56 protein-coding genes and 2 pseudogenes (1 of these 58 cut by a window edge) are annotated in these 57349 nt (G+C 53.6%); 29 read left to right on the top strand and 29 right to left on the bottom strand.

The window, feature by feature from the left end; genetic code table 11:
• Both ldcA and OGV50_RS17100 read left to right on the top strand, forming a co-directional pair.
• Positions 1-630, top strand: partial view of a muramoyltetrapeptide carboxypeptidase gene (gene ldcA, locus OGV50_RS17105; protein ID WP_200090695.1) — the 3' portion only. It extends 285 nt beyond the left edge of the window; 630 of the gene's 915 nt are visible here — the last part of the coding sequence; its start codon lies off the left edge, out of view; it ends in the stop codon at positions 628-630.
• 96 nt (positions 631-726) lie between these two features.
• Complete coding sequence (locus OGV50_RS17100; protein WP_024130274.1) at positions 727-2460, top strand: potassium/proton antiporter; 1734 nt, start codon at positions 727-729, stop codon at positions 2458-2460.
• Here the strand turns inward: OGV50_RS17100 and OGV50_RS23685 are convergent.
• From OGV50_RS23685 to OGV50_RS17090, 3 genes and pseudogenes are all read right to left on the bottom strand, one after another.
• A pseudogene (locus OGV50_RS23685) lies at positions 2401-2538 on the bottom strand (hypothetical protein); the annotation flags it as partial. The gene OGV50_RS17100 and the pseudogene OGV50_RS23685 overlap by 60 nt on opposite strands.
• Positions 2539-2565: 27 nt before the next feature.
• A complete protein-coding gene (gene dadX, locus OGV50_RS17095) occupies positions 2566-3636 on the bottom strand; it encodes a catabolic alanine racemase DadX (RefSeq protein ID WP_200090696.1) in 1071 nt (356 codons plus the stop codon).
• A 12-nt stretch (positions 3637-3648) separates the two neighbouring features.
• Positions 3649-4947, bottom strand: a complete 1299-nt coding sequence (locus tag OGV50_RS17090; protein WP_012132085.1) for a D-amino acid dehydrogenase — start codon at positions 4945-4947, stop codon at positions 3649-3651.
• Positions 4948-5269: 322 nt separating this feature from the next.
• Here OGV50_RS17090 and OGV50_RS17085 point away from each other — a divergent pair, with 322 nt between their 5' ends.
• Positions 5270-6802 carry a SpoVR family protein gene (locus OGV50_RS17085; RefSeq protein WP_024130273.1) on the top strand — a complete coding sequence of 511 codons (1533 nt, stop codon included), beginning with the start codon at positions 5270-5272 and terminating at the stop codon, positions 6800-6802.
• 454 nt (positions 6803-7256) lie between these two features.
• Here OGV50_RS17085 and fadR read toward each other — a convergent pair whose 3' ends face one another.
• Positions 7257-7976: a fatty acid metabolism transcriptional regulator FadR gene (gene fadR / locus OGV50_RS17080; protein WP_024130272.1), complete on the bottom strand. Its 720-nt coding sequence runs from the start codon at positions 7974-7976 to the stop codon at positions 7257-7259.
• 222 nt (positions 7977-8198) lie between these two features.
• Here fadR and nhaB point away from each other — a divergent pair, with 222 nt between their 5' ends.
• The 3 genes from nhaB to OGV50_RS17065 all read left to right on the top strand — a co-directional run bounded on the left by nhaB (position 8199) and on the right by OGV50_RS17065 (position 10866).
• On the top strand, positions 8199-9743 hold the full coding sequence (gene nhaB / locus OGV50_RS17075; protein WP_114847803.1) for a Na(+)/H(+) antiporter NhaB: 1545 nt from the start codon (positions 8199-8201) through the stop codon (positions 9741-9743).
• Positions 9744-9884: 141 nt separating this feature from the next.
• Complete coding sequence (gene dsbB, locus OGV50_RS17070; RefSeq protein ID WP_024130271.1) at positions 9885-10415, top strand: disulfide bond formation protein DsbB; 531 nt, start codon at positions 9885-9887, stop codon at positions 10413-10415.
• A 109-nt stretch (positions 10416-10524) separates the two neighbouring features.
• On the top strand, positions 10525-10866 hold the full coding sequence (locus OGV50_RS17065) for a TehB family protein (protein WP_047463267.1): 342 nt from the start codon (positions 10525-10527) through the stop codon (positions 10864-10866).
• Between the two features lie 26 nt (positions 10867-10892).
• Here OGV50_RS17065 and ycgN read toward each other — a convergent pair whose 3' ends face one another.
• The 3 genes from ycgN to OGV50_RS17050 form a co-directional block, all read right to left on the bottom strand.
• Positions 10893-11339: a cysteine cluster protein YcgN gene (gene ycgN, locus OGV50_RS17060; protein ID WP_047464034.1), complete on the bottom strand. Its 447-nt coding sequence runs from the start codon at positions 11337-11339 to the stop codon at positions 10893-10895.
• 92 nt (positions 11340-11431) lie between these two features.
• Entirely contained in the window at positions 11432-12091 is a 660-nt protein-coding gene (locus OGV50_RS17055) for a fumarylacetoacetate hydrolase family protein (protein WP_200090697.1), read from the bottom strand.
• Between the two features lie 70 nt (positions 12092-12161).
• Positions 12162-12455, bottom strand: a complete 294-nt coding sequence (locus OGV50_RS17050; RefSeq protein WP_024130270.1) for a YcgL domain-containing protein — start codon at positions 12453-12455, stop codon at positions 12162-12164.
• 125 nt (positions 12456-12580) lie between these two features.
• Here OGV50_RS17050 and minC point away from each other — a divergent pair, with 125 nt between their 5' ends.
• Genes minC through minE form a run of 3 tightly spaced genes read left to right on the top strand, consistent with a single transcriptional unit; the run spans position 12581 to position 14394 of the window.
• Positions 12581-13288: a septum site-determining protein MinC gene (gene minC / locus OGV50_RS17045; protein ID WP_047463264.1), complete on the top strand. Its 708-nt coding sequence runs from the start codon at positions 12581-12583 to the stop codon at positions 13286-13288.
• Positions 13289-13311: 23 nt separating this feature from the next.
• Positions 13312-14124 carry a septum site-determining protein MinD gene (minD, locus tag OGV50_RS17040; protein WP_047463261.1) on the top strand — a complete coding sequence of 271 codons (813 nt, stop codon included), beginning with the start codon at positions 13312-13314 and terminating at the stop codon, positions 14122-14124.
• A gap of 3 nt (positions 14125-14127) precedes the next feature.
• Positions 14128-14394: a cell division topological specificity factor MinE gene (minE, locus tag OGV50_RS17035; RefSeq protein ID WP_003859937.1), complete on the top strand. Its 267-nt coding sequence runs from the start codon at positions 14128-14130 to the stop codon at positions 14392-14394.
• Positions 14395-14482: 88 nt separating this feature from the next.
• Here minE and OGV50_RS17030 read toward each other — a convergent pair whose 3' ends face one another.
• The gene (locus OGV50_RS17030; protein ID WP_200090698.1) at positions 14483-15400 is read right to left on the bottom strand and encodes a LysR substrate-binding domain-containing protein; all 918 of its coding nucleotides are present in this window, start codon (positions 15398-15400) and stop codon (positions 14483-14485) included.
• A gap of 103 nt (positions 15401-15503) precedes the next feature.
• Between OGV50_RS17030 and OGV50_RS17025 the strand changes: the two genes are divergently transcribed.
• A complete protein-coding gene (locus OGV50_RS17025; protein WP_199975959.1) occupies positions 15504-16586 on the top strand; it encodes a tartrate dehydrogenase in 1083 nt (360 codons plus the stop codon).
• A 34-nt stretch (positions 16587-16620) separates the two neighbouring features.
• On the opposite strand, the gene rnd is transcribed toward OGV50_RS17025, so the two are convergent.
• The 5 genes from rnd to yoaA all read right to left on the bottom strand — a co-directional run bounded on the left by rnd (position 16621) and on the right by yoaA (position 23052).
• Complete coding sequence (gene rnd, locus OGV50_RS17020; RefSeq protein WP_077956910.1) at positions 16621-17748, bottom strand: ribonuclease D; 1128 nt, start codon at positions 17746-17748, stop codon at positions 16621-16623.
• Between the two features lie 69 nt (positions 17749-17817).
• Positions 17818-19503 carry a long-chain-fatty-acid--CoA ligase FadD gene (gene fadD, locus OGV50_RS17015; protein WP_024130268.1) on the bottom strand — a complete coding sequence of 562 codons (1686 nt, stop codon included), beginning with the start codon at positions 19501-19503 and terminating at the stop codon, positions 17818-17820.
• A 204-nt stretch (positions 19504-19707) separates the two neighbouring features.
• Positions 19708-20289, bottom strand: coding sequence for a Slp family lipoprotein (locus OGV50_RS17010; protein WP_047463245.1), 582 nt, complete (start codon positions 20287-20289; stop codon positions 19708-19710).
• 99 nt (positions 20290-20388) lie between these two features.
• Entirely contained in the window at positions 20389-21084 is a 696-nt protein-coding gene (tsaB, locus tag OGV50_RS17005) for a tRNA (adenosine(37)-N6)-threonylcarbamoyltransferase complex dimerization subunit type 1 TsaB (protein WP_012132067.1), read from the bottom strand.
• Positions 21085-21141: 57 nt separating this feature from the next.
• Positions 21142-23052, bottom strand: coding sequence for a DNA repair helicase YoaA (yoaA, locus tag OGV50_RS17000; protein WP_286488646.1), 1911 nt, complete (start codon positions 23050-23052; stop codon positions 21142-21144).
• Positions 23053-23181: 129 nt separating this feature from the next.
• Here yoaA and OGV50_RS16995 point away from each other — a divergent pair, with 129 nt between their 5' ends.
• On the top strand, positions 23182-23526 hold the full coding sequence (locus tag OGV50_RS16995; protein WP_200090700.1) for a RidA family protein: 345 nt from the start codon (positions 23182-23184) through the stop codon (positions 23524-23526).
• A gap of 7 nt (positions 23527-23533) precedes the next feature.
• Here OGV50_RS16995 and OGV50_RS16990 read toward each other — a convergent pair whose 3' ends face one another.
• Positions 23534-23713 (bottom strand): YoaH family protein, encoded by a 180-nt coding sequence (locus OGV50_RS16990; protein ID WP_012132063.1) that lies wholly within the window; start codon positions 23711-23713, stop codon positions 23534-23536.
• Positions 23714-23785: 72 nt separating this feature from the next.
• On the opposite strand from OGV50_RS16990, the gene pabB reads away from it, so the two are divergent.
• The 4 genes from pabB (at position 23786) to pdeD (ending at position 29016) form a co-directional block, all read left to right on the top strand.
• Positions 23786-25147, top strand: a complete 1362-nt coding sequence (pabB, locus tag OGV50_RS16985; protein WP_200090701.1) for an aminodeoxychorismate synthase component 1 — start codon at positions 23786-23788, stop codon at positions 25145-25147.
• 3 nt (positions 25148-25150) lie between these two features.
• Entirely contained in the window at positions 25151-25729 is a 579-nt protein-coding gene (locus OGV50_RS16980) for a CoA pyrophosphatase (protein ID WP_047463238.1), read from the top strand.
• Positions 25730-25913: 184 nt separating this feature from the next.
• Positions 25914-27278 (top strand): L-serine ammonia-lyase, encoded by a 1365-nt coding sequence (gene sdaA / locus OGV50_RS16975; RefSeq protein WP_024130267.1) that lies wholly within the window; start codon positions 25914-25916, stop codon positions 27276-27278.
• Positions 27279-27417: 139 nt separating this feature from the next.
• A complete protein-coding gene (gene pdeD / locus OGV50_RS16970; RefSeq protein WP_200090702.1) occupies positions 27418-29016 on the top strand; it encodes a cyclic di-3',5'-guanosine monophosphate phosphodiesterase PdeD in 1599 nt (532 codons plus the stop codon).
• A 26-nt stretch (positions 29017-29042) separates the two neighbouring features.
• Here the strand turns inward: pdeD and yoaE are convergent, their stop codons facing one another.
• Together yoaE and OGV50_RS23680 are read right to left on the bottom strand one after the other, a co-directional pair.
• The gene (gene yoaE, locus OGV50_RS16965; RefSeq protein WP_200090703.1) at positions 29043-30602 is read right to left on the bottom strand and encodes a CNNM family cation transport protein YoaE; all 1560 of its coding nucleotides are present in this window, start codon (positions 30600-30602) and stop codon (positions 29043-29045) included.
• Positions 30590-30730, bottom strand: a complete 141-nt coding sequence (locus tag OGV50_RS23680) for a protein YoaL (protein ID WP_371320444.1) — start codon at positions 30728-30730, stop codon at positions 30590-30592. The genes yoaE and OGV50_RS23680 overlap by 13 nt, the downstream gene beginning before the upstream one ends.
• Positions 30731-31045: 315 nt before the next feature.
• Between OGV50_RS23680 and manX the strand changes: the two genes are divergently transcribed.
• From manX to mntP, 5 genes are all read left to right on the top strand, one after another.
• Positions 31046-32011, top strand: a complete 966-nt coding sequence (gene manX / locus OGV50_RS16960) for a PTS mannose transporter subunit IIAB (protein WP_047463231.1) — start codon at positions 31046-31048, stop codon at positions 32009-32011.
• A 58-nt stretch (positions 32012-32069) separates the two neighbouring features.
• Complete coding sequence (manY, locus tag OGV50_RS16955) at positions 32070-32870, top strand: PTS mannose transporter subunit IIC (RefSeq protein ID WP_012132054.1); 801 nt, start codon at positions 32070-32072, stop codon at positions 32868-32870.
• A gap of 12 nt (positions 32871-32882) precedes the next feature.
• Positions 32883-33734 carry a PTS mannose transporter subunit IID gene (gene manZ / locus OGV50_RS16950; RefSeq protein WP_012132053.1) on the top strand — a complete coding sequence of 284 codons (852 nt, stop codon included), beginning with the start codon at positions 32883-32885 and terminating at the stop codon, positions 33732-33734.
• Between the two features lie 55 nt (positions 33735-33789).
• The gene (locus OGV50_RS16945; protein WP_012132052.1) at positions 33790-34248 is read left to right on the top strand and encodes a DUF986 family protein; all 459 of its coding nucleotides are present in this window, start codon (positions 33790-33792) and stop codon (positions 34246-34248) included.
• A 421-nt stretch (positions 34249-34669) separates the two neighbouring features.
• Entirely contained in the window at positions 34670-35236 is a 567-nt protein-coding gene (mntP, locus tag OGV50_RS16940; protein ID WP_115181548.1) for a manganese efflux pump MntP, read from the top strand.
• On the opposite strand, the gene rlmA is transcribed toward mntP, so the two are convergent.
• From rlmA to mgrB, 6 genes are all read right to left on the bottom strand, one after another.
• A complete protein-coding gene (rlmA, locus tag OGV50_RS16935) occupies positions 35233-36042 on the bottom strand; it encodes a 23S rRNA (guanine(745)-N(1))-methyltransferase (protein ID WP_047463228.1) in 810 nt (269 codons plus the stop codon). The two genes, mntP and rlmA, sit on opposite strands and share 4 nt — an antisense overlap.
• Before the next feature lie 63 nt (positions 36043-36105).
• Complete coding sequence (gene ftsI2, locus OGV50_RS16930; RefSeq protein ID WP_219936954.1) at positions 36106-37851, bottom strand: peptidoglycan DD-transpeptidase FtsI2/PBP3(PARA); 1746 nt, start codon at positions 37849-37851, stop codon at positions 36106-36108.
• A gap of 219 nt (positions 37852-38070) precedes the next feature.
• Entirely contained in the window at positions 38071-38280 is a 210-nt protein-coding gene (gene cspE, locus OGV50_RS16925) for a transcription antiterminator/RNA stability regulator CspE (protein ID WP_001062678.1), read from the bottom strand.
• A 12-nt stretch (positions 38281-38292) separates the two neighbouring features.
• The gene (locus tag OGV50_RS16920; RefSeq protein ID WP_001537930.1) at positions 38293-38436 is read right to left on the bottom strand and encodes a DUF2627 domain-containing protein; all 144 of its coding nucleotides are present in this window, start codon (positions 38434-38436) and stop codon (positions 38293-38295) included.
• 663 nt (positions 38437-39099) lie between these two features.
• Entirely contained in the window at positions 39100-39387 is a 288-nt protein-coding gene (locus OGV50_RS16915; RefSeq protein ID WP_012132046.1) for a YebO family protein, read from the bottom strand.
• Between the two features lie 74 nt (positions 39388-39461).
• Entirely contained in the window at positions 39462-39605 is a 144-nt protein-coding gene (mgrB, locus tag OGV50_RS16910) for a PhoP/PhoQ regulatory lipoprotein MgrB (protein ID WP_024130265.1), read from the bottom strand.
• Positions 39606-39763: 158 nt separating this feature from the next.
• Between mgrB and OGV50_RS16905 the strand changes: the two genes are divergently transcribed.
• On the top strand, positions 39764-40003 hold the full coding sequence (locus OGV50_RS16905; RefSeq protein ID WP_024130264.1) for a YobH family protein: 240 nt from the start codon (positions 39764-39766) through the stop codon (positions 40001-40003).
• A 170-nt stretch (positions 40004-40173) separates the two neighbouring features.
• On the opposite strand, the gene kdgR is transcribed toward OGV50_RS16905, so the two are convergent.
• Positions 40174-40965 (bottom strand): DNA-binding transcriptional regulator KdgR, encoded by a 792-nt coding sequence (gene kdgR, locus OGV50_RS16900; RefSeq protein WP_012132042.1) that lies wholly within the window; start codon positions 40963-40965, stop codon positions 40174-40176.
• Positions 40966-41142: 177 nt separating this feature from the next.
• On the opposite strand from kdgR, the gene OGV50_RS16895 reads away from it, so the two are divergent.
• Positions 41143-42516 carry an MFS transporter gene (locus OGV50_RS16895; protein WP_047463223.1) on the top strand — a complete coding sequence of 458 codons (1374 nt, stop codon included), beginning with the start codon at positions 41143-41145 and terminating at the stop codon, positions 42514-42516.
• Positions 42517-42566: 50 nt separating this feature from the next.
• On the opposite strand, the gene htpX is transcribed toward OGV50_RS16895, so the two are convergent.
• The 4 genes from htpX to msrC form a co-directional block, all read right to left on the bottom strand.
• Positions 42567-43448, bottom strand: a complete 882-nt coding sequence (gene htpX, locus OGV50_RS16890) for a protease HtpX (protein ID WP_012132039.1) — start codon at positions 43446-43448, stop codon at positions 42567-42569.
• A 191-nt stretch (positions 43449-43639) separates the two neighbouring features.
• A complete protein-coding gene (prc, locus tag OGV50_RS16885) occupies positions 43640-45688 on the bottom strand; it encodes a carboxy terminal-processing peptidase (RefSeq protein ID WP_012132038.1) in 2049 nt (682 codons plus the stop codon).
• 19 nt (positions 45689-45707) lie between these two features.
• A complete protein-coding gene (gene proQ / locus OGV50_RS16880; RefSeq protein ID WP_012132037.1) occupies positions 45708-46394 on the bottom strand; it encodes an RNA chaperone ProQ in 687 nt (228 codons plus the stop codon).
• 97 nt (positions 46395-46491) lie between these two features.
• Entirely contained in the window at positions 46492-46989 is a 498-nt protein-coding gene (gene msrC / locus OGV50_RS16875) for a free L-methionine (R)-S-oxide reductase MsrC (RefSeq protein ID WP_012132036.1), read from the bottom strand.
• Positions 46990-47118: 129 nt separating this feature from the next.
• Here msrC and yebS point away from each other — a divergent pair, with 129 nt between their 5' ends.
• From yebS to OGV50_RS16850, 5 genes are all read left to right on the top strand, one after another.
• Positions 47119-48402, top strand: a complete 1284-nt coding sequence (yebS, locus tag OGV50_RS16870) for a membrane integrity lipid transport subunit YebS (RefSeq protein ID WP_024130263.1) — start codon at positions 47119-47121, stop codon at positions 48400-48402.
• Positions 48371-51004 carry a PqiB family protein gene (locus tag OGV50_RS16865; protein ID WP_115609228.1) on the top strand — a complete coding sequence of 878 codons (2634 nt, stop codon included), beginning with the start codon at positions 48371-48373 and terminating at the stop codon, positions 51002-51004. Before yebS ends, OGV50_RS16865 begins: the two co-directional genes overlap by 32 nt.
• A 76-nt stretch (positions 51005-51080) precedes the next feature.
• Positions 51081-52520 carry a 16S rRNA (cytosine(1407)-C(5))-methyltransferase RsmF gene (gene rsmF / locus OGV50_RS16860; RefSeq protein ID WP_286488645.1) on the top strand — a complete coding sequence of 480 codons (1440 nt, stop codon included), beginning with the start codon at positions 51081-51083 and terminating at the stop codon, positions 52518-52520.
• A gap of 116 nt (positions 52521-52636) precedes the next feature.
• Positions 52637-52873, top strand: coding sequence for a YebV family protein (locus tag OGV50_RS16855; protein WP_024130262.1), 237 nt, complete (start codon positions 52637-52639; stop codon positions 52871-52873).
• Between the two features lie 102 nt (positions 52874-52975).
• Positions 52976-53167, top strand: a complete 192-nt coding sequence (locus OGV50_RS16850; protein WP_012132031.1) for a YdfD/YebW family protein — start codon at positions 52976-52978, stop codon at positions 53165-53167.
• Here OGV50_RS16850 and pphA read toward each other — a convergent pair whose 3' ends face one another.
• Complete coding sequence (gene pphA, locus OGV50_RS16845) at positions 53168-53830, bottom strand: protein-serine/threonine phosphatase (RefSeq protein ID WP_047464032.1); 663 nt, start codon at positions 53828-53830, stop codon at positions 53168-53170. It lies immediately after the preceding gene.
• Positions 53831-54078: 248 nt separating this feature from the next.
• Here pphA and OGV50_RS16840 point away from each other — a divergent pair, with 248 nt between their 5' ends.
• Both OGV50_RS16840 and OGV50_RS16835 read left to right on the top strand, forming a co-directional pair.
• Entirely contained in the window at positions 54079-56166 is a 2088-nt protein-coding gene (locus OGV50_RS16840) for a TonB-dependent receptor (RefSeq protein ID WP_134769334.1), read from the top strand.
• 369 nt (positions 56167-56535) lie between these two features.
• Positions 56536-56727 carry a YlcI/YnfO family protein gene (locus OGV50_RS16835; protein ID WP_012132027.1) on the top strand — a complete coding sequence of 64 codons (192 nt, stop codon included), beginning with the start codon at positions 56536-56538 and terminating at the stop codon, positions 56725-56727.
• A 190-nt stretch (positions 56728-56917) separates the two neighbouring features.
• Here the strand turns inward: OGV50_RS16835 and OGV50_RS16830 are convergent.
• Positions 56918-57349, bottom strand: a pseudogene (locus OGV50_RS16830) (IS5-like element IS5 family transposase); the annotation flags it as partial.

The raw sequence follows: 57349 nt of genomic DNA, 5'->3' as shown, positions 1-57349 counted from the left end.
CAGGCGAACCCGCTGCTGATCTGCGGCCACAGCGATTTTACGGTGATTCAGTCCGCCCTGCTGGCGCTGGGCAAGGTGATAACGTTTAGCGGCCCCATGCTGGCGGCGAATTTCGGCGCGGAGGAGATGAACACCTTCACCGAGCGCCATTTCTGGCGGGCCTTGTGCAACGCGCAGTTCACGGTGGAGTGGCAAGGTAACGGCCCGACATGTGAGACGGGAGGCACGCTGTGGGGTGGCAATCTGGCCATGCTGGTCTCCCTTATCGGCACCCCGTGGATGCCCGCCATTGAAAATGGCGTACTGGTGCTGGAGGATATTAACGAGCATCCTTTCCGCGTTGAGCGAATGCTTCTGCAACTGTATCACGCGGGGATTCTGTCCCGGCAGAACGCGCTGATATTGGGCAGTTTCAGCGGTAGCGCGCCGAATGATTACGATGCCGGTTACGATCTTGACGCGGTTTACGCGTTTCTGCGTTCCCGTCTCTCCATCCCCGTCGTGACCGGTCTGGATTTTGGTCATGAGCAACGCACCGTTACGCTGCCGCTCGGCGCCCACGCGGTGCTAAAAAATGGCGAAAATGGCAGCCAACTCACACTCTCCGGCCATCCTGTCCTCAAATCATAAAAAAAGCCGTCGCCTGGGCTAAGTAAAACGCTGTTTCTGTCGTTATTATGTTAGGGTTTACTATTAGAAACAGCGTAATTCAGGAGTAACATAACGTTGGATGCCGCAGCCATTATTAGTCTTTTCATTTTGGGTTCAGTCCTCGTAACCTGTAGTATCTTATTAAGTTCATTCTCATCTCGTCTTGGCATCCCTATTCTGGTTATCTTTCTCGCGATTGGCATGCTCGCGGGTGTTGATGGCGTTGGCGGTATCCCGTTTGATAATTATCCTTTCGCGTACATGGTGAGTAACCTCGCGCTGGCAATTATTCTGCTGGATGGCGGGATGCGTACCCAGGCCAGCTCCTTTCGCGTCGCCCTGGGCCCGGCGCTCTCGCTCGCGACGGTAGGGGTACTGATTACCTCCGGTCTCACCGGCATGATGGCCGCCTGGCTCTTTCATTTGGATCTCATTGAAGGGCTGCTGATTGGCGCCATCGTCGGTTCAACGGATGCGGCTGCCGTTTTTTCTCTGCTGGGCGGTAAAGGGCTTAACGAACGCGTCGGTTCGACGCTGGAAATCGAATCCGGGAGTAACGACCCGATGGCGGTTTTCCTGACCATCACGCTGATAGAGATGATTCAGAAACATGAGACCGGCCTGAGCTGGCTTTTCGTGCTCGATATCATCCAGCAGTTTGGACTGGGGATCATGCTGGGGTTAGGCGGCGGATATCTGCTTCAGCAAATGATTAACCGGATTGCCTTGCCCACCGGGTTATATCCGCTGCTGGCGCTGAGCGGGGGAATTCTCGTTTTCGCCGTAACCACCGCGCTGGAAGGCAGCGGCATTCTGGCCGTTTACCTGTGTGGATTCCTGCTGGGCAACCGCCCTATCCGCAACCGGTTTGGCATCCTGCAAAACTTTGACGGCCTGGCCTGGCTGGCGCAAATCGCCATGTTCCTCGTGCTGGGACTGCTCGTTACGCCATCCGATCTGCTGCCTATCGCCGTTCCGGCGCTGGTGCTGTCAGTCTGGATGATTCTGGTGGCTCGCCCGCTCTCCGTTTTCGCGGGCCTGCTGCCGTTTCGGGGCTTTAATCTGCGTGAGCGGATCTTCATCAGCTGGGTGGGGCTGCGTGGCGCCGTACCCATTATCCTGGCGGTTTTCCCGATGATGGCCGGGCTGGAGAATGCCCGACTGTTTTTTAATGTCGCATTCTTTGTAGTGCTGATATCGCTGCTGTTCCAGGGAACGTCCCTGACCTGGGCGGCCAAAAAAGCCAAAGTGGTGGTGCCTCCCGTCGGCTGGCCGGTTTCGCGTATCGGGCTGGATATTCACCCGGAAAACCCCTGGGAGCAGTTTGTCTACCAGTTGAGTGAAGATAAGTGGTGCGTCGGCGCCGCGCTGCGCGATCTGCACATGCCGCAGGAGACCCGCATCGCCGCCCTGTTTCGCGACAACGTGCTGTTCCACCCGACCGGAAGCACCCGTTTACGCGAAGGCGACGTTCTGTGCGTTATTGGACGTGAACGCGACCTTCCGGCGCTGGGCAAACTGTTCAGCCAGTCGCCGCCGGTCGCGCTGGATCAGCGCTTTTTCGGCGATTTTATTCTCGAAGCCAATGCGAAGTTTGCTGACGTCGCCCTGATTTACGGTCTGGACGAAGGAACGGAATATCGCGATAAACAGCAGACGCTGGGGGAAATCGTACAGCAGTTGCTGGGTGCCGCGCCGGTTGTGGGCGACCAGGTGGAGTTTGCCGGCATGATCTGGACGGTCGCAGAGAAAGAAGACAACGCCGTGCGTAAGGTCGGGGTTCGCGTCGCGGGAGATGAAATGGAATAATGGAGACGCTGCCGGATGGCGGCGTTGACACGCCTTATCCGGCCTACACTCTGCCCTCTGTAGGCCGGATAAGCACAGGCGCCATCCTACGGCGCCACAAAAAAGTTACGCCGTCACAACCGGAACACGCGGCGCCAGCGCGCACATCAGTTCATACCCCACCGTTCCCGCCGCAGAGGCGACATCATCAATCTTGATCTCTTTCCCCCACAGTTCCACAGACGTACCGATACCCGCCTGCGGGCACGGCGTCAGATCCACCGCCAGCATATCCATCGACACGGTGCCAACCGTTCCGGTACGCACACCGTCCACCAGCACTGGCGTGCCGTTTGGCGCATGACGGGGATAACCATCCGCATAGCCCGCCGCCACAATCCCGATGCGCTGCTCCTGGGTCGCGGTATAGCGTCCGCCATACCCGACCCGATCGTCCGCTTTCAGCGTCTGTACGCCAATAATCTGGCTACTCAGGGTCATAACCGGTTTCAGCCCGGTATTGGCGATATCCCGCCACTGTCCTGACGGCGATGCGCCATACAGAATAATTCCGGGTCGCACCCAGTCAAAATGGGCTTCAGGATGCCACAGCGTAGCCGCTGAATTCGACAGCGAGCGACGGCATTCAAGCCCTTCCGTCGCATGGGCGATTTTCGTCATCGCCTGGTCGATCCCTTCCGGGTGCTCAGCATCGGCAAAGTGCGACATTAACGTCATTTCGCCCACATTCGGCAGCGCCCGCAGTTGCTGCCAGACGGTCTGTACCCGCTCGGGTAAAAAACCCAGCCGGTTCATGCCGCTATTCACTTTGAGATAAACATCCAGCGGCGCGTTCAGGCGCGCGTTTTGCAACACTTTGAGCTGCCAGTTGCTGTGTATGCAGGTCGTCAGACGGTATGTGTCATATATGGCCAGCTCGTCGGCATGGAAGAACCCTTCCAGCATTAAGATCGGCCCTTTCCATCCCCGCTCTCGCAGCGTAATCGCCTCTTCGAGATTGAGCATGGCAAAGCCGTCGGTCGCCCCCAACGCCGTCCAGATACGCTCGATACCATGTCCGTAGGCATTGGCTTTCACCACCGACCAGACGCGAGCGTTCGGGGCGGCCTGGCGCACAATGCCAAGATTTTGTTTCATCGCCTGCAGGTCAAGGCTGGCCAGTATAGGGCGGGTCATCTCGCTTCCTTATTAGTTATGCGCGCCATGAAGATGCCGGGGTCGTGACGGCGTAAAGCCAGGGCTGTACCGCGCTACGCTCAGGTCGTCATAAGGAATAGCAGGTGTACGACCTGAAAGAATATCGCTCAGTAATTGCCCTGAACCGCAGGCCATTGTCCAGCCCAGCGTCCCATGCCCGGTGTTCAGCCACAGGTTTTTGAAGCGCGTCCGTCCGATCACCGGCGTACCATCCGGGGTCATTGGCCGCAGCCCGGTCCAGAACGTGGCTTGTTCCACATGCCCTCCGCGCGGGAAGAGATCGCGTACGACCATCTCCAGCGTTTCACGACGCGGTTGTAATAATTCAGTGTTAAAGCCGACAATTTCCGCCATTCCCCCCACGCGAATGCGCTTATCAAAACGGGTAATGGCGATTTTGTAGGTTTCATCAAGGATAGTCGAAACTGGCGCGCCATCGTCCTGTGCGACCGGAATCGTCAGCGAATAACCTTTAAGCGGATAGACCGGAATATCGACGATCCCTTTGAGCATCGCCGTCGAGTAAGAGCCAAACGCCATCACGTAAGCATCGGCTTTGATGATGTCATCCCCGCACTTCACGCCGTAAATTTGTTCACCTTCGTACAGCAGTTTTTCCACCGGCGTGTTGAAGCGAAACGTCACGCCCGCCTGTTCCGCCATCTGCGCCAGGCGCTGAGTGAACAGCTGGCAATCTCCGGTTTCATCATTGGGCAGACGCAGGCCGCCGGTCAGTTTGTGCGCCACTTCCGCCAGCGCAGGTTCAACCTCCGCCAGGCGACTGGATTCCAGTAGCTGATACGGTACGCCGGCATCTTCCAGAACGGCGATATCGCGGGTGGCGTTCTCATACTGTTGCGCGGTACGGAATAACTGCAATGTTCCGCCCTGACGCCCTTCATACTGAATGCCGGTTGAGGCACGCAGCGCTTTCAGGCAATCACGGCTGTACTCCGCCAGACGCACCATGCGCCCTTTGTTCTCCATGTAATGGCGGGTGTCGCAGTTACGCAACATTTGCCACATCCACTTCAACTGAAACTGCGTCCCGTCCAGGCGAACAGCCAGCGGCGCATGGCGCTGGAACATCCACTTGATGGCCTTCAGCGGCACACCCGGCGCCGCCCACGGCGCGGCATAGCCCGGAGAAATTTGTCCGGCGTTCGCCGCGCTGGTTTCCAGCGCCGGGCCAGGTTCACGATCGATGACGGTGACGTCATGCCCAGCCTGACACAGATACCAGGCGCTGGTTACGCCAACGACGCCACTTCCCAGTATGACAACTCGCATAGCCACTCCGTTAACAGTAAAAGAACAATCTTCTAATTACATCTTGATAACTCAGTTGAAAATATTATTCAACATATGGCTTTTTTATGGTGACGCACCTCACATCTGCCTCTGTTGTCAGGGATCTCTCTGCTTTGGCATCTCCTGCTGTGCGTCATTTTTATCCAGCATAAAATATCGCAGCCATGCCAGTTTCTGGCGTGCCGGCGCTGCGAAATCGCAAAGAAAAATTTTCTTCATCAGCACGTTTTTTAACACGGTGTTCTATGCTTGAAATGAGGTGCTCCAGACAGAGAGTGCCGCCAACAATGAGGGTGCGCGAATGGCTACGATTGATTCCATGAACAAGGACAGCACACGTTTGAGCGATGGACCCGACTGGACGTTTGATCTGCTGGATGTCTATCTGGCGGAGATTGACCGCGTCGCGAAACTCTACAAACTGGATACCTACCCGCACCAAATCGAGGTGATCACCTCTGAGCAGATGATGGATGCCTATTCCAGCGTCGGGATGCCGATCAACTATCCTCACTGGTCGTTTGGCAAAAAATTCATTGAAACCGAGCGCCTGTATAAGCACGGTCAGCAAGGGCTGGCCTATGAAATCGTCATTAACTCCAACCCGTGTATCGCTTATCTGATGGAAGAGAACACCATTACTATGCAGGCGCTGGTGATGGCGCACGCGTGCTATGGGCATAACTCTTTCTTCAAGAATAACTACCTGTTCCGCAGCTGGACCGACGCCAGTTCGATTGTCGATTACTTGATCTTTGCCCGTAATTACATTACCGAATGCGAAGAACGCTATGGCGTGGACGAAGTTGAAAAGCTGCTGGATTCCTGCCATGCGCTGATGAACTATGGCGTCGATCGCTACAAACGCCCGCAAAAAATTTCGTTGCAGGAGGAGAAAGCCCGGCAGAAAAGTCGCGAAGAGTATCTGCAAAGCCAGGTGAATATGCTGTGGCGTACTCTGCCGAAGAAAGAGGAAGAGAAAGCCGTCGCCGAAACGCGGCGTTACCCGTCTGAACCGCAGGAAAACCTGCTCTACTTTATGGAAAAGAACGCGCCGTTGCTGGAGTCATGGCAGCGCGAGATCCTGCGCATCGTGCGCAAGGTCAGCCAGTATTTCTATCCGCAAAAACAGACGCAGGTGATGAACGAAGGCTGGGCGACGTTCTGGCACTACACCATCCTGAATCATCTTTACGATGAAGGTAAAGTGACCGAGCGCTTTATGCTGGAGTTTTTACACAGCCACACCAATGTGGTGTTCCAGCCGCCGTACAACAGCCCGTGGTATAGCGGAATTAACCCTTATGCGCTTGGCTTCGCGATGTTCCAGGACATCAAACGCATTTGCCAGTCGCCAACGGAAGAAGACAAATACTGGTTCCCGGATATCGCCGGTTCAGACTGGCTGGAAACCCTGCATTTCGCGATGCGTGATTTTAAAGACGAGAGCTTTATCAGCCAGTTCCTGTCGCCGAAAGTGATGCGTGATTTCCGTTTCTTTACCGTGCTGGACGACGACCGGCACAATTATCTGGAAATTTCGGCCATTCACAATGAGGAAGGTTATCGCGAGATCCGCAATCGGCTTTCGTCACAGTACAACCTGAGCAATCTGGAGCCGAATATTCAGATCTGGAATGTGGATTTACGCGGCGATCGCTCTTTGACGCTACGCTATATTCCTCACAACCGCGCACCGCTGGACAAGGGACGTAAAGAGGTGCTGAAACATGTGCATCGCCTGTGGGGGTTTGATGTCATGCTGGAGCAGCAGAATGAGGATGGCAGCGTTGAGCTGCTGGAACGCTGCCCGCCGAGAATGAACAGCCTGTAGTTTAATTGCCGGATGGCGGTGTAAACACCTTATCCGGCCTACAAACAGCACATCACCGTAGGCCGAATAAACAAAGCACCATCCGGCGCGAACAAACAGCACATCGCCGTAGGCCGGATAAGCAAAGCGCCATCCGGCGCGAACAAACAGCACACCGCCGTAGGCCGGATAAGCGAAGCGCCATCCGGCGCAAACAAACAGCACAACCGCCGTAGGCCGGATAAGCAAAGCGCCATCCGGCGCAAACAATCAGCACATCACCGCAGGCCGGATAAGCGAAGCGCCATCCGGCGCAAACAAACAGCACACCACCGTAGGCCGGATAAGCGGAGCGCCATCCGGCACAAACAAACAGAACATCACCGTAGGCCGGATAAGCGAAGCGCCATCCAGCACAAACAAACAGCACACCACCGTAGGCCGGATGAGCGAAGCGCCATCCGGCGTATAACGATTAGCGGCCCTGAATGGCCAAATCGCCTGGCAAATTCTTCTGCATACGATGCCAAATCTCACCGCTGTCATGACCGTAACGGCGTACCGTTTCGTACACCTGGTCATGCGCGCCCTGCTCGCAAAGCGATGACAGCTTATGGTAGAAACCGAGCGCCAGGCTCCGGGCTTCCGGGTTGGCGAAATAGTGACGGCCAATGCGGGTATACAGCCCTTTCATCCCGTTCAGGATCAGACCGTAAATCGGATTACCGGAGGCAAACGCCAGACCGCGGAAAATGTTGTAATCCAGCTCCGCGAACGCATCGGCGTAGTCGGCCACTTCATTCGCCGTCGCCAGTACCTCCTGCGCCTTATCAGGATGCTGACGAAACGCGGTGCGGATAAAAATCGTGGAGATATTGGTTCGCACCGACAGCAGATTATCAATCAGTTGCGGCACGCTTTCATGATCAAGACGCGCGAGCGTTTCAAGAATATTCAGCCCGGACGTTTCCCAGAAATTGTTCACCTTTGTCGGTTTGCCGTGTTGAATCGTCAACCAGCCGTCTCGCGCCAGGCGCTGCAATACTTCGCGTAACGTGGTGCGCGTCACTCCGATAAGTTCGGAGAGTTCACGTTCGGCAGGCAAAATAGTGCCAGGTGGGAAGCGGTTATTCCAGATACTTTCAATGATGTACTCTTCCGCGAAACCCGCCGGGCTCTGCGCCTTAATGACCATAGTGAGATTTCCATTACACAGCAAAACATAGTTACACTCATCATACCAGACGGGTTTCATGGCTGATAGCGGACAGGATGAAGAAAAAGGGGATCAAGGCTTCATTTTCTGGATAACGCCGCGCCATCACGTTAAGGACTTGCCTGCTTTTACCCTGGCCGCTAAGCTTTGCGCCTAAACATAAAAACATGATTCTCACATTTACAGGTAAGGGAAACTGCCATGGAGCTCTCCTGGGGTCGCGCATTCTGGCGCAACTTTCTGGGCCAGTCGCCTGACTGGTATAAACTTGCATTAATCGCTTTTTTAATTGCTAATCCACTGATTTTCTTCATCAACCCATTTGTAGCGGGCTGGCTGCTGGTCGCTGAATTTATTTTCACGCTGGCGATGGCGCTGAAGTGCTATCCCCTGCTGCCCGGCGGATTACTGGCGATTGAAGCGGTCATCATTGGGATGACCAGCGCAGCGCATGTGCGTGAAGAGGTTGCCGCCAACCTCGAAGTGCTGCTGCTGCTGATGTTCATGGTCGCAGGCATCTACTTTATGAAGCAGTTGCTGCTGTTCATTTTTACCCGCCTGCTGCTTAGCATTCGTTCCAAGATGCTGCTGTCGCTCGCATTTTGTATGGCTGCCGCCTTCCTGTCCGCTTTCCTTGATGCCCTGACCGTTGTCGCGGTGGTCATCAGCGTCGCGGTCGGCTTTTATGGCATTTATCATCGCGTCGCCTCTGCGCGCGGCGAAGAGAACGATCTCCAGGATGACGACCACCTCGACCAGAACAGTAAAGCGGTGCTGGAACAGTTTCGCGGTTTCTTGCGCAGCCTGATGATGCATGCGGGCGTAGGCACCGCGCTGGGCGGCGTCATGACGATGGTCGGTGAACCGCAGAACCTGATTATCGCCAAAGCGGCGGGCTGGCATTTCGGCGATTTCTTCCTGCGCATGTCGCCGGTGACGGTTCCGGTGCTAATTTGCGGGCTGCTCACCTGCGTGCTGGTCGAGAAACTGCGCTGGTTTGGCTATGGTGAAACGCTGCCGGAGAAAGTGCGTCATATTTTGCAGGAGTTCGACGATCAAAGCCGTCAACGTCGTACACGCCAGGACAAACTCAATCTGTTTGTACAGGCGATTATCGGCGTCTGGCTGGTGACGGCGCTGGCGCTGCATCTGGCGGAAGTGGGCTTGATTGGTCTGTCGGTCATTATTCTGGCCACGTCACTCACCGGCGTCACCGATGAACACGCGATTGGCAAAGCATTTACTGAGTCCTTGCCGTTTACCGCGCTGTTGACGGTTTTCTTCTCCATCGTGGCGGTCATTATCGATCAGCATCTTTTCGCCCCGATCATCCAGTTCGTTTTACAGGCTTCCGAACATGCGCAGTTAACGCTGTTCTACCTCTTCAATGGCCTGCTGTCGTCCATTTCCGATAACGTGTTCGTCGGGACGATTTACATCAATGAGGCCAAAGCGGCTATGGAAAGCGGCGCAATCAGCATGAAACAGTACGAACTGCTGGCGGTGGCGATCAACACCGGCACCAATTTGCCGTCCGTAGCGACGCCAAACGGCCAGGCGGCATTTTTGTTCCTGCTCACCTCTGCGCTGGCGCCGCTGATTCGTCTTTCTTATGGCCGTATGGTCTGGATGGCGTTGCCATACACGCTGGTGCTCACCCTCGTTGGTTTACTCTGCGTCGAGTTTACCCTCACCCCCATCACGGAGTGGATGACGCAATCTGGCTGGTTAGCTACATTCTCATAACATCAAACCGGGCAAATCACTGCCCGGTTTGACTTTTTGCATGATAATTATCCGATTATACTTTATTTCATTTCCCACTACTGGCGCATAAATTGAATTGGTTTACACTGCGGTGTCTACGCATGTTGCAGGGAAATAATTATGTTGCGATTTTTAAACCAGTGCTCACGGGGTCGGGGCGCGTGGTTACTGATGGCGTTAACTGCCTTTGCGCTCGAAATGGTAGCGCTGTGGTTCCAGCACGTCATGCTGCTCAAACCTTGCGTGCTATGTATTTACGAACGTAGTGCGTTATTCGGCGTGATGGGCGCGGGTCTGGTTGGCGCTGTCGCCCCTAAAACGCCGCTGCGTTATGTGGCGATAGCGATCTGGATTTACAGCGCCTGGCGCGGGTTGCAGTTGGCTTATGAACACACGATGATCCAGCTTCATCCTTCGCCGTTCATGACCTGTGATTTTGCTGCGCGCTTCCCGACGTGGCTGCCGCTGGATAAATGGCTGCCGCAGGTATTCCTGGCTTCCGGCGACTGCGCCGAGCGTCAGTGGTCGTTTTTAACCCTGGAGATGCCGCAGTGGCTGTTGGGGATTTTTGCGGCATATCTGGCGATCGCGATCCTGGTGTTGATTGCTCAACCGTTTAAGCCGAAAAGACGCGATCTCTTTAGTCGATAACAGAACGCTCCTTCGGGAGCGTTTTTTTTCGCCTGACGGCGTTGCTTCCGGGCATCTATAAAATGTATATTAAATACATCTTATAGATGCCCCCACAAGGAGACGCCTTATGTCCCATTTACGCATCCCGGCAAACTGGAAAATTAAACGTTCCACTCCCTTCTTCACCAAAGAGAATGTGCCAGCCGCACTGCTCTCCCACCATAACACCGCTGCGGGTGTCTTTGGGCAACTCTGCGTGATGGAAGGCACAGTCACTTACTACGGTTTCGCTAACGAAGATGCCAAAGAACCTGAACTCAAAGTGGTCATTAACGCCGGTCAGTTTGCGACCAGCCCGCCGCAATACTGGCACCGCATCGAATTAAGCGACGATGCGCAATTCAATATCAATTTCTGGGTTGAAGACGACAACCACGGCGATGAAATGTATCAGGCGAAAAAAGCGTAATTAACGCTTGCTGAACAATGGGCGGTTCAGTCCGCCCATGAAGGTTTGTTTAAGATGTGATCCTGCCAGTCCCGCACTTCAGATTCTTTCACCGCAATATGGCGCACAGAAATACGCTCGCCGTGCATCGCCGCTTTCGACCCGGTCAACAACGGATGCCAGCCCGGCAGCCCCTTTCCTTCCGCTAACAAGCGATAGGCGCAGGTCATCGGCAACCATTCAAAGGTTGGCAGATTATCGCGGGTGAGTTTAATGCAGTCTGGCTCGTACTCGAACCGACGTTCATAGTTACGACACTGGCAGGTTTTGATATTCAACTGGCGACACGCCACGTTGGTGAAATAGATTTCGTCGGTGTCTTCATCCATCAGTTTGTGCAGGCAACACTGGCCGCATCCATCACACAACGACTCCCACTCGGCATCGGTCATGTCATCCAGGGTTTTACTTTGCCAGAAAGGTATGTCGCTCATCAGGGTATCCGCCATTGCTGTAAAGCTGCACCTTATAACCAGTCTGGCACGCTGATGCAAGTTTTGCCGACCGAAAAGGCGGCAAGCAGAGATTACAGGACGCGCGTCGTCAGCGTTTGACCGTTAAAACTGACTTCCAGCTCGTCGCCGCTTTGCAACGGGCCAACGCCTTCCGGTGTGCCGGTCAGGATCACGTCTCCCGCTTTGAGCGTGAAGAAACGGCTCATGTAGGCGACGAGCGGCACGATGTGGTGGATCATCTCCGCCGTCGAGCCTTGCTGACGGATTTCGCCGTTCACTTTCAACCCGAGCGCGGTATTTTGCGGATCGCCATGAAACTCCGAAACCGGAATAAAACCTGACAGCGGGCAGGAATTATCAAACCCTTTTGCTTTTTCCCAGGGCTGACCGGCTTTTTTCATTTTGCCCTGAATATCCCGCAGCGTCAGATCGAGCGCCACGCCATAACCGGCAATCGCCTTGCGGACATGGTCTTCCGTCGCCTGGCGCAGAGTTGAGCCAATCAATATCGCCAGTTCGACTTCATGGTGAACGGCGCCCATGTTCGTCGGAATCGCCAGCGGCTGGCGCAGATCGCACAGCGCCGTTTCTGGTTTAATAAAAAGAACGGGTTCATCCGGCGTTGCGCTACCCATCTCCTTAATATGCTTTGCGTAGTTACTGCCTACACAAACCACTTTACTTACCGGGTAATCAAGCAGAGCACCTTGCCAGTTGTGATGTTGATACATTATTTTCCCCTAACGTAATCGTGGATTTCAGGAACTGCATCGGCAGGGCATTCACGTTGCCGGATACAGTTTAACTTTTAGCGTCTGGTTTATTTTCGCCCGGCGCAGAAAGATGTTGTTTGAGTAAATCTTCCGGCGGTGGCGGCAGTTGTAAATAATACCCCTGGTCGGTTAACGCTTGTTTTACTTTCTCCAGGTCGGCATTCACTAATTTCTTACGCCCATCCAACGGCAGAATCATTGCCAGCGTTGGCTGCCCGAATCCCTTCATCAGATCTTCAGGAACCCGTGAGAAATCGTCTTTTTTTTCGACGTATAAATAGGTCTGGTCGCGTTTGCTACTTCGATAGATCACACAAAACATACTTTTACTCTGAATTAACGGGATGGTGACTTGCCTCAATATAATACTGACTATAACATGCCTTCTAGTCTTCGGAATATCGCCCCGCATTGGGGATGATAAATAGCAAATTGAGTAAGGCCAGGATGTCAAACACGCCAATCGAGCTTAAAGGCAGTAGCTTCACCTTATCAGTGGTTCATTTGCACGAAGCTGAACCCAAGGTTATTCGTCAGGCGTTGGAAGACAAAATCGCTCAGGCACCTGCTTTTTTAAAACATGCTCCCGTGGTCATTAACGTCAGCGGCCTTGAAAGTCCAGTAAACTGGCCTGCGCTGCAAGAGGTGGTGACGTCTACCGGTCTGCGTATTATCGGCGTTAGCGGCTGCAAAGACGCGGCGCTAAAAGCGGAAATTGACGAGATGGGTCTTCCTTTACTGACTGAAGGTAAAGAGAAAGTCGCTCGTTCCGCCCCGGTCGAAGCCCCGGCACCGAGCGCGCCGCCGCAAAATGTTACCCCCATCACAAAAACGCGATTAATTGACGTACCGGTTCGTTCCGGTCAGCGCATTTATGCTCCACAATGTGATCTAATTGTTACAAGTCACGTCAGCGCTGGCGCAGAGTTAATCGCAGACGGTAATATCCACGTTTATGGCATGATGCGGGGCCGCGCGCTGGCAGGCGCCAGCGGCGATCGGGAAGCGCAAATTTTTTGTACCCATCTGACGGCAGAACTGGTGTCTATCGCAGGTGTTTATTGGCTGAGTGATAAAATCCCGGCAGAATTTTATGGCAAAGCGGCGCGTCTGCGGTTAGCAGATAACGCTTTGGCAGTTCAACCGTTGAATTGATCCCTTTTTAACAAGGAATTTCTATGGCACGCATTATTGTAGTTACTTCGGGTAAAGGGGGCGTTGGCAAGACCACCTCCAGCGCGGCCATCGCTACTGGTTTGGCCCAGAAGGGAAAGAAAACTGTCGTTATCGATTTCGATATCGGTCTGCGTAACCTCGACCTGATCATGGGATGTGAGCGTCGTGTCGTTTACGATTTTGTGAACGTGATTCAGGGCGATGCGACGCTAAACCAGGCGTTAATCAAAGATAAGCGCACTGAGAATCTCTTTATTCTTCCGGCATCGCAAACCCGCGATAAAGACGCGCTAACCCGTGAGGGCGTAGCAAAAGTTCTCGATGACCTGAAGACAATGGATTTCGACTTTATCGTCTGCGACTCTCCGGCGGGCATTGAAACCGGCGCGCTGATGGCGCTCTATTTTGCCGATGAAGCGATTATCACCACGAACCCGGAAGTCTCCTCAGTACGTGACTCTGACCGTATTCTGGGCATTCTGGCGTCAAAATCTCGTCGTGCTGAAAACGGCGAAGACCCGATTAAAGAGCATCTGCTGCTGACGCGTTACAACCCAGGCCGCGTTAACAGAGGCGATATGCTCAGTATGGAAGACGTGCTGGAAATCCTGCGCATCAAACTCGTGGGGGTTATCCCGGAAGATCAGTCAGTCCTGCGCGCATCCAACCAGGGAGAGCCGGTTATTCTCGACATCACTGCTGATGCGGGTAAAGCCTATGCAGATACCGTAGAACGTCTGTTGGGAGAAGAACGTCCTTTCCGCTTCATTGAAGAAGAGAAGAAAGGTTTCCTCAAACGCCTGTTCGGAGGATAAGTTATGGCATTACTGGATTTTTTTCTCTCGCGGAAAAAGAGTACAGCCAACATCGCTAAAGAGCGACTGCAAATCATTGTTGCGGAGCGCCGTCGCAGCGACGCCGAGCCGCATTATTTACCGCAGTTGAGAAAAGATATTCTCGAAGTCATCTGCAAGTATGTGCAAATTGATCCAGAAATGGTCACCGTACAGCTTGAGCAAAAAGACGGCGATATTTCAATTCTCGAGCTTAACGTGACATTACCGGAAGCCGAAGAGTCCAGATAATCTCTTTTCGGATAACGCAACGCGATAAAAAGGCAGAGTATTCTGCCTTTTATTTGCTGCTGTGCCATAAACAGTAACGCGGCGGTGCTTATTCCAGGCTGAACTTCGGGTAACGCTCCTGAAAATAGCGGCGCAGAAATTCAACCGTAATGCGAATTTTTGCCGACGAGGAAAGACGGGAAGCAGAGACCGCCCAGATATTGGCAGGCTGATAATATTCCGGCAGAACCTGCACAAGATGGCCGCTGGCAATGTTATCGCAGACATCCCACCACGACCGCAACGCAATGCCCTGCCCGTCCAGACACCATTGATGCACAATCTCACCGTGGTTGGAGGACAGTGACCCTGTCACTTTGATCGAATATTCCCGTTCTTTTGTGCGTAACTGCCAGACGCCAAAGGGATGGTCACGCTCTTTAATCACCAGACGCGGAAAGGCTGCCAGATCGCTGAGCTGCTTCGGCGTGCCGTGCTGCGCCAGAAACGCCGGTGATGCGCATAAAATGCGGTAATTGGTTCCAAGCTTATGCGCGATTAAATTAGAGGCAATCTCATCACCAATACGAATATCAAGATCGACCCCTTCATTCACCAGATCTACCAGCCTGTCCTCAACGTCAAACCGCAACTCCAGCTGTGGATACTGCTTCGCCAGCGCCGACAGCGCGGGCGCAACAATCCGCCGACCGAAGCCAAAACTGCTGATAATACGCAGCATACCTTGTGGGACTTGCCGCACGTCAGACAGCTCATCCATCATCTGATCCACATCCTGCAAAATGCGCTGCGCCCATTCGTAAATACGCTCGCCCTCTTCCGTGATCGTCACCCGCCGGGTCGTTCGGTGGAGCAGCACCACGTTCAGCGTCTGCTCCAGCAACGCCACCCGTTTGCTGATAAACGCCGGCGAAACGCCCAGCTCTTCCGCAACCGCGCTAAAACCCGCACGCCGGGCAACCCGCATAAAGACGCGTAAATCATTCAGGAGAGGCAGATTATTCATGATCTGTGTTTTATGTTTCACCAGTTGGAAGGATTAACTCTCAATCAGTCAATTATAGGATAAGGGGTAAGTCAATTTTGACTGCTGATAAGTGAGAGCTGGTATGAAGAAAACCTGTCGTATTGCCGCTATTCCCGGAGACGGTATTGGTAAAGAAGTCCTGCCTGAAGGTATTCGCGTATTGCAGACCGCCGCTGAACGCTGGGATCTCTCGCTCAGCTTTGAGCCGATTGAGTGGGCCAGCTGCGAATATTATGCACATCACGGTACGATGATGCCTGACGACTGGCATGCGCAGCTAAAATCATTTGATGCGATCTATTTCGGCGCCGTCGGCTGGCCGGATACCGTCCCGGACCATGTTTCATTGTGGGGATCGCTGCTGAAATTCCGTCGCGAATTTGACCAGTACGTTAACCTGCGTCCGGTACGTCTGTTTCCCGGCGTTCCCTGCCCGCTGGCCGGAAAAAAAGCGGGAGATATTGATTTCTACGTCGTGCGCGAGAACACCGAAGGGGAATACTCCTCGCTGGGCGGGCGCGTCAATGCCGGAACCGAGCACGAAGTGGTGATTCAGGAGTCGGTATTTACCCGGCGCGGAGTGGATCGCATTCTGCGCTACGCCTTTGAGCTGGCGCAAAGCCGACCGCGCAAAACGCTGACGTCCGCCACCAAATCCAACGGCCTGGCCATCAGTATGCCTTTCTGGGATGAACGCGTTGAAGCCATGGCGCAGCACTACCCGGAGATTCGTTGGGATAAGCAGCATATCGACATTCTGTGCGCCCGCTTTGTCATGCAGCCGGAGCGCTTTGACGTGGTTGTCGCCTCAAATCTGTTTGGCGATATTCTGTCCGATCTTGGCCCGGCCTGTACCGGCACCATCGGCATTGCGCCTTCCGCAAACCTGAACCCGGAACGCACATTCCCGTCGCTGTTTGAACCGGTACACGGCTCTGCGCCGGATATATACGGCAAGAATATCGCCAACCCTGTTGCCACCATCTGGGCGGGCGCCATGATGCTGGATTTCCTCGGCAATGGCGATACGCGCTACCGGGAGGCACATGACGGTATTCTCGCGGCCATTGAGCAGGTTATCGCCAACGGCCCGAAAACACCGGATCTGAAAGGCACCGCCTCCACCCGGCAGATGGCGGAGGCGATCTGTCAGGCGCTGCGCTAATGACGGAGCGGCCGGGTAGCGGCCATCATCCGTATTACAGCGGATATTCCTGCAACAGATTCCGCAGTTTTTCCGCCATCAGTTCCGCACGCCAGCCGGAGATAAGTTCCGGCTGCGTGGCCTGCGGTTTTAACTTCCAGTGCCAGTTAAGCAACTGGTTGATTTGCCGACGCGACGCCAGCAATTCCGCACTGACGTTGTGCGTCGCGCTAACATCTGCCACCAGCGCTTTGATGGCTTTAAACGCCTTGCGATAGCCTGGCATATCCATCAGGTTCAGCAAGGGCTCCGGCAGCGTCTCTTCCGGCAGCGCCTGCGCCTTCTCCACTAACGCGATCAGCGTCTTACCGTGAAAACGAATTTCGCTGCCAGAAAGCCCCAGGCTGTCCAGTTCGCCCAGACTCCCCGGCATATAACGCGCCACCGCCCACAGGTGCTCTTCGCGCACCACAAAGTTGACCGCCAGATCGCGCTCACGCGCCTTGCGCAGTCGCCAGTCGGCCAACAGTTGCAGGCAGGCCAGTTGACGGGTACGCAACTGCCACGCATTGGTGATGTCACGCCAGGCCTCTTCCGGTGCCAGAATTTCCTGACGACGCTGCTGCATCAGACGGCATTCATCCAGCGCCGCAGGCAGCCAGCCGGATGCTTCGGTTTCGACCATCAGTTTTTTGGTGATCGGTAACAAATACCAGACGTCCGCCGCCGCATACTCGCACTGACGTTCGGTTAACGGTCTTGCCAGCCAGTCGGTACGGGACTCGCTTTTATCCAGCGCGACGCCCGTAAACTCCTCCACCATCGCGGCAAAACCCCAGGACAAGGGGCGGCCGCAAAATGCGGCAAGGATCTGCGTGTCGATCAGCGGTTGCGGCAGTTCTCCGAAGGTGTTGAGAAAAACCTCCAGATCTTCGCTGCCCGCATGCAAAAATTTGGTTATCGCGGTATCACGCAACACGGCGCGCAGAGGCGACCAGTCGGTAATGCCGTGAGGATCAATCAGGGCGACATGCTCGCCATCAAACAGCTGGATAAGCCCAAGTTGCGGGTAATAGGTGCGCGTACGGACAAACTCCGTATCAAGGGCAATCGCCGGAAATGCCCGAACCGCTTCACATAACGTCGCCAGCGCGTCGTCCGTAGTGATCATTTGGTAATTCAAATCATATTCTCTTTAGTTTGCGCCAAAAAAAACGCCGGCTTAACCGGCGTCTGGCGACTTGCTTAAAGCTCAGGCTTTATTGTCTACTTTGCCACGCGCTTCGTCACGTAATTCTCGTCGTAAAATTTTTCCGACGTTCGATTTAGGCAGTTCGTCGCGAAACTCCACCAGCTTCGGCACTTTATACCCCGTCAACTGGCGACGACAGAAGGTAATCAATGCCTCGTCGGTCAACGCCGGGTCTTTCTTCACGACAAAGATTTTCACGCTTTCACCGCTGCTGCCCGAAGGTACGCCGACTGCCGCCACTTCCTGAACGCCTGGATGCTGCATCACCACGTCTTCAATTTCATTAGGATAGACGTTAAAGCCGGAAACCAGAATCATATCTTTTTTGCGATCGACGATGCGCAAGAACCCTTCGTCATCAATCACCGCGATATCCCCCGTGTAAAGCCAGCCGTCTTTGACGATTTCATCCGTCGCGTCCGGGCGCTGCCAGTATCCCAGCATCACCTGCGGCCCCTTCACGCACAGCTCGCCAGGCTCGCCTGTCGGCACCTCGTTGCCCTCGTCATCCACCAGTTTTACATCGGTAGAGGGAACGGGCAGCCCGATACTGCCGCTGTGATAATCGATATCATGCGGGTTCACGCTGACCAACGGCGCGCACTCGGTCAGACCGTAGCCTTCAAGCAAATATTGTCCGGTCAGTTTCACCCAACGTTCTGCAACCGCATGCTGTACCGGCATACCGCCGCCAGCAGAAAGGTGCAGCGTAGAGAAGTCCAGTTGCTGGAATTCTTTGTTGTTCAGCAAGGCGTTAAACAGGGTGTTAACGCCGGTCATCGCGGTAAACGGATATTTCGCCAGCTCTTTCACCATGCCCGGAATGTCGCGCGGGTTAGTGATGAGCAGGTTTTGCCCGCCCAGTTCAATAAACAGCAGGCAGTTCATGGTCAACGCAAAAATGTGATACAGCGGCAACGCCGTCACCACCAGCTCTTTCCCCTCATGCAGCAACGGCCCGTAGGTGCCTTTTACCTGCTCCAGGTTTGCCAGCATGTTGCGGTGCGTCAGCATCGCGCCTTTCGCTACGCCGGTTGTACCGCCCGTGTATTGCAGGAACGCCAGATCGTCGGTGACCAGCTCAGGCTTCACGTACTGCATCCGATAACCTGCGTGTAGCGCGCGGCGAAAAGAGATCGCATCCGGCAGGTGATATTTCGGCACCAGACGCTTAATGTATTTCACGACAAAGTTAACCAGCGTACCTTTCGCGGTAGAAAGCTGGTCGCCCATGCGCGTCAGAATTACGTGCTGTACGGACGTTTTATCGACCACTTTTTCCAGCGTGTGGGCAAAGTTAGAGACGATCACGATAGCCGCCGCTCCGCTGTCATTGAGCTGATGCTCAAGCTCACGCGGCGTATACAGCGGGTTGACATTCACGACGATCATCCCGGCGCGCAAAATACCAAACAGCGCGACCGGGTATTGCAGCAGATTCGGCATCATTAGCGCGACGCGGTCGCCTTTTTTGAGGCCCAGTCCTTCCTGCAAATAGGCCGCGAATGCCCGGCTGCGCTCTTCCAGTTTGCGGAAGGTCATCACCTCCCCCATATTGACGAACGCAGGCTGGTCGGCGTAACGCACGACGGCATGTTCAAATAATTCAACCAGGGATTGATAACGGTCAGGATTGATCTCCGCCGGGACATCAGCGGGATATCGGTTAAGCCAAACCTTCTTCAAAGCATCACCTCTAAAATGAGTGTTCGTCGTCATCGCAACCCCAGTTAATAAACAAGTCATTAACATAATATTAACTCAGCGTACCAGTTTATTAATCACTCAACGAAAAGGTTGCGAAGCGCGTCACTATTTATTTTTCTTATGTCCGTATTAATGCAGAAACAGCGGACCAGCCGCTGTTTCTTTTACTGATAAAACAAGGGGTTATTCAGTTACGATCGTTTGAACCTGTGCGGGGCCTGGGTTATACCATCCCCAACCGCCATAGCCGTACGGCCAGCCTCGTCCACCGTAGAACCAGGGATCGATCGGCTGTGGCGGCATGACGATCTGCTGAGTAAGGTGCCAGCGTTTATAGCCCGTTGCCTGCATCAGCATAAACTTATACGGCGTACTGCCGACCTTACCGTCCACCGTGCCGGTAATCGGCCCGACGACCGTCACCAGTTGCCCACGGAAGTCTACCGGGTCAAGGAAGCCGTTCACGTCGGCATAAATCCGCCCTCGCGAAGCCTCACCGAGGATCGGACGCGCGCCGTTATCAAGCGGCACGCTGGCGATTTCCAGCCGCGTTTTTCCCTGCTGGTTTTGCACATCCACCACTTTACCGCCAAAACGCGCTTCCTGGCCGACGTACAGCTGCGGCGCATTCATAACCCGCACCAGATCCTGCTGCGGCGTGGGACTGGAACCTTTGATGGCATCCGGGACGGTAACGCAGCCACTCAACGTTAACGCGACCACTCCCGCCAGAATTCCTTTCATTACCTGTTGTTGAACCGCCATAGTGCGACTCCTTTTTTCTCAGCACATATTCTCGTCATACTTCAAACTACCTGTGTGTAACAGCTACGTTCAAATTATTCAGGGTGATAATACTGAGATTCATTCTTTGCCCGGAAGTTTCTTCCACGCGACGTTGTTACGTAAATAAACCGGTTCGGCCTGTTCAACCGCGACGGTTTTCCCCGCTGCCAGCATCTGACTGGCGAGAGGCAGCATATCCTCCGCCGCCGGAAGCAGAACGTCGCCATCGCGCAAAGCCAGACCGCTGTCTTTACCCAGATCAGGCCATGCAGGCCAGCCTGTGCCAACAGTAGCCCACTCCCCGGAAAGCTGCTTCAACCGTTCGCTAACCAGCCTGGGATTTAACACGGCCTCGGTCTCTTCCCCGTGCCAGACGCCATTTTCATCACGCTGGTATTCCGCCCAGTAGACTTCACCCATACGTGCGTCAATCGCCGCCAGCACGCGCGTCGCGCCGCTTTTACGCCAGGCGCCCTGCGCCATTGTCGCCAGCGTTGAAACGCCAGTCATCGGCAGGTTCGCGCCCAGCGCCAGCCCCTGCGCAATGCCAATGCCAATACGCACGCCGGTAAAACTGCCGGGGCCGCGACCAAACGCCAGCGCGTCGATATCGGTAAGCGTAATGCTGTTGGCGGCCAGGATATCCTGCACCATCGGCAAAATACGTTGGGTATGTTCTCGTGGGCAAAGCTCAAAATGAGCGTTGATATTACCGTCATTCCACAGGGCAACGGAACACGCTTCTGTGGCGGTATCGATAGCCAGAATTCGCATGGGTCTTCGTGCTTAAATCAATAAAATGGCGCGCATCTTACCATACTCCGTAACAAATTACTCGGCCGTTGGTATGGCGAGAAATCTGACGGCGCGGGCGATGTCCCGGGTGCGCGGCGTGGGCGGCAGGCTCGCCAGGAAGGTGGCGCCATACGGTCGCATCACCAGCCGGTTATCACAAATCACCAACACCCCACGATCGTCGGAATCGCGAATCAGACGCCCCACCCCTTGTTTCAGCGTGATGACCGCGTCGGGTAGCTGCACTTCATCAAACGGATCGCCGCCGCGCAGACGACAATCCTCCATCCGCGCTTTCAGCAAGGGATCGTCAGGAGAGGTAAAAGGTAATTTATCGATAATCACCAGCGACAGCGTATCGCCGCGCACATCCACCCCTTCCCAGAAGCTGCTGGTTGCGACCAGTAGCGCATTACCGGCGCTGACGAACTGTTGCAGCAGTTGACCTTTGCTGGTTTCGCCCTGCAACAGGACGGGCAGCGTCATGGTGGCGCGGAACTGTTCCGCCAGATCGCGCATCATGGCATGCGACGTACACAGCATAAAGCAGCGGCCATTGTTGGCTTCGATGATCGGTCTTAACATTGCCGCCAGCTGTCGGGCAGAGCCCGGCTGGTTGGTCTGCGGCAGGTTACGCGGCACGCACAACAGCGCCTGGCGGGTATAGTCGAACGGACTGGGCAACAGCATCGATTCGGCCTGTTCAATGCCCAGCCGCGACGTAAAGTGATGGAGATCGTCGTTCACCGACAACGTGGCAGAGGTAAAAATCCAGCTGCCGGGTTTCTGCGCCATCACCTCTTTGAATTTATCCGCGACCGTAAGCGGAGTGAGCGCCAGCGTGAAATGGCGCGACGTGCATTCGTACCAGTAGCTGTACCCTGGCTGGTTGATCTCTTTTAAGCGTTTCAGCCGCGCGCGATACAAGGTCGCACGCTCGAAAGCGGCATCCAGCAATGCGGAACGCCCCAGAGACAGTTTTGCCACGTCGTAGCAAAGCTCAAGCGTATCGTCGAGCAGCAATAGCGCGCGCTGTACCCGTGGGTCGGCCAGCAGCTCACGTAAATTTCCGCGATAGCCCGGCTCGCCCAGTTGCAGGCGAAAATCCTGCGCACTCTGCGCCAGTCGGTCGGCGCATTTCTGCAACTGCTGGGTATCTTTCAATTCCGTGCGGTAGGCGATGGTAAAATCTTTCGCCAGGTCGAGAAGCTGTCGGCTGGAGAGCGACTGGCCGAAATACTGGCTGGCGATATCAGGAAGCTGGTGGGCCTCATCGAAGATCATCACCTCCGCCTCCGGGATCAGTTCGCCAAACCCACTCTCTTTGACCACCATATCCGCGAGGAAAAGATGGTGGTTGACGACAACCACATCGGCGTCCATCGCCTTTTTACGCGCTTTAACCACAAAACAGTCTTTATACAGCGGGCAGTCGCTGCCCAGACAGTTGTCATTGGTGCTGGTGACCAGTGGCCACGCCTGCGAGTCTTCCGCTACGCTGACGCAGGTACTGATGTCGCCGTCTTCGGTCTGATTCGACCACGAACGCAGCAAAATCACATCGCTTAAAATTTGTACCGGCAAATCGCCGCCCGCCAGCGCTTGCTGTTCGAGACGTTCCAGACAAAGATAGTTAGAGCGCCCTTTCAACAGCGCCAGTTTACCGCTGAATTTGAGGGCGTTTGAGACGGTGGGAAGATCGCGACTGTAGAGCTGATCCTGCAACGCTTTCGATCCCGTCGAGATGATCACTTTTTTTCCGGCGCGTAACGCCGGCGCGAGGTAGGCATAGGTTTTGCCTGTCCCCGTCCCGGCTTCGACAACAAGCGGTTGTGATTTTTCAATAGCATGCGTGACGGCAACGGCCATCTGCCGCTGTGGTTCGCGCGGTTTAAATCCCGGTATCGCTTTAGCCAACTGACCGTCTGCTGCAAAATCGTCCGTCACACTACCCCCTGTTGATTTGAACAGGGATTATGTCAGGACGCCGTCGCTTACGCCAGTTGAAGAGGTGACGGCAACGCAACATTATGGCAGTCTTGCCGCGTCGAACGGAAAGTTAACGAGGAATGATTTATGACTATCATACGTATTGATGCCGAAGATCGTTGGTCTGATGTAGTAATCCATAACAACACGCTTTATTACACCGGTGTGCCGGAAAACCTCGACGCCGATGCGTTTGAACAGACCGCCAACACGCTGGCGCAAATTGATGCGGTGCTGGAAAAACAGGGCACCCGTAAGTCACGTATTCTTGATGCCACTATTTTCCTGGCCGATAAAAGCGATTTTGCCGCCATGAACAAAGCCTGGGACGCGTGGGTCGTTGCCGGTCACGCGCCGGTACGCTGCACGGTGCAAGCCGGGCTGATGAACCCGAAATACAGAGTTGAGATCAAGATTATCGCCGCAGTGTAACGCGACGTTATTCGTCCTCATCCTCAAAACGCGCCACGATCCGCTCGCCGGTATGGGTGGCGCGCAGTTCATCCGCCACCTGCGCGATTGCCTGTCCGCTGCTCATTCCTTGCGACATCAGTTCCTGAATGCGCTCTACCGCTTTTTGTTGCTGCTCGTGGCTGAGTGAAGGTAAACCTGCAAACATTGTTAACTCCTGCTAAATTGTCTGCGCTAATTATTTCATGCTACCCGGCACATAGCCAGTAGACCAGGACCGATGAAGACATTATCACCCGCTGTTATTATTTTACCGTGGCGCCCGGACGCCGCCGAGTACTATTTTGCCCCGCTGAGCCATCAGCCCTGGGCCATGCTGCTGCATTCCGGCCATGCTGAACATCCGCATAATCGTTTTGATATTCTGGTGGCCGACCCCGTGGCAACGCTGTCGACACACGGCGAAGAGACCCGCGTGCGCGATAAGCATGGCACGACCACGACCGCCGACGATCCCATGACCGTGTTGCAGGCGGCGCTGGCGTCTGCGGGCATCCAGCCGCCATATGACCCCAATCTGCCGTTTCAGGGCGGCGCGCTGGGGCTGTTAGGTTACGACCTTGGCCGCCGTTTTGAATCCCTGCCCACGCTCGCACAGCGCGATATCACCCTGCCGGATATGGCGATCGGCATTTACGACTGGGCCTTAATCGTCGATCATCGCAGACAGACCGTCTCTCTGCTGAGCCATACCGATGTTCACGCTCGCCTTGAGTGGCTGGCGCGCCAGCAGACGCCGGTGCGAAAGCCCTTCGCGTTGACCTCCGCATGGCAATCAAACATGACCCGCGCGCAGTATGGTGAAAAATTCCGCCAGGTGCAGGACTGGCTGCACAGCGGCGACTGTTATCAGGTTAACCTCGCCCAGCGTTTTCAGGCTGACTATCAGGGAGATGAATGGCTGGCCTTCGTGCGGCTTAATCACGCTAACCGCGCCCCGTTCAGCGCGTTTTTGCGCCTGGAGGACGGTGCGATTCTGAGCCTTTCTCCCGAGCGCTTTATTCAGTCCGAAGAGGGTCACATTCAGACTCGCCCAATCAAAGGCACCCTTCCCCGTCTGGACGACCCGCAGGCGGATCGCCAGCAGGCGCTAACGCTCGCGATGTCGGCAAAAGACCGCGCAGAAAACCTGATGATTGTCGATTTGATGCGTAACGACGTCGGCCGCGTTGCCGTTCCGGGGTCGGTCAAGGTTCCCGAGCTGTTTGTGGTTGAACCCTTCCCGGCGGTACATCATCTTGTCAGTACCATTACCGCCCGTTTGCCCGATAATTTACATGCCACCGATCTGCTGCGCGCCGCTTTTCCTGGCGGTTCGATTACCGGCGCGCCAAAAGTCCGGGCGATGGAGATCATTGACGCGCTGGAGCCGCACAGACGCAACGCCTGGTGCGGCAGCATCGGCTACCTGAGTTTTTGCGGCAACATGGACACCAGCATCACGATCCGCACGCTTACCGCTGTAGACGGGCATCTCTATTGCTCTGCGGGCGGCGGCATCGTAGCGGACAGCCAGGAGGACGCGGAATATCAGGAGACGTTTGATAAAGTGAATCGAATTTTGCAGCAACTGGAGAACTGAATCGTGGAAAACAGCAGCCTGACCCTTGATGATTTTTTATCGCGCTTTCAACTTTTGCGCCCGCAGGTAAATGGTGAGACGTTAAACCATCGTCAGGCTGCCGTGCTGATCCCGGTGGTTCGCCGCGCCCGGCCGGGTCTATTGCTGACTCAGCGTTCAGCGCGTCTGCGCAAACACGCCGGTCAGGTCGCGTTCCCCGGCGGCGCCGTTGACAGCAGCGATGCGTCGCTGATTGCCGCTGCGCTGCGTGAAGCGCAGGAAGAGGTGGCGATCCCGCCGGAATCCGTTGAAGTGATTGGCGTGCTGCCGCCCGTAGACAGCGTCACGGGTTTTCAGGTTACGCCGGTGGTCGGCATTATTCCCCCGAATCTGCATTATCACGCCAGCGAAGATGAGGTGGCCTCTGTTTTTGAGATGCCGCTTTCAGAGGCTCTGCGTCTGGGGCGTTATCATCCGCTGGATATTTATCGACGCGGCGATTCACATCGCGTATGGCTTTCGTGGTATGAGCATTATTTCGTCTGGGGAATGACCGCCGGAATAATTCGTGAGCTGGCGCTGCAAATTGGCGTGAGACCCTGACTATACTTATCTTTACACGCGCAGAACACAACTTGAGATTCCCGTCCCAACATTAGTAAATACGTGGTTATCCATTAGTTTAATTCATGTGAATAGTTAAGCCGATCGCCGCGTTCCCTCTTACACTATGCGCAGTTATTACATCGTAACCGGGAAGCCCGGTCACCCTGTCAGGAGTATTATCGTGATTAGTCTATTCGACATGTTTAAGGTGGGGATTGGTCCCTCATCCTCCCATACTGTAGGGCCTATGAAGGCGGGTAAACAGTTCGTCGATGACCTGGTCGAAAAAGGATTACTGGATAGCGTTACTCGTGTCGCCGTCGACGTGTATGGTTCACTGTCGCTCACGGGTAAAGGTCACCACACCGATATCGCCATTATTATGGGTCTGGCGGGTAACGAACCTGCCACTGTGGATATTGACAGCATCCCTGGTTTTATTCGCGACGTTGAAGCGCGCGGTCGCCTGTTACTGGCGCAGGGCCAGCACGAAGTGGATTTTCCCCAGGATAACGGGATGCGTTTTCACAATGGCAACCTGCCATTGCATGAAAATGGAATGCAGATCCACGCGTACAATGGCGAAACCGTCATTTATAGCAAAACGTATTATTCCATCGGCGGCGGCTTTATTGTCGATGAAGAGCATTTTGGTCAGGACGCAGCCAATGAGGTCAGCGTCCCTTATCCGTTTAAATCGGCGACCGAAATGCTGGAATATTGCAACAGCACCGGTCTGTCGCTCTCCGGGATGGTGATGCAGAACGAACTGGCGCTGCACAGCAAAAAGGAAATCGAAGAGTATTTCGCCAACGTCTGGCAGACCATGCAGGCGTGTATCGATCGCGGGATGAATACCGAAGGGGTTCTGCCGGGGCCGCTGCGCGTTCCGCGTCGTGCTTCCGCACTGCGTCGCATGCTGGTTTCCAGCGATAAACTGTCCAGCGACCCGATGAACGTCATTGACTGGGTCAATATGTTTGCGCTGGCGGTAAACGAAGAAAACGCCGCGGGCGGGCGTGTCGTTACGGCGCCGACCAACGGCGCTTGCGGGATCGTGCCTGCGGTGCTGGCTTACTATGACCACTTCATTGAACCCGTCAGCCCGGATATCTACACCCGTTACTTCCTGGCCGCTGGCGCTATCGGCGCGCTGTACAAAATGAACGCCTCGATTTCCGGCGCCGAAGTCGGCTGCCAGGGAGAAGTCGGCGTCGCCTGCTCAATGGCGGCGGCAGGACTGGCAGAGCTGCTTGGGGCCAGCCCGGAGCAGGTGTGCGTCGCCGCTGAAATCGGCATGGAGCACAACCTGGGGCTGACCTGTGACCCGGTTGCCGGTCAGGTTCAGGTGCCGTGTATCGAGCGTAACGCGATTGCTTCGGTAAAAGCGATCAACGCAGCGCGTATGGCAATGCGCCGTACCAGCGCCCCGCGCGTCTCGCTGGATAAAGTCATTGAGACCATGTACGAAACCGGCAAGGACATGAACGCGAAATACCGCGAAACATCACGCGGCGGACTGGCGATTAAAGTCCAGTGTGATTAACAAAACATAGCCTGCCACTTCGCCCATCTCCCACTGATGGGCGAATTTTTCTCATCAATCTCGTCTGCGGTAAATTTCCCCACTACACTTGCTGTGTTGCAATTGGCTTTTGTGACCAACGGCTTATCAGGCGGCCCGCATGCAAACAGCACAACGGATCATTAAAAATTATCGCCGCAATCGTTTCATCGTCTGCACGGTCTGTGCGCTGATCACGCTTATCCTCACATTGAGTGTCCGATTTATTTCGGAGCGAAATATAAATCAGCATCGCACCGAAACGTTCGCCGCTCACGCCGTAGAGACGCTGGATGAAGTGCTCCGCCCTCTACAGGCAGGGCGCAATCTCCTGCTGCCCCTGGTAGGACAACCCTGCCCGGCCGCGCATTTTCCCTTGCGTAAGCAGGTCGCCAGACTGCAAACCGTGCGTTCCATTGGTCTGGTTCAGAACGGTATTCTCTACTGCTCCAGTATCTTTGGCTCACGCGACGTGCCGATTCACCAGCTACAACCCGATCTGCCCGCGCCGAATAACCTGTTGCTGCTGTCTACCGATCAGTCCCTGCTCAAAGACAGCCCGATTCTGATTCAGTGGTATCCGTCATCGCCTGATGGCAAAAACGGGCTCTTTGAGATCGTCAATATTGATCTTCTGGCGATGATGCTGCTTGAACCGCAACAGCCGCAGATCGCCAGCGCAAGCCTGACGGTCGGCAACCGCCACTTACTCTATGGTCAGGGGGTGGTGGAGGCGCTACCCGCCCTGAACGGTGAAAAACGTTATCAGCGCGCATCCCAGCACTTCCCCTTCACCATCAGCGTGACGGGGCCCGGCGCTGGCGAGCTGGCGCTACGCCATCTGCCGACGCAGCTGCCGCTGGCGGTGATGCTGAGTTTACTGGTGGGATATCTTGCCTGGCTGGCAACGGCCAGCAGAATGAGTTTTTCATGGGAGATCAATCTCGCCCTTGCCGCCCGTGAATTTGAACTGTTTTGCCAGCCGCTGTTAAATGCCCGTACGCAGCAATGCGTGGGGGTTGAGATCCTGCTGCGCTGGAATAACCCGCGACAGGGATGGATTTCTCCCGATGTTTTTATCCCTATCGCTGAAGAACACAACCTGATCGCCCCCCTTACCCGCTATGTCATTGCGGAAACCATTCGGCAGCGGCATTTCTTCCCGATGAACAGCCAGTTCCATATCGGCATCAACGTTGCGGCCAGCCATTTTCGTCATGGCATGCTATTAAAAGATCTCAATCATTACTGGTTCAGCGCCCATCCTGTTCAGCAACTTGTGCTTGAGCTGACGGAACGGGACGCCTTACTGGACGTCGATTATCGGCTGATGCGTGAACTCCACCGCAAAGGGGTGAAGCTCGCCATTGATGACTTTGGCACCGGCAACAGCTCGCTGTCATGGCTGGAGAAATTGCGCCCGGACGTGCTGAAGATCGACAAATCATTTACCGCGGCGATCGGTACTGATGCGGTGAACTCCACGGTGACCGATATCATCATCGCGCTGGGGCAAAGACTGAATATTGAACTGGTAGCGGAAGGCGTTGAAACGCGAGAGCAGGCGCAATATTTGCGGGGACACGGCGTTCAGGCGTTGCAGGGATTTCTGTTCGCAAGACCTATGCCGCTTCACGATTTTCCTCAGTGGCTGGCGGGTAGCGCACCGCCGCCCGCCCGGCATAACGGACACATGACGCCCGTTATGCCGTTTCGTTAGATCCCGGTTTTACCGGGGAACGGCGCTTATTCGTCTTCGTGGTGAGCAGGTTGTTCTTTAACAATACGAACCAAATCAACACGGTAGTCGTTCGCTTCGACAATCGTGATATGAAGCGGCGCAACGTCGATAACATCGCCCACCTGCGGGATATGACCGTTTACGGCGATAACCAATCCTGCGACGGTGGCGATGTCTTCCTCGTCGTTCACCAGGTTATCGACATCCAGCGCCTGTTGCAGGGCATGCAGATCCGTTCCCCCCTTCACCAGCCAGCCGCCCGCTTCGGTAATGATCTCTGGCGTTTCGTCGGCATCCGGGAACTCACCGGCAATCGCTTCCAGCACGTCCAGCGGCGTAACCAGCCCCTGCACGACGCCAAACTCATTGGTGACGATGACGAAGCTGCCGCGAGCGCGACGCAGGACGCCCAGCAGATTAATCGGGTCCAGCGTTTCCGGGACGACAATCGCTGGTGATTCCGAAGCAATCGCGGCCACATCCACGTCTTCTTCCAGCGCCACCAGCAGTTCTTTCGCGCGAACAATACCGATGATCTCATCCAGTTCGCCGCGACACACCGGGAACAGGCTGTGCGGAGAAGAGAGTAACTGTTCGCGGATTTCATCCACGCTCAGGTCAGCATCCACCCAGCTGATTTCACCGCGAGGCGTCATGATGCCGCGCAGCGAACGGGACGCCAGGGTCAGCACGCCGTTGATCATATAACGCTCTTCTTCAGCAAACGCGCCTTCAGGTACAGGCACCGTCGCCGGGCTGTCAGACTCGTGCTGCGCGCTCGCCTGACGTTTACCGCCCATCAGTCGCAGGATAGCGTCTGCGGTGCGTGCACGCAGCGGTAACGTTGACTGATGGCGAATAAAGTTACGACGCGCAATCTGGTTGAACAATTCGATGACGATTGAGAAACCGATAGCAGCGTACAGATACCCTTTCGGAATATGGAAGCCAAAACCTTCCGCCACCAGGCTCAGACCGATCATCAACAGGAAGCTCAGACAGAGCACTACAACCGTCGGATGCTGGTTGACGAAACGGGTAAGCGGCTTAGACGCCAGCAGCATCACCGCCATCGCAATCACCACGGCAGCCATCATCACCGGCAGATGGTTAACCATACCCACGGCGGTAATCACCGCGTCAAGGGAGAAGACGGCATCAAGGATAACGATCTGCGTTACCACGACCCAGAAACTCGCATAGCCTTTGCCGTGCCCCGAGTCATGCTCGCGGTTTTCCAGGCGCTCATGCAGCTCCGTCGTGGCCTTAAACAGGAGGAAGAGACCCCCGATGAGCATGATCAGATCGCGCCCTGAGAAGGTGAGATCCCAGACGGTAAAGAGCGGTTTCGTTAAGGTCACCATCCACGAAATGATGGACAGCAGGACCAGGCGCATCACCAGCGCCAGCGACAAACCGATAAGACGCGCCTTATCACGCTGCTTTGGCGGCAGCTTGTCAGCCAGAATCGCGATAAAGACCAGGTTATCAATACCCAGAACAATTTCGAGGATAACAAGCGTGAGCAAACCCGCCCAGATTGAGGGGTCCATTAAGAATTCCATGACAAGCTCCTGCTTAAGGAATAGCGAACAGGCGAGAAAGCAATATGCGAATTAAGGTTGCGGCCAAAAGAGCCAGACAGACAGGCCTGATACGGCCTCAAAGTGAAATGACGTCGGTGACGATCCATACGGCGGGCTACTGCCCTATACTCCTTACTAATTAAACGGAAGCTAAACATAACAGAGACAATGTCTTTTTGGCAAAGATTTACCTTCCTTTGCAATGAGATGTTACAGGGATATTTTACACTACGAAATTTCTCTGATGTGAAAGCTAAATTGCGGATCTTCATCACATAAAATATTTTTTTCGCTATCTAAAATAATTCCCGGAAATAACTGTTTTTTCATTATAACCCTTATCTGAATCGATTCGAGTGCGGACGGCGATTCAAAATACATCTGTCACGTTGATGTGTTAACGATAATAAAGGAGGTAGCAAGTGACCATTGCTATTGTTATAGGCACACATGGTTGGGCTGCAGAGCAGTTACTTAAAACAGCAGAAATGCTGTTAGGCGAGCAGGAAAACGTCGGCTGGATCGATTTCGTTCCAGGCGAAAATGCCGAAACGCTGATTGAAAAGTACAACGCTCAGTTGGCAAAACTCGATACCAGCAAAGGCGTGCTGTTTCTCGTTGATACATGGGGAGGCAGTCCATTTAATGCTGCCAGCCGTATTGTCGTCGACAAAGAGCACTATGAAGTCATTGCTGGCGTCAATATTCCGATGCTGGTGGAAACGTTCATGGCCCGCGATGACAATCCGAGCTTTGACGAATTAGTCGCTCTGGCGGTAGAAACCGGTCGTGAAGGCGTGAAAGCGCTGAAAGCGAAACCGGTTGAAAAAGCCGCTCCGGCGCCGGTTGCTGCGCCAAAAGCGGCGGCGCCCGCTAAACCAATGGGACCCAACGATTACATGGTAATCGGTCTCGCCCGTATTGATGACCGTTTGATTCACGGCCAGGTCGCCACCCGCTGGACCAAAGAGACCAACGTCACCCGCATCATCGTCGTGAGTGATGAAGTAGCGGCGGACACCGTACGTAAAACGCTGTTAACACAGGTGGCACCTCCGGGCGTAACGGCGCATGTGGTAGACGTTGCCAAGATGATTCGTGTCTACAACAACCCGAAATACGCAGGCGAACGTGTGATGCTGCTGTTCACCAACCCTACCGATGTGGAACGTATCGTTGAAGGCGGCGTGAAAGTGACTTCCGTAAACATTGGCGGTATGGCTTTCCGTCAGGGTAAAACGCAGGTTAATAACGCCGTTTCCGTCGACGAGACCGATATCGACGCCTTTAAAAAGCTCAACGAACGCGGTATCGAGCTTGAGGTTCGTAAAGTTTCCACCGATCAGAAACTGAAAATGATGGATTTGATTGCCAAAGTGGCGAAATAACCACCCGGCATTTAATTAGCATTCACACTTAAGTCTGTATAGCAATAGGAGAAGTACAATGGAGATTACCACTCTTCAGATTGTGCTGGTGTTCATCGTCGCATGTATCGCGGGTATGGAGTCGGTACTTGATGAATTTCAGTTCCACCGTCCATTGGTGGCCTGTACGCTAATCGGTGCCGTTCTTGGGGACATGAAAACCGGTATTATCATCGGTGGTACCCTGGAAATGATCGCGCTTGGCTGGATGAACATCGGTGCTGCCGTTGCGCCTGATGCCGCGCTGGCTTCCATTATTTCAACCGTGCTGGTTATCGCCGGTCATCAAGGCATTGGCGCAGGTATCGCGCTGGCGATTCCACTGGCGGCCGCAGGTCAGGTGCTGACCATCATCGTACGTACCATCACCGTGGCATTCCAGCACGCGGCGGATAAAGCGGCCGATAGCGGCAACCTGACGGCACTGTCCTGGATCCACGTATCCTCCCTGTTCCTACAGGCAATGCGTATCGCGATTCCGGCGGTTATCGTGGCGATTTCTGTCGGCACCAGCGAAGTTCAGGGCATGCTGAATGCGATCCCGGAAGTCGTGACCAGCGGTCTGAACATCGCCGGCGGCATGATCGTGGTTGTCGGTTACGCAATGGTCATCAACATGATGCGTGCGGGCTATCTGATGCCGTTCTTCTACCTCGGCTTCGTCACTGCGGCATTCACTAACTTCAACCTGGTTGCTCTGGGCGTAATTGGCGCGGTAATGGCCATCCTCTACATCCAACTGAGCCCGAAATATAACCGCGTAGCCGGTGCGCCAGCTCAGGCTGCTGGTAACAACGATCTCGATAACGAACTGGACTAACAGGTGAACGAAATGGTTGATATGACTAAAACTACCACTGAGAAAAAACTCACTCCGAGTGATATTCGTGGCGTGTTCATCCGTTCTAACCTGTTCCAGGGGTCATGGAACTTCGAACGTATGCAGGCGCTGGGCTTCTGCTTCTCCATGGTGCCGGCGATCAAACGCCTGTACCCGGAAAACAACGACGCGCGTAAACAGGCGATCAGACGTCACCTGGAGTTCTTCAACACCCATCCTTACGTTGCCGCTCCGGTACTGGGCGTTACGCTGGCGATGGAAGAACAGCGCGCCAACGGCGCGGAGATCGACGATGGTGCCATCAACGGTATCAAAGTTGGTCTGATGGGGCCGCTGGCAGGCGTGGGCGACCCGATCTTCTGGGGTACGGTTCGTCCGGTATTCGCCGCGCTGGGCGCGGGTATCGCGATGAGCGGCAGCCTGCTGGGGCCGTTGCTGTTCTTTATTCTGTTTAACCTGGTGCGTCTGGCGACCCGTTACTACGGCGTGGCTTACGGCTACCGTAAAGGCGTCGATATCGTTAAGGATATGGGCGGCGGCTTCCTGCAAAAACTGACTGAGGGGGCGTCAATCCTCGGCCTGTTTGTCATGGGAGCGCTGGTTAACAAGTGGACGCACGTCAATATTCCGCTGGTGGTATCACGCATCACTGACCAGACGGGTAAAGAAAACGTCACCACCGTGCAGACCATTCTCGATCAGTTGATGCCGGGTCTGGTTCCGCTGCTGCTGACCTTCGCCTGCATGTGGCTGTTGCGTAAGAAAGTGAACCCGCTGTGGATCATCGTTGGCTTCTTCGTCATCGGTATCGCCGGTTACGCGTGCGGCCTGCTGGGCCTGTAATTCTGTTGTACACTACCGGGGCCCTTTGGCCCCGGTTTTTTTATCTGGAGGATTAATGACTGTCACGGACCTGGTGCTGGTTCTTTTTATTGTCGCGTTACTGGCTTACGCCATTTACGATCAGTTCATCATGCCCCGCCGTAACGGCCCCACTCTGCTTGCAGTGCCTCTGCTGCGTCGTGGTCGTGTTGATAGCGTTATCTTCGTCGGCCTGGTCGCCATTCTTATCTACAACAACGTTACCAGTCACGGCGCGCAAATTACCACATGGTTATTATGTGCACTGGCGCTGATGGGGTTTTATATTTTTTGGGTTCGCGCCCCCAGGATCATCTTCAAACAGAAAGGTTTTTTCTTCGCCAATGTCTGGATAGAATATAACCGTATTAAAGAGATGAATTTATCGGAAGATGGCGTACTGGTGATGCAATTAGAACAACGGCGCCTGCTTATTCGCGTACGAAATATCGACGATCTGGAAAGAATATATAAGCTTCTTGTTTCATCTCAATGAGTTACAGATATAGCCTGAACTATGTTTTAAGTATATTCGCGAACAAAAAAACATAGCTAAGGCTATATTCATCCCGCCTGATTTGTTATTTATTTTAACGTTTTATTGATAATTAAATCTAAATGAAAATCGTTTTCAATTAGAAGTCAAATAATATTTCTCCATTGTTGTTTTATATTCTCAAAATATGTTAATGTTGCGCCGTCATTTGGGGAGTAGCCGATTTCCAGACTCAGGAAATGTACGTGTCAACATACTCGTTGAAAAACGTGGCGCGTACGGACTGATATCACTCTATTTTCAGTCAGGCGAGACCATATGCACATCAACTGCTATGCATAGCTTATGAACGCCATGTTCAGGTATGCATGTTCGCTGGGGGCAGTGATGTGTTTTATGGAACCCCGGTCAGGACGCTGTTATGAATATCACCGCAACTGTTCTTCTCGCTTTCGGCATGTCAATGGATGCTTTCGCGGCATCGATTGGTAAAGGCGCCACGCTACACAAACCTAAATTCTCCGAAGCCCTGCGCACCGGCCTTATTTTCGGCGCGGTTGAAACGATCACCCCGTTGATTGGCTGGGGGCTGGGCATGCTGGCCAGTAAATTCGTGCTGGAATGGAATCACTGGGTTGCGTTCATCCTGCTGGTGTTTCTGGGGATTCGTATGATTATCGAAGGCGTTCGTGGCGGTAATGACGAAGATGACGAGCCGTTACGCCGCCACAGTTTTTGGCTGCTGGTCACTACCGCTATCGCCACCAGCCTGGATGCAATGGCCGTTGGCGTCGGTCTGGCGTTCTTGCAGGTGAACATTATTGCGACCGCGCTGGCTATCGGCTGTGCCACGTTAATCATGTCCACGCTGGGCATCATGGTGGGGCGCTTTATCGGCCCGCTGCTCGGCAAACGGGCGGAAATTCTTGGCGGGGCTGTACTTATCGGTATCGGCGCCCAGATCCTCTGGACACACTTCCACGGTTAACGCTCACGTTGCCAGATGTGAAGGCTGAAATCCGTCTGGCAATCAAACTGCTGGCAAGCCGCCAGCCGCTCCCATACGTCAGGTTTTGCACGCCAGGCGAAAGGCGTCATCTGGAGCAAAGCAACGGCCTCATTACCGCTCAACCGCATCTCATACCCTAACGCCATGCTTTGCTGCAACGTAAACCCTTCAAGCTGCTCAGTATGCGGGGCATGTAAGCGCACTTCATCATAGATCAGCCCTTTTAGCGCCATCAGATGGCGCGGCCCCGGCGTAGCGGTGATTACCCAACCACCCGGTTTTACCACTCGCGCTAACTCTTCAGCCTTACAGGGGGCATAAATCCTGACAATCGCATCCATAGAGGCGTCGGCGAAAGGCAGACGATGGCTTGACGCCACACAAAACGTCACCTGCGGATAACGTTTCGCCGCCGCTTTAATGGCGACTTTCGCGACATCCAGACCAAATGTGGTGCCTGACGCCAGCGTTTCGGCGAAGGCATGTGTGTAATACCCTTCACCGCAGCCGATATCCAGAATCGACGTTGCATTCTCGTCCAGCCGTTCGGCAAGTATCCTGACGATGGCATCGCGCAACGGCTGATAATGCCCGGCATCAAGGAATGCCCGACGCGCCTGCATCATTTCGGCGCTGTCGCCCGGGTCCCGTGACCGTTTATGCTGCACGGGCAACAGGTTGACGTATCCCTCTTTCGCCACATCAAACTGATGCCGTTGTGGGCAGATAAAACTGTTTTTCACCTGCGCAAGTGGCTGATGACAAAGGGGACAAGAAAACGACATGACAACTCCGGCCGGTAATTTTAGGGCGCAAGTGTAACGCGAATTGCGCCCCGGGAAAATAACTTACAGCGAGGGGGACGACAGGCGGTTGCCGTGCATCACTAACAGGTGGTCGGAGTCGGCGGGCATACCGTCCGGTTTAACGTTTTCCAGGCGCAGAACATCGCCCATAATCTGGCTGAACACCGGCGCCGACACCGCGCCGCCATAGTAAGATCCGTTTTGCGGATTGTTAATCACAACCACCAGCGCAAATTGCGGATCGCTGGCCGGAGCCACGCCCGCCGTATAGGCCACGTATTTATCGACATACTTACCGTCATCGCCGATTTTCTTCGCCGTACCGGTTTTTACCGCCACGCGATAATCTCTGACTGCGGCTTTGGTTCCTCCCCCGCCGGGGAGCGCGACGCTCTCCATCATATGCTCAACCTGATGCACCAGTTCGGCGGGCATCACACGCGTCCCCACAACGGGCGGATCGATACGCGTAATGGAAAGCGGTCGGTAGATACCAAAACTGCCGATGGTGGCATATACGTGCGCCAGCTGGAGCGGCGTCACCATCAGACCATACCCGAAGGCAAACGTCGCCCGATCCAGATCGCTCCAGTAACGACGCTGCGGCAGTAAGCCGCTGCTCTCCCCGGTGAGTCCCAGTCCCGTAGACTGCCCAAAGCCAAAGCCTTTATACGTATCCAGCAGTCGTTGAACCGGCATAGCGAGCGAGAGACGCGACACGCCGGTATCACTCGATTTTTGCAGGATTCCGGTCAAACTCAGCTCCGGGTAATACCCCACGTCACGAATCCGGTGGCCGTCAAGATTAAACGGATGCGTATCAATCACGCTGTCGGGCTGGACAATGCCCTGCTGAAGCGCCGTCATGATCACCAGCGGCTTGACCGTGGAACCCGGTTCAAAGGTATCGCTGATGGCACGGTTGCGAAAATCATCCAGCACGGCGCCTTCCCGGTTATTCGGATTAAAGTCCGGGAAGCTCGCCATCGACAGAATTTCCCCCGTCGCGATGTTGATCAGTACCGCCGCACCGGACTCCGCTTTGTTCCAGGTGACGGCGTTATCCAGCGCATCCTCCGTCACAGTCTGTAGACGTTCATCAATACTGAGCTGAAGCTCATGCGCCGGCACAGGATTTGTTTCGGTTATGTTCTCGATGACATGACCAAACTTATCTTTACGAACAAGGCGGGAACCGGGTTTCCCCGTCAGTTGGGTATTAAAACTTTTCTCAACCCCCTCAATCCCCTGCCCGTCAATGTTGGTAAAGCCAATCAGGTTGGCTGCCACATGCCCTGCCGGATAAAAACGCCGGGACTCTTCACGCAGATTAATGCCAGGAAGATTGAGCTTATCGATCCATTCGGCCTGCTGCGGCGAAATCTGGCGCGCCAGATAGATAAACCGCCCGGCAGGATTGCTGTTTACCCGCTCAGCCAGCGTAGCCAGTGAAAGATGCAGCGTTTGCGCCAGCGCCTGCCAGCGTTGGTTATACCCCACGCCGCCTTTACTGACGATCGTCTTCGGGTCGGCCCAGACCGCATTGACCGGCACGCTAACGGCTAACGGACGCCCTTCTCTGTCGGTAATCATGCCGCGTGGCGACGCCGTGGTGACCTCACGTAACGAACGCCTGTCCTCTTGTTTAACCAGATTTGTCGGCGTGATGATCTGTAACCACGCCACGCGTCCCAGCAATAACCCCATGCTCAGCAAAATCGCCACGCACAGCAGAGCAAAACGGATAGGAGCAAAATTACGCACGGCGCCGTCGCTTTTCTTTTTCACCTGGTCTCCAGCAAGGTCGTTTTTCAGGTGATTGATTTAACGGGAATTGACGAGGGAAAGCGGGAAAAACAATGCTACGAACATCGCGGCTTTGCAACAAAGCGCTAACAGGAGTGTATTCAGAAATATTTTGAAGGAACCTGAATTAAAAAGCCCCGCACTGGCGAGGCTTTATATCTGAGGTTGATGCGCCTTGGCGCTTCAAATCAGTGGTGTCGATCAGATAGCTGTTACGTTAACAGCAGCCGGACCTTTCTGGCCGTCCTGAATTTCGAACTCAACGTTCTGGCCTTCAGCCAGAGTTTTGAAGCCGTTACCCTGGATAGCGGAGAAGTGTACGAACACATCTTTGCTGCCATCAGCCGGAGTAATGAAGCCAAAACCTTTAGACTCGTTGAACCACTTAACTTGACCTTTAATCTTTGCCATTTGCAAAATTCCTTAGAGTGTTTTCTTCGCCCGCAGGCATAACATAGATAAAACTGAGACATTACTGCTTGAGGCACTAATATAAGGTTCGGCAGAGAAGCGGTATTCAACGTCAACGTGTTTACTCAGGACTTCTTTACTGAAAATGCCACACATAAACAGAACTGTACCTCGTTTAACCCAAAACGTGTTATCACATACAACGTTAATTATGGCAAGCCATTTTTAAACGTGTCTCGATCAGTCGCACAAATCCAGAGAGATATCAAAGATCAACTGCACAGTTATGCGGCACAGTTCCCGACGATATATTCTCGCTTCTCCAGGCGCCTTTCGACAGGCTTACGCCCGTACAGCGGCTTTTCTACCATAGCTCAATAACTTCGGTTGTTCCAGGTCATGCGTTGATCTTATCGATACGGTAAACAGATATCACTTTTTATGCTTTGTAATGCATAAATTGTCACAACGCAAAAAAACCAATATTGTTTAAAAATGCGAAGTATTCGACCATTTTTCATCCGTTTCACTGATAGCCAATACGTGCTTTGGTTGTGCACCAAAATAATGAAAGAATGATGACAATGCACAAAAAAAGTGAGAGAAACGTTTCGCTATTAATAAAAACGATCGCTATCACAAAAGCCACATAATCACATTATTAGCGTATGGATAAATATATTTAAGGAGAGATTAAGTTAAAGCATTAAATGATCAATGAAATAACAGACCTGGTATACACAGGGTTACATTAATGAAAACAGGATGGGCCTACCTGAAGGAATGGCTGGCAGACGCGCATCCTGTCTCTGCTTGTCGTTACCGTTCAGCGACCAGACGGATGATATCGTCATCCTCTTCCTGAGGTTTCGCTTCAGACTCGGCCTCAGCAACTTTTTCAGGCTCGTTAGCTTCGCACAGACGGCGTAGCAAGGCATTTTGCCGCTTTTGCTGATCCAGCAGCGCTTCAAGCAGCTCAATCTGCTCATTTGTTCTTGAACTTGCCCGGTTCACAAAAAACCACAGGACCAGCCCGACAATCAGAACCACCACCGATACAATCAAAGACGTAAAAGTCAGTACGCCAGAATTCAGAACTTCGTTCATGTTACCACCTCAATGTAGACGCCGTATTTTACCACTGCTACACGGGAAGGTAATCAACTGTTGTAAAAATGCTATCACCAGGGGATAAATTTATTGATGGCACAAATTCCGTTGAAAAATTGTACATCCTGATCGCACATTATGTTGAACACCTGCGCCCACAGCAGCAGACATACCAACGCAACAATAATCAGGATTACCCACCGAAACTTTTTCACTCCGCTCTCCGCATCCACATCTTATGCCATCAAATTACCACGCGTTATCTAAACCGGAACTAACTGGAGCGACATTATATACTTTTAGGAATGATACACTTGTTTCAGTGGGCGTTCAGGCTACCCTTATTCTAACCAAAAAAAGAAAAGAGGTAGTAATGCGTTTGATCATTCGCGCGATTGTTTTGATTGCTCTGGTATGGATTGGTTTATTGCTCAGTGGCTATGGGGTTCTGATTGGCAGCAAGGAGAACGCCGCCGGTCTGGGTCTGCAATGTCAATATCTGACCGCTCGCGGCACCAGTACAGCGCAATATGTCCATACTGACAGCGGCATCATTGGTCTGTCAGACTGTCCTGTATTCAGAAAAAGCGCCGTGGTGGTCGATAACGGCTAATCTGGCATCACATCCATTCATCTGCATAAATATCAGGCATAACGTGGTTATGCCTTTTTAATGCGTTTTTTAGCGGGAGAAACCACTCTCCCGCCCCTTTTCAGGGCAATAAAAAAGCCAGCAGGTATCTTCTACCGGCTGGCTTCTGAACGGCTCAGGGCGCGCTCGGCTCAGAATGGATAGTCGTTGTAACCCATCTGCTCAGAGATTTTACGCGCTGCCGTGTGCAGCATAGCGACATACTCATGCAGACGTTCTTCGGAGAAACGCAGCGTCGGGAACGAAATGCTCAGACCGGCGATCACCACGCCAAAACGGTCGAACACCGGCACGCCAATACAGCGCAGACCTTCTTCCTGCTCTTCGTTATCTTCGCCGTACCCCTGCTCGCGCACCTGATCCAGCATCGGCAGTAACGCCTCGGTGCTGGTAATCGTGCGCGCGGTGCTACGCTTGTACTCCACGCCATCCAGTATCTGTTTGACTTCATCACGATCACGCCATGCCAGCAGCACTTTACCGATTGCGGTGCTGTACAGTGGGTTACGGCGGCCAATGCGGGAATACATGCGCAAATTGTACATGGAGTCGATTTTATGAATGTAGACAATGCTGTCTTCATCCAGCGCACCGAGGTGAATTGTCTCTTTGGTCAGACGGGAAATTTCACGCATCTGAATATCAGCGCTACGGATCAGATCAACGTTTTGCAGCGCACGGGCGCCCAGCTCAAACAATTTCAGGGTCAGCGAATATTTTTCAGATTCACCTTCCTGCGCGACATAACCCAGCGTTTTCATCGTTTGTAAAAAGCGATAAACGGTGCTTTTTGACATCATGACACGTTGCGACAGCTCGGTGATCCCTATTTCGCGCTCTTCACCCAGCGCTTGCAGAATGCCAAAAACCTTCAGCACAGAAGAAACAGAATCAGGTTGTTTATCCAGATCTGCGATAGCCATTTATCACCTCATTGCGAGTGTTTTATAAAAATCAGAACCGGTTTTTATTATAATTTCACGTCATGGCGGTCGCAATCCATCTTTGCTTACTTAGTTACAAATCTGCGACATAACCCCGCGATATCAATGCTAAAATCATTACTCTGATCATAATCCCCCGAAAGATATTGACTCTCTATGGACAAAATCCAGGCCGATGGCCTGCCATTACCCCAGCGTTACGGCGCCATTTTAACCATCATTATTGGTATCTCGATGGCCGTGCTGGATGGCGCAATCGCGAATGTCGCGCTCCCTACCATTGCAACCGATCTCCAGGCGTCCGCCGCCCGATCGATCTGGGTTGTTAACGCCTACCAAATCGCGATCGTGGTTTCTCTCTTATCGCTCTCATTTCTGGGAGACATGTTCGGCTATCGACGCATCTATAAATACGGCCTGGTCATTTTCCTGTTTTCGTCGCTGTTCTGCGCGCTGTCGGACTCCCTGGAAATGCTGACGCTTGCACGCGTCGCGCAGGGGTTTGGCGGCGCCGCGCTGATGAGCGTGAACACGGCGCTGATCCGGCTTATCTATCCGCAACGCCACCTTGGGCGCGGAATGGGCATCAACTCCTTCATCGTCGCGGTGTCTTCGGCTGCGGGGCCGACCATTGCGGCAGCAATCCTGTCGATAGCGTCATGGAAATGGCTATTCCTGATTAACGTTCCGTTAGGCATTATCGCATTGCTGTTGGCTATGCGTTTCTTACCCCCAAACAGCGCTCGTAGCGCCAAACCGCGCTTCGACTTGCCCAGCGCAGTGATGAACGCCTTAACCTTCGGCTTGCTGATCACCGCTCTCAGCGGATTCGCACAGGGGCAACCTTTAACGCTGATTGGCGCAGAACTGGCGGTTATGCTTGTCGTCGGTTTCTTCTTCATTCGCCGCCAGCTCTCACTCCCGGTGCCTTTGTTACCGATTGACTTACTGCGTATTCCGCTCTTTTCTCTGTCGATCTGCACCAGTATTTGCTCTTTCTGCGCGCAGATGCTGGCGATGGTTTCCCTTCCCTTCTATCTGCAAACGGTATTGGGGCGTAGCGAAGTCGAGACCGGGTTATTGCTGACGCCCTGGCCGCTGGCGACAATGGTGATGGCGCCGCTGGCGGGCTATTTAATTGAACGGGTTCATGCCGGGCTGCTGGGCGCGTCAGGACTGATAATTATGGCCACAGGACTTTTTGCGCTGATGCTGCTGCCAGCCTCGCCGTCAGATATCAGTATCATCTGGCCGATGATCCTTTGCGGAGCCGGTTTTGGCTTATTCCAGTCGCCCAATAACCACACGATTATCACCTCTGCGCCACGCGATCGCAGCGGAGGGGCCAGCGGGATGCTGGGCACGGCGCGTCTTCTGGGCCAGAGTACCGGCGCGGCGCTGGTTGCGCTCATGTTGAATCAGTTTGCGGACAACGGTACGCATATTTCCCTGATGACGGCGGGCATCCTGGCGACCGTAGCCGCCATTATCAGCGGTTTGCGCATCACTCAACCCCGCTCCGTGGCGTAAAAAAAAGCGCATCATCTGATGCGCTTTTTTAGAATGCCAGGCATACCGCCTTACTTCAGGTACTCGCCGCTACGCAGCGCTTCAATACGCTTATCCAGCGGCGGGTGAGTCATGAACAACTCGCTCAGTGACTTCGACTTGCCGTTGATGCAGAACGCCATCATGCTGTTGGCTTCCTGCGGCTCATAGCTGGTTTTCAGGCGCTGCAACGCGGCAATCATCTTTTCACGACCGACAAGCTTCGCAGAACCGGCGTCCGCATGGAATTCACGGTGACGTGAGAACCACATGGTGATAATGCTTGCCAGTATTCCGAACACCAGTTCAAGAACCATCGCCACCGCGAAATAGATCATTGGGTTGCCGTTGCTGCTTTCACCCTCATCACGGTTTCCACCGAGGAAGCCCGCGGCGATCTGCGCGATAATACGCGAGATGAAGATCACAAAGGTGTTCACAACCCCCTGAATCAGCGTCATGGTGACCATATCGCCATTAGCGATGTGGCTGATCTCATGCGCGATAACGGCTTCGGCTTCATCCGGGCTCATGTTTTGCAGCAAGCCGGTGCTCACCGCAACCAGCGATGCATCACGGCGCGCGCCGGTCGCAAACGCGTTGATATCCGGCGCATGATAGATAGCCACCTGCGGCATAGCGATTCCGGCCTGACGCGCCTGCGTCGCCACCGTGTTCATCAGCCAGCGTTCTCTTTCATTACGCGGTTGCTCAATGACTTCCCCACCCACGGACTTTAACGCCATCCATTTGGACATCAGCAGCGAAATGAAGGAACCACCAAAACCAAACAGCAGCGCCATAATCAGCAAGCCTTGTACGCTGCTTGACTGTATCCCTGTCAGGCTCAGCACCAGCCCGAAAACGACCATCACGGCCAGGTTCGTCAGCAGGAAGAGCGCGATTCGCATCATAATTTTCTTTTAACCTCAACTTAACAAAACGCACTATGCGATACCCACATCGTATGGGTCTTGTGGCTATTTTCAAGCATCTGCGGGCGGTAAGTCACCAGAAAGACACAACTTTACATTTTGTTGCATAAGACTGACGGCTTAATGCGCTTGTTAAAAAAACAGGCACAATTTCTTGTGCCTGCTTGACGCTATTTGCTGGTTGCGGGTTGCTCCGCGGGCTTCTCTTTCTCAAGATGCGCCAGATCCAGCGCTATCCGTACCGTTTCATCCAGATACGGATCCGGCTCTTTATAATCCTTCGGCAGATCGTCCAGTTTCTTCAGAAGCGGCTTGCCTTCACGTTTAAACCGATCGTTGATACGCGCCAGACGCAGGGCATCGTCTTCGTTATTCTCTTTTTCGCGCTGGGCGAAATTGAGAGAAGCGATATTACGCTTATCTTTCATCGCGTTAAAACGGGCAATGTCCTTCAGGATGTACTGGAACTCAGGATCGTTCGCGATGCGCGCGTTATGCTCTTTCAGCAGTTCCGGGCCAAACGGCGTTAAATCATCTGACTTCACGTACGTTGCCGCATCAATGCTGTCCCACGGCAAGGCGTTGTCTTCAAACTTCTCGCCGGTTTCCGTCTCTTCATTCCCCGTCGGCATGACGATATCCGGCGTGACGCCTTTACGCTGCGTGCTGCCGCCGTTAACACGGTAGAATTTCTGAATGGTGTACTGCACGGAGCCCAGCGCAGGCCATTCAGGACGCAGCATCTGATCATAAATACGGTTCAGGGAGCGGTACTGCTGTACGGTGCCTTTACCGAAAGTCGGTTCACCAACAATCAATGCGCGCCCGTAATCCTGCATCGCCGCGGCAAAAATCTCCGACGCGGATGCGCTGAAGCGATCGACCAGTACCACCAGCGGGCCTTTGTAATACACCACGCCATCGGTATCGGCGTCTTCACGCACTTTACCGTTGTTGTCACGAACCTGAACAACCGGGCCAGACGGGATAAACAGACCGGACAGCGAAACCGCTTCGGTCAGCGCGCCGCCGCCGTTGGTGCGCAGATCGATAACAATGCTGCTCACGTTCTGTTTTTCCAGTTTCTGTAGCTGGACTTTGACGTCATCCGTCAGCCCCACATAGAACCCCGGAATATCCAGCACGCCGACTTTCTCTTTACCGACCGTTTTCACCGTCATTTTAACGGCGCGGTCTTCAAGACGAATGCGTTCGCGCGTCAGCGTAATGGTTCGCGTTTTCGTGCCCTTACCGGCAGGCAGAATTTCAAGACGAACTTTGCTGCCTTTTGGCCCTTTGATCAGCGCCACCACGTCATCAAGACGCCAGCCAATCACATCAACCATTCCTTTCCCCGTCTGGCCTACGCCTACAATGCGATCGCCTACGCTTATCGCCTTGCTTTTTGCCGCCGGGCCGCCGGCAACCATCGAGTTGATGACCGTGTAGTCATCGTCCATTTGCAGAACCGCGCCGATACCTTCCAGAGACAGGCTCATTTCAGTATTGAACTGTTCGGTATTTCGCGGAGAAAGGTAGTTAGTATGCGGGTCGATTTCGCGCGCAAATGCGGTCATCGCCAGTGAGAACACGTCTTCACTGTTGGTTTGCGCCAGACGGCGAATCGCAGATTTGTAACGACGCGTCAGCGTTTCGCGAATTTCTTTATCGTTCTTGCCCGTCAGCTTCAGGCTAAGTTCGTCGAATTTCACCTTGCCATCCCACAACGCGTTCAGCTCAGCCTCATTTTTCGGCCAGGGCGCTTTGCTGCGGTCAAGGTTAAACGTGTCGTTACCGGTGAAATCCATCGGGCGTTCCAGCACGCTTAACGCGTACTGATAACGTTCGAAACGGCGTTTTTGCGCCAGGTTATAGAGGTCATAGAAGACATCCAGTTTACCTGTACGCAGCTCATCGCCGAGGACAGTTTTGCTTTTCGCAAACTGCTCCACATCACTCGCCAGCAGCACATTGTGGCTGTAGTCGAGCAGATTAAGATAGCGATCGAAAATCTTTGCCGAAAACGCCTGATCCAGATTGAACTGACGATAGTGGGAACGTGTAAAACGCGAAGTCACGCGCTCACTCACGGTCGCATGCTGCGTTTCTTCCTTCAGAACGGGAATTTGATCGGCGCGCGTAATGTCATCGACGGCGAAGGACTGGCCTGCTATTGCAAGCAAGCCAGCTAACGCGGTAAGCCTAAAAAAAGTGTTCATGCCAGGCCTGGCCTCCGTTTCAGAACACCAGGTGTTCTGCGCGTACAATCAAAGACATACCCGAATTCAGCTGCACACGGACGCCATCTTTGGTGACTTCTAATACGGTGGCATCCATCGCATTGTTGCCTGCTTTCACCTTCAGTGACTGCCCTACCGTCAGCGCTGAAATATCAGACACCGGGGTATGCTGTTCTTCGCGTGGTGCGCGTGGTGCTTTAGCCGCCGGTTTTTCAGCGCGAGGAGTACGCGGAGTCGTCTCTTTACGACGTGGCGCAGGACGCGGTTTACGCTCACGGCGCGGAGCGTCTTCTTTTTCGCCTGCCGCAGCGGCAGCTTCGCGTTTTTTCGCCTGCTGTTCCGCACGTTGCGCCTGGACGCGTGCTTTCGCTTCTTCAAGCTGCTTACGCGCATGTTCAACGTGCTGCTCATCCAGCTCACCGCAAGGGTTGCCGTCGAGATCGACACGCGTTGCGCCCGGCTTAACGCCGTACAGGTAACGCCAGCTTGAAGTATAAAGACGTAAAGCGGAACGAAGTTGTGTCTTGCTGAGGTTCATTTCGCCCTCAACACGCTCTACCAGATCCTGAAAAATGCCAATTTTCAGCGGGCGCGCTTCGCCTTCCGCACTAAAACACTGTGGAAAACGTTCGGCCAGAAACGCGATAACTTCTTTACTGCTATTCAACTTAGGTTGATTTTCCATGAAATTTCCTGATTACAACGGACGTAGCCAACAAGCCGCAGGCATGAACAGGCGTCATTATAATGACGCCATCAGTAATTGCTACGTTATCCGTTGATTATCCTGCAACGGTCGCAAAGAATTTTTTGTAATCCGTCGTTGCAAGCACGGTTTCAAGCCGCGCGACAAGCTCACGCAGGCCTTGCTCATCCTCTTCGGTAAAGCGGCCAAATACCGTGCTATCAATGTCCAGCACGCCGATTATCTGATTGTCTACCGTCAGAGGCAGCACAATTTCAGCATTGCTGGCGCTATCGCAGGCGATGTGTCCGTCAAACGCATGAACGTCCTCGATGCGCTGCACCTGGTTCTGCGCGACCGCCGTACCACAGACGCCGCGTCCAACCGGGATCCGCACACAGGCGAGTTTCCCCTGGAACGGCCCCAGCACCAGCGTGTCGTTTTCCAGCAGATAGAACCCCGCCCAGTTGACGCCCGAAAGGCGCTCAAACAGCAGCGCGCTGGTATTTGCCAGGGTAGCGAGAAAACTGGTTTCACCTGCCATTACTGCCTGAAAGTCGCGGTTAAGATCCGCGTATAGCTCTGTTTTGCTCATTATATAGTCACTTAGTTGTCTTACTCTAAAACTACAGCCTATTAAAATAAGCATTAAATGCGTTAATGCTCAAGATCATTCCCGTCATGAGTTAAGATTACATTAATCTAACACTTTGATTCACGATACATGGCCCTGAACACCCCGCGACTCACGCCAACAAAGAGAATAACGGTCTGGTCTATCAGTGAAGCGTTGCCCCGCGCCCATTATCAGCGCTGTCCCCAATGCGACATGCTGTTTAGCCTGCCGAAAATGCAATCGCACCAGAGCGCATATTGCCCGCGTTGCCAGGCCAAAATTCGCGATGGACGTGACTGGTCACTGACGCGTCTGGCGGCGCTGGCCGTTACGATGCTGCTGCTGATGCCCTTTGCCTGGGGCGAACCGCTATTGCGTATCTGGCTGTTAGGGGTGCGTATTGACGCCAACGTGATGCAGGGCATCTGGCAGATGACCAGGCAAGGCGATCCGCTTACGGCCGCCATGGTGCTCTTTTGCGTGGCGGGCGCGCCGTTAATTCTGGTCACCGCCATCGCTTATCTATGGTTCGGTAATATTCTCGGCATGAATCTGCGTCCGGTATTGCTGATGCTGGAGAGGCTCAAAGAGTGGGTGATGCTCGACATTTATCTGGTCGGTATCGGGGTCGCCTCGATCAAAGTGCAGGATTACGCCTTCCTGCAACCCGGCCTGGGGCTTTACGCCTTTGTGGCGCTGGTGATCCTCAGTATTCTGACGCTGTCGCATCTCAATGTGGAGCAACTCTGGGAGCGCTTTTACCCACAACGCCCCGCCCGACGCCCGGACGAAAAACTTCGCGTCTGTCTCGGATGCCACTTCACCGGTTATCCTGACTCACGGGGACGTTGCCCCCGTTGCCATATCCCGCTACGCCTGCGCAGAAATCAGAGCATACAGAAATGCTGGGCGGCGCTGCTGGCCTCTGTCGTCCTGCTGCTGCCCGCAAACCTGATGCCGATATCCATTATTTATGTGAATGGCGGGCGTCAGGAGGACACGATTTTGTCGGGCATTATGTCACTGGCGAACAGCAATATCGCCGTGGCGGCCGTGGTCTTTATCGCCAGTATTCTGGTGCCATTTACCAAAGTTATTGTGATGTTTACACTGCTGCTCAGCATCCATTTCAAATGTGAGCAAGGGCTGCGTACGCGCATCCTGTTACTGCGGATGGTGACCTGGATCGGCCGTTGGTCCATGCTGGATCTCTTTGTTATTTCGTTAACGATGTCGCTGATTAATCGCGATCAGATACTCGCTTTTACTATGGGACCGGCTGCGTTTTATTTCGGCGCAGCGGTAATATTGACTATTCTTGCAGTGGAATGGCTGGATAGCCGCTTACTTTGGGATGCACATGAGTCAGGAAACGCCTGCTTCGCCGACTGAAGCGCAGATAAAAACAAAACGTCGTATTTCCCCTTTTTGGCTGCTGCCGTTTATCGCGTTGATGATCGCAGGCTGGCTGATTTGGGGAAGTTATGAAGATCGCGGCAACACCGTGACGATCGACTTTATGTCGGCGGATGGCATTGTTCCGGGCCGGACGCCAGTGCGCTATCAGGGCGTTGAAGTGGGTACGGTGCAGGACATCAGCCTGAGTAAAGACCTGCGCAAGATAGAAGTGCGCGTCAGTATTAAGTCAAACATGAAAGATGCCTTGCGCGAGGAGACCCAGTTCTGGCTGGTGACGCCAAAAGCGTCGCTGGCGGGCGTTTCGGGTCTGGACGCGCTGGTCGGCGGGAACTATATCGGCATGATGCCCGGCAAAGGAGCCGAGAAAGATCACTTTGTCGCGCTTGATACCCAGCCGAAATACCGTCTGGACAACGGCGACCTGATGATCCATCTTCACGCGCCTGACCTCGGCTCTCTTAACAGCGGGTCGCTGGTCTATTTCCGCAAAATTCCGGTGGGTCGGGTATATGACTATGCCATCAATCCCAACAAACAGGGCGTCACCATTGACGTACTGATTGAGCGTCGCTTCACCAGCCTGGTGAAAAAAGGCAGCCGTTTCTGGAATGTCTCCGGCGTCAATGCGGATGTCAGCCTTAGCGGCGCGAAGGTGAAGCTGGAGAGTCTGGCGGCGCTGGTAAATGGCGCAATCGCGTTTGACTCGCCCGACGATTCGCAGCCTGCAACCGCAGATGACGCATTTGGCCTCTACGAAGATTTAGCCCATAGCCAGCGCGGCGTCATCGTCAAACTTGAACTTCCCGGCGGCGACGGCCTGAAAGCCGACTCCACGCCGCTGATGTATCAGGGGCTTGAAGTGGGCGAGCTCACCAAATTAACGCTCAACCCCGGCGGGAAAGTCACGGGCGAAATGACGGTTGACCCCAGCGTGGTAACACTCCTGCGTGATAAGACGCGTATTGAGCTGCGCAGTCCAAAGCTGTCGCTGAGCGATGCCAGTATCAGTTCGCTTTTGACCGGCAAAACGTTTGAACTGGTACCAGGCGAAGGCGAACCGCGCAGTGAATTCGTCGTGGTGCCTGGCGAAGAAGCCCTGCTCCATGAACCAAATGCGCTGACGTTAACCCTGACCGCCCCGGAAAGCTACGGTATTGACGCCGGTCAACCGCTGGTTCTGCATGGCGTGCAGGTGGGCCAGGTCATTGAACGTAAGTTATCCAGTAAAGGCGTTGCGTTCACGGTGGCTATCGATCCGCAACATCGCGCCCTGATTCAGGGTGACAGCAAATTTGTGGTCAACAGTCGCGTGGATATCAAAGTCGGTCTCGACGGCGTGGAGTTTCTCGGCGCCAGCGCCAGCGAGTGGGTGAGCGGCGGCATTCGTATTTTGCCCGGCACAAAAGGCGAAATGAAATCCAGCTACCCGCTGTACGCCAATCTGGAAAAGGCCGTGGAAAACAGCCTCAGCGACCTCCCCACGACCACGGTGAGCCTCACTGCTGAAACGCTCCCGGATGTACAAACGGGGTCAGTGGTGCTGTACCGTAAGTTTGAGGTAGGTGAAGTAATCACCGTGCGCCCACGCGCTAACGCCTTTGATATCGATCTGCATATCAAACCGGAATACCGCAACCTGTTAACCAGCAACAGCGTATTCTGGGCGGAAGGCGGGGCGAAGGTACAGCTTAACGGCAGCGGCCTGACCGTGCAGGCCTCTCCCCTGTCGCGTGCGCTGAAAGGCGCTATCAGTTTCGATAACCTGAGCGGCGCAAGCGCCAGCCAGCGTAAAGGCGACAAACGAATACTCTACGCCTCGGAAACCGCCGCCCGCGCGGTGGGTGGGCAAATCACCCTGCACGCCTTTGACGCCGGTAAACTCGCGGCGGGTATGCCGATTCGTTATCTCGGCATCGACATCGGCCAGATCCAGACGCTGGAGCTGATTACCGCGCGCAATGAGGTTCAGGCGAAAGCGGTGCTCTACCCGGAGTATGTCCAGACCTTTGCCCGAAGCGGTACGCGTTTCTCGGTGATCACGCCGCAAATCTCCGCCGCGGGCGTGGAGCATCTCGATACGATTTTGCAGCCCTACATTAACGTGGAGCCCGGACGCGGCAATCCGCGTCGTGATTTCGAATTGCAGGAAGCAACCATTTCCGACTCGCGCTATCTCGATGGTCTGAGCATCGTCGTGGAAGCTCCTGAGGCAGGTTCGCTGAACATCGGCACGCCAGTGCTGTTCAGAGGTATCGAAGTGGGCACGGTAACGGGCATGACGCTGGGTTCGCTGTCTGACCGCGTGATGATTGCCATGCGCATCAGCCAGCGTTATCAGCATCTGGTGCGTAATAACTCCGTCTTCTGGCTGGCCTCCGGCTACAGTCTGGACTTTGGCCTGACCGGCGGCGTGGTGAAAACCGGCACCTTCAATCAATTCATTCGCGGCGGCATCGCGTTTGCAACCCCGCCAGGGACGCCGCTGGCGCCGAAAGCACAGGCGGGTAAACACTTCCTGCTGCTGGAAAGTGAACCGAAAGAGTGGCGCGAATGGGGCACCGCCCTGCCACGTTAACTCCCCCGCTCCGGCGTGCTCGCGCCGGAGCATTTATGCTACACTGCGCGCCTGTTTTATTGCTGGTGGTACCCAAGTGGCTCAACACGCTGTTTATTTCCCTGATGCCTTTCTGACGCAAATGCGCGAAGCGATGCCTTCGACACTCTCTTTTGACGATTTCCTCGCCGCCTGCCAGCGCCCGTTACGCCGCAGCATTCGCGTGAATACGCTAAAAATTTCTGTGACCGACTTTCTTGCCCTGACGGCGCTCTATGGCTGGTCGCTGACGCCTGTTCCCTGGTGCGAGGAAGGCTTCTGGATCGAACGCGATGATGAAGAATCGTTGCCGCTGGGCAGCACCGCCGAACATCTGAGCGGCCTGTTTTATATTCAGGAAGCCAGCTCAATGTTGCCGGTCGCCGCGCTGTTTGCTGAAGGGAATACACCGGAACGCATTATGGATGTTGCTGCCGCACCGGGTTCGAAAACCACCCAGATTGCCGCGCGGATGAATAATCAGGGCGCCATTCTGGCGAATGAATTCTCCGCCAGCCGGGTCAAAGTGCTGCACGCCAACATCAGCCGCTGTGGGATCAGTAATGTTGCCCTGACCCATTTTGATGGCCGCGTCTTCGGCGCCGCGCTCCCGGAGACATTCGACGCTATCTTGCTGGACGCGCCCTGTTCAGGTGAAGGCGTGGTGCGCAAAGATCCCGATGCGCTTAAAAACTGGTCTGTCGAAAGCAACCTGGATATTGCCGCCACACAGCGGGAACTTATCGACAGCGCATTTCACGCTCTGCGCCCTGGCGGTACGCTGGTCTACTCCACCTGCACGCTAAATCGCGAGGAGAATGAGTCCGTCTGCTTGTGGCTGAAAGAGACCTACCCGGAAGCGGTTGAATTTTTGCCTTTAGGCGATCTGTTCCCGGGGGCGGAGCGTGCGCTGACGGCAGAGGGTTTTTTACACGTTTTCCCGCAGATTTACGACTGCGAAGGTTTCTTTGTCGCCCGTTTGCGTAAAACCGCAGCCATTCCCCCGCTTCCCGCGCCTGGCTATAAGGTCGGCAAGTTTCCGTTCGCGCCGATGAAGGGGCGTGAGGCGACGCAAATCACTCAGGCGGCTAACACCAGTGGACTTCAGTGGGGAGAAAACCTGCACCTCTGGCAGCGAGATAAAGAGGTGTGGTTATTCCCGGCAGAGATTGAAGCGCTGATCGGAAAAGTCCGCTTTTCCCGCCTGGGCATAAAACTGGCGGAAAGCCATAATAAAGGTTATCGCTGGCAGCATGAAGCGGTAATCGCCCTCGCCGATCCACATCATGCCAACGCATTCGAGCTGTCTCATCAGGAGGCGGAAGAGTGGTATCGGGGGCGGGATATCTACCCGCAAACCGCGCCGTCTGCCGATGATGTGCTGGTCACGTTCCAGCATCAGCCCATTGGTCTGGCGAAACGGATTGGTTCCCGGTTGAAGAACAGTTACCCACGCGAACTGGTTCGCGATGGCAAACTCTTTACTGGTAACGACTGAAAGCGGTCAAAAATAGCGCACTTTTTTACTGGCGCTTTTGCTGAAGTTGGCTACGCTGAAATTTGGGCGATCAAACTGGTCGTACCACAATCAGCGAACTAACGGAGAGCACGATGATGAAAACCAGTGTGCGCATTGGCGCTTTTGAAATCGACGATGCCGAGTTACATGGCGAATCGCCGGGGGACCGAACGTTAAGCATTCCCTGTAAATCCGACCCAGATTTATGTATGCAACTGGATGCCTGGGATGATGAAACCAGCATTCCCGCCATTTTAAACGGAGAGCACTCTGTTCTATTCCGCACCCGTTACGATCGTAAGTCCGATGCCTGGGTCATGCGTCTTGCCTGACTCAAAAAGAACCCGTCGCCAGACGGGTTATTTATTTCGCCCTTTCCCCCTTGCGACAACCTCTCCTACACTATCGATACGGCAGGACAATTTGAGGATGGAATGTTCGCACTGGTACTTTTTGTTTGCTACCTGGACGGCGGCTGTGAGGACATTGTGGTGGATATCTACAATACTGAGCAGCAGTGCCTGTATTCGATGGACGACCAGCGGATTCGTCACGGCGGCTGTTTTCCGGTCGAAGACTTTATTGACGGCTTCTGGCTACCCGCTCGCCAGTACAGTGATTTTTAATTACTGAAGTTGAACCAACGTTAGTTCCCCGCCAAATACCGCGCCGGTATCAATATAGTGCAAATTATCGATATCAACGCGATGACGCAGCGGCGTATGACCAAACCAGAAGTGATCGGCCCCGGCAATGCCGTTTCCCTGACCCGCATGCCGCTCGCTCAACCGGGAACGACGCCATAGCACCTGGTGTAAATCCACCTCTTTTTGCCAGGCATAGACCTGATGCGGATAATCAGCATGCGCCACAACATGCATGCCGTTCTGGCAGTGCAATTCCAGAATCCAGGGTAAACGCTGACAGTCGTCGAGCGCTTTTCTTGCCAGGCGCTGCTGGTTTGCCGACAATGCGGCATACCAGTCGCCGCCGTTCATAAACCATAACGACAACTGCGAAGCGGCCAGCGCGTCTAACGCCATCTGCTCGTGATTCCCTCTGACGGCGACCACCCACCGTTTGTGCAGAAGTTCCAGACACCGCAAGCTGTCAGGCCCACGGTCGATCACATCCCCCACCGACACCAGCAGATCCTGCCACGGATCAAACCGACACTGTCGTAGTTTCTCCATCAACTGCGAAAAACAGCCGTGGAGGTCGCCGACAATCCAGACATGTCGCCACTGACTCCCCTCAATTTTCTGATAGACGTTTTCCGGCTGTTTCATTGGTTCACCATCAGTAAAAATGAACCTGACATACTTAACCATAGCAGGAAATCTTCAGTCGCAGGCCGCCTCTCCTGAGACAATTAATTATTTTTATAGCAATAATTTAACCTGCAATAATTCTTGTTGATTTCAATAAAATCATATAAATGCCAACTTATGTAAAAGTGTAATGATAATTATTTTTATTATCATTTTCATGCATTATCTTATTGACTTTGCTTTTTTTTAACAAAGGAAGTTCGATAATGCGTATTAAACCTCTCGCTTCACTTGTCTTATCTTGTCTGGGCGCCACAAGTTTTAATGTTTTTGCCGAAGATGTTATGGTCGTCACCGCATCGGGATACGAGAAAAAAATCACCAATGCGGCAGCCAGTGTTTCTGTTATTTCACAACAAGAATTACAGACCAATAAATATAATGATCTTGGCGATGCTCTCAGGGCCGTTGAGGGAGTGGACGTTGAAAGCAGTACCGGAAAAACAGGGGGGCTTGAAATAAGTATTCGTGGGATGCCTGCCAGTTATACCCTTATTCTTATTGACGGTATTCGTCAGAATGGAACATCGGATGTAACACCGAATGGCTTTTCTGCAATGAATACCAGTTTTATGCCTCCACTTTCAGCCATTGAACGTATAGAGGTTATACGCGGGCCCATGTCTACACTTTATGGGTCAGACGCCATTGGCGGCGTGGTGAATATTATTACCAAAAAAAGCACCGATAAGTGGAGCACGGCCATTAATACGGGAGTGAACCTACAGGAAAGTAATAAGTGGGGAAACAGCACAACCGCAAATTTCTGGTCAAGCGGTCCCCTGGTGCCTGGCTCGCTGGATATGCAGGTTCGTGGAAGCACAACCCAGCGACAAGGCTCCAGCATTACATCACTGAGCGACACCGCAGAAACACGCGTTCCTTATCCCACTGAGTCGCAAAACTACAACATCGGCGCGAGATTTGACTGGAAAGCCAGCGCAAACAATACGCTATGGATGGATCTCGACACATCCAGACAGCGTTATGATAACAGCGACGGTCAGCTTGGTAGCCTCACGGGCGGATATGATAAAACGCTCCGCTATGAGCGCAATAAAGTGACGTTAGGACATGACACCGCCTTAACGTTTGGTACATGGAAATCGTCTCTTAACTGGAATGAGACAGAAAACAAAGGACGGCAGTTGGTTTCCTCCGCTCTGACGCCCGATCAAGCCTGGAGAGCGGGTGACGATCGTGAACTGAAAAATACCAATGTTATTCTCAACTCGGTGCTTCTCACGCCGCTGGGAGAATCACATTTACTGACGGTGGGTGGCGAATACTGGGACGCACGAATGAAAGATGGTGTCGTTCTGGCCAGTTCAGGTGAAAAGTTCCATCAAAAAAGCTGGGCGACTTACCTTGAAGATGAGTGGCATATCCTGGATTCTCTGGCGTTTACCGTAGGGAGTCGCTATGAACATAACGACGTATTCGGCGGTCATTTCAGTCCTCGTGGCTATCTGGTCTGGGATATGACAGATGAATGGACGCTCAAAGGGGGAATCACAACCGGTTATAAAGCGCCTTCTCTTAGCCAGTTACATAACGGCATCAGCGGTGTTTCTGGTCAAGGAACAATCAATACCGTCGGTAATCCAGATTTAAAACCTGAAGAAAGCACCAGTTATGAAACCGGACTTTATTACGATAATAGCAATGGGTTCAATGCCAATATAACCGGATTCTACACTGAATATCGCAATAAAATTGTTTCTTATTCGATTGATGACAATACCAGTAGCTATACCAATAGCGGAAAAGCGCGTACCGATGGTGTCGAATTTGCAACATCGTTCCCGCTCTGGTTGGATAATTTGAGTCTGTCGCTCAACTATACCTATACTCAGAGCAAACAGAAAGATGGAGATAATAAAGGCGCACCACTCAGCTATACACCAAAACATATGGCAAATGCCCGCGTTAACTGGCAGGCGACAGATGATTTAAATACCTGGCTAAGCGCCCGCTATCGCGGTAAAGCGCCCCGCTTTACTCAGACCTATGACAATCTCAGTGCGGTACAGCAGAAAGTGTATGATGACAAAGGCGCAAATCTAAAAGCATGGACAGTGCTGGATATGGGATTATCTTATAAACTGACTAAAGATTTAACCCTGAATACCGCCGTCAATAACGTGCTGGATAAAGACTTTAGCGACGTCAAATTATATCAATCTGGCCGTTCCAGCACCTATGCCGGTGATTATTTCCAGACTGCGCAGTCAACGACCGGATACGTTATTCCTGGTCGCAACTACTGGATGTCTTTAAACTATCAGTTCTAATAATACAGCAAGCGTCCATACACTCCGTATGCGGCGCTTGCTTATCTTTTTGTGAGTATAAACAGCCCAAAAACACACGGATATTAATTAATAAATATCTACCCTCACAATATGAATTACCCAATAAAATCAATCTGATTATCATTATCGCACATCTTGAAAAGATTCCAGGCATTAAAAAATAGAGAATAGTCACTGAACAACCCCACTCTTCAATGTGGTATCGCTAAGGCATTCTTTGTTGCGACGCAATTCACAACCAGGAAACCTCGCCATCATCACCGTTGATTTCATTGATGTAAATCAATTCCCTTCATGCGTAGTTACGCGAAAGTAACAGTGATGTGAATTAGTTGCGAGAAGCACCTTATGTCGATAAAGAACTTTACAGGCAAAACAGTGATAAAAAACATCCGTTTTTCATACAGTTTGCTGAAACAAATAGAGCAAGTGATGGCGAAGGAAAAAACCAGCAATTTTTCTGCATGGGTAAAAGAAGCATGTCGTGAAAAAGCCCTGAATTCCAGTACGCCCAAAGACGTAAATAGAAACAAAAATTAACTCTTTATAGCTACGACCAAAATGAAAAGATGCTTATTTATTAGGGAAGGTGCGAATAAGTGGGGAAATTCTTCTCGGCTGACTCAGTCATTTCATTTCTTCATGTTTGAGCCGATTTTTTCTCCCGTAAATGCCTTGAATCAGCCTATTTAGACCGTTTCTTCGCCATTTAAGGCGTTATCCCCAGTTTTTAGTGAGATCTCTCCCACTGACGTATCATTTGGTCCGCCCGAAACAGGTTGGCCAGCGTGAATAACATCGCCAGTTGGTTATCGTTTTTCAGCAACCCCTTGTATCTGGCTTTCACGAAGCCGAACTGTCGCTTGATGATGCGAAATGGGTGCTCCACCTTGGCCCGGATGCTGGCTTTCATGTATTCGATGTTGATGGCCGTTTTGTTCTTGCGTGGATGCTGTTTCAAGGTTCTTACCTTGCCGGGGCGCTCGGCGATCAGCCAGTCCACATCCACCTCGGCCAGCTCCTCGCGCTGTGGCGCCCCTTGGTAGCCGGCATCGGCTGAGACAAATTGCTCCTCTCCATGCAGCAGATTACCCAGCTGATTGAGGTCATGCTCGTTGGCCGCGGTGGTGACTAGGCTGTGGGTCAGGCCACTCTTGGCATC

Source organism: Citrobacter sp. CK180 (genome assembly GCF_030333655.1).
GTDB classification, from domain to species: Bacteria; Pseudomonadota; Gammaproteobacteria; order Enterobacterales; family Enterobacteriaceae; genus Citrobacter_B; species Citrobacter_B koseri.
Note: the sequence above shows the minus strand (reverse complement) of the source record. Positions and strands in the feature narration are given on the sequence as shown.

Coding starts and splice junctions, on each gene's coding strand:
- dadX (WP_200090696.1), bottom strand. CDS start 3,636: ATGACCCGCCCTATACTGGCCAGCCTTGACCTGCAGGCGATGAAACAA.
- OGV50_RS17090 (WP_012132085.1), bottom strand. CDS start 4,947: ATGCGAGTTGTCATACTGGGAAGTGGCGTCGTTGGCGTAACCAGCGCC.
- OGV50_RS17085 (WP_024130273.1), top strand. CDS start 5,270: ATGGCTACGATTGATTCCATGAACAAGGACAGCACACGTTTGAGCGAT.
- fadR (WP_024130272.1), bottom strand. CDS start 7,976: ATGGTCATTAAGGCGCAGAGCCCGGCGGGTTTCGCGGAAGAGTACATC.
- nhaB (WP_114847803.1), top strand. CDS start 8,199: ATGGAGCTCTCCTGGGGTCGCGCATTCTGGCGCAACTTTCTGGGCCAG.
- dsbB (WP_024130271.1), top strand. CDS start 9,885: ATGTTGCGATTTTTAAACCAGTGCTCACGGGGTCGGGGCGCGTGGTTA.
- OGV50_RS17065 (WP_047463267.1), top strand. CDS start 10,525: ATGTCCCATTTACGCATCCCGGCAAACTGGAAAATTAAACGTTCCACT.
- ycgN (WP_047464034.1), bottom strand. CDS start 11,339: ATGAGCGACATACCTTTCTGGCAAAGTAAAACCCTGGATGACATGACC.
- OGV50_RS17055 (WP_200090697.1), bottom strand. CDS start 12,091: ATGTATCAACATCACAACTGGCAAGGTGCTCTGCTTGATTACCCGGTA.
- OGV50_RS17050 (WP_024130270.1), bottom strand. CDS start 12,455: ATGTTTTGTGTGATCTATCGAAGTAGCAAACGCGACCAGACCTATTTA.
- minC (WP_047463264.1), top strand. CDS start 12,581: ATGTCAAACACGCCAATCGAGCTTAAAGGCAGTAGCTTCACCTTATCA.
- minD (WP_047463261.1), top strand. CDS start 13,312: ATGGCACGCATTATTGTAGTTACTTCGGGTAAAGGGGGCGTTGGCAAG.
- minE (WP_003859937.1), top strand. CDS start 14,128: ATGGCATTACTGGATTTTTTTCTCTCGCGGAAAAAGAGTACAGCCAAC.
- OGV50_RS17030 (WP_200090698.1), bottom strand. CDS start 15,400: ATGAATAATCTGCCTCTCCTGAATGATTTACGCGTCTTTATGCGGGTT.
- OGV50_RS17025 (WP_199975959.1), top strand. CDS start 15,504: ATGAAGAAAACCTGTCGTATTGCCGCTATTCCCGGAGACGGTATTGGT.
- OGV50_RS17010 (WP_047463245.1), bottom strand. CDS start 20,289: ATGGCGGTTCAACAACAGGTAATGAAAGGAATTCTGGCGGGAGTGGTC.
- tsaB (WP_012132067.1), bottom strand. CDS start 21,084: ATGCGAATTCTGGCTATCGATACCGCCACAGAAGCGTGTTCCGTTGCC.
- OGV50_RS16995 (WP_200090700.1), top strand. CDS start 23,182: ATGACTATCATACGTATTGATGCCGAAGATCGTTGGTCTGATGTAGTA.
- OGV50_RS16990 (WP_012132063.1), bottom strand. CDS start 23,713: ATGTTTGCAGGTTTACCTTCACTCAGCCACGAGCAGCAACAAAAAGCG.
- pabB (WP_200090701.1), top strand. CDS start 23,786: ATGAAGACATTATCACCCGCTGTTATTATTTTACCGTGGCGCCCGGAC.
- pdeD (WP_200090702.1), top strand. CDS start 27,418: ATGCAAACAGCACAACGGATCATTAAAAATTATCGCCGCAATCGTTTC.
- yoaE (WP_200090703.1), bottom strand. CDS start 30,602: ATGGAATTCTTAATGGACCCCTCAATCTGGGCGGGTTTGCTCACGCTT.
- OGV50_RS23680 (WP_371320444.1), bottom strand. CDS start 30,730: ATGGATCGTCACCGACGTCATTTCACTTTGAGGCCGTATCAGGCCTGT.
- manY (WP_012132054.1), top strand. CDS start 32,070: ATGGAGATTACCACTCTTCAGATTGTGCTGGTGTTCATCGTCGCATGT.
- manZ (WP_012132053.1), top strand. CDS start 32,883: ATGGTTGATATGACTAAAACTACCACTGAGAAAAAACTCACTCCGAGT.
- OGV50_RS16945 (WP_012132052.1), top strand. CDS start 33,790: ATGACTGTCACGGACCTGGTGCTGGTTCTTTTTATTGTCGCGTTACTG.
- mntP (WP_115181548.1), top strand. CDS start 34,670: ATGAATATCACCGCAACTGTTCTTCTCGCTTTCGGCATGTCAATGGAT.
- rlmA (WP_047463228.1), bottom strand. CDS start 36,042: ATGTCGTTTTCTTGTCCCCTTTGTCATCAGCCACTTGCGCAGGTGAAA.
- cspE (WP_001062678.1), bottom strand. CDS start 38,280: ATGGCAAAGATTAAAGGTCAAGTTAAGTGGTTCAACGAGTCTAAAGGT.
- OGV50_RS16920 (WP_001537930.1), bottom strand. CDS start 38,436: ATGTGTGGCATTTTCAGTAAAGAAGTCCTGAGTAAACACGTTGACGTT.
- OGV50_RS16915 (WP_012132046.1), bottom strand. CDS start 39,387: ATGAACGAAGTTCTGAATTCTGGCGTACTGACTTTTACGTCTTTGATT.
- OGV50_RS16905 (WP_024130264.1), top strand. CDS start 39,764: ATGCGTTTGATCATTCGCGCGATTGTTTTGATTGCTCTGGTATGGATT.
- kdgR (WP_012132042.1), bottom strand. CDS start 40,965: ATGGCTATCGCAGATCTGGATAAACAACCTGATTCTGTTTCTTCTGTG.
- OGV50_RS16895 (WP_047463223.1), top strand. CDS start 41,143: ATGGACAAAATCCAGGCCGATGGCCTGCCATTACCCCAGCGTTACGGC.
- htpX (WP_012132039.1), bottom strand. CDS start 43,448: ATGATGCGAATCGCGCTCTTCCTGCTGACGAACCTGGCCGTGATGGTC.
- prc (WP_012132038.1), bottom strand. CDS start 45,688: ATGAACACTTTTTTTAGGCTTACCGCGTTAGCTGGCTTGCTTGCAATA.
- proQ (WP_012132037.1), bottom strand. CDS start 46,394: ATGGAAAATCAACCTAAGTTGAATAGCAGTAAAGAAGTTATCGCGTTT.
- msrC (WP_012132036.1), bottom strand. CDS start 46,989: ATGAGCAAAACAGAGCTATACGCGGATCTTAACCGCGACTTTCAGGCA.
- yebS (WP_024130263.1), top strand. CDS start 47,119: ATGGCCCTGAACACCCCGCGACTCACGCCAACAAAGAGAATAACGGTC.
- OGV50_RS16865 (WP_115609228.1), top strand. CDS start 48,371: ATGAGTCAGGAAACGCCTGCTTCGCCGACTGAAGCGCAGATAAAAACA.
- OGV50_RS16855 (WP_024130262.1), top strand. CDS start 52,637: ATGAAAACCAGTGTGCGCATTGGCGCTTTTGAAATCGACGATGCCGAG.
- OGV50_RS16850 (WP_012132031.1), top strand. CDS start 52,976: ATGTTCGCACTGGTACTTTTTGTTTGCTACCTGGACGGCGGCTGTGAG.
- pphA (WP_047464032.1), bottom strand. CDS start 53,830: ATGAAACAGCCGGAAAACGTCTATCAGAAAATTGAGGGGAGTCAGTGG.
- OGV50_RS16840 (WP_134769334.1), top strand. CDS start 54,079: ATGCGTATTAAACCTCTCGCTTCACTTGTCTTATCTTGTCTGGGCGCC.
- OGV50_RS16835 (WP_012132027.1), top strand. CDS start 56,536: ATGTCGATAAAGAACTTTACAGGCAAAACAGTGATAAAAAACATCCGT.